The 55,379-nt window shown below is 66.7% G+C and carries 56 protein-coding genes and 1 pseudogene (1 of these 57 running past the window's edge); 28 read left to right on the top strand and 29 right to left on the bottom strand.

The annotated features are described in order from the left end of the window. Positions 1-115 precede the first annotated feature (115 nt). Together OPU67_RS12150 and OPU67_RS12155 are read right to left on the bottom strand one after the other, a co-directional pair. The gene (locus OPU67_RS12150) at positions 116-346 is read right to left on the bottom strand and encodes a helix-turn-helix domain-containing protein (protein WP_267619922.1); all 231 of its coding nucleotides are present in this window, start codon (positions 344-346) and stop codon (positions 116-118) included. Beyond that, on the bottom strand, positions 346-975 hold the full coding sequence (locus OPU67_RS12155) for a hypothetical protein (protein WP_267619924.1): 630 nt from the start codon (positions 973-975) through the stop codon (positions 346-348). The genes OPU67_RS12150 and OPU67_RS12155 overlap by 1 nt, the downstream gene beginning before the upstream one ends. Positions 976-1,100: 125 nt before the next feature. Here OPU67_RS12155 and OPU67_RS12160 point away from each other — a divergent pair, with 125 nt between their 5' ends. After that, positions 1,101-2,048 carry an alpha/beta hydrolase family protein gene (locus tag OPU67_RS12160; RefSeq protein WP_267619926.1) on the top strand — a complete coding sequence of 316 codons (948 nt, stop codon included), beginning with the start codon at positions 1,101-1,103 and terminating at the stop codon, positions 2,046-2,048. A gap of 6 nt (positions 2,049-2,054) precedes the next feature. Here the strand turns inward: OPU67_RS12160 and OPU67_RS12165 are convergent, their stop codons facing one another. Next, a complete protein-coding gene (locus OPU67_RS12165) occupies positions 2,055-3,239 on the bottom strand; it encodes a zinc-dependent alcohol dehydrogenase (RefSeq protein ID WP_267619928.1) in 1,185 nt (394 codons plus the stop codon). After that, entirely contained in the window at positions 3,239-3,904 is a 666-nt protein-coding gene (locus OPU67_RS12170; RefSeq protein WP_267619930.1) for an SRPBCC family protein, read from the bottom strand. Before OPU67_RS12170 ends, OPU67_RS12165 begins: the two co-directional genes overlap by 1 nt. A 345-nt stretch (positions 3,905-4,249) precedes the next feature. Between OPU67_RS12170 and OPU67_RS12175 the strand changes: the two genes are divergently transcribed. Further along, positions 4,250-5,080: an alpha/beta fold hydrolase gene (locus tag OPU67_RS12175; protein WP_267619932.1), complete on the top strand. Its 831-nt coding sequence runs from the start codon at positions 4,250-4,252 to the stop codon at positions 5,078-5,080. Positions 5,081-5,191: 111 nt separating this feature from the next. Further along, on the top strand, positions 5,192-6,427 hold the full coding sequence (locus tag OPU67_RS12180; protein ID WP_267619934.1) for an EAL domain-containing protein: 1,236 nt from the start codon (positions 5,192-5,194) through the stop codon (positions 6,425-6,427). Positions 6,428-6,431: 4 nt separating this feature from the next. Here OPU67_RS12180 and OPU67_RS12185 read toward each other — a convergent pair whose 3' ends face one another. The 4 genes from OPU67_RS12185 to groES all read right to left on the bottom strand — a co-directional run bounded on the left by OPU67_RS12185 (position 6,432) and on the right by groES (position 9,777). Beyond that, on the bottom strand, positions 6,432-6,728 hold the full coding sequence (locus OPU67_RS12185; protein WP_267619936.1) for a helix-turn-helix domain-containing protein: 297 nt from the start codon (positions 6,726-6,728) through the stop codon (positions 6,432-6,434). Positions 6,729-6,904: 176 nt separating this feature from the next. After that, positions 6,905-7,318, bottom strand: coding sequence for a hypothetical protein (locus OPU67_RS12190; RefSeq protein ID WP_267619938.1), 414 nt, complete (start codon positions 7,316-7,318; stop codon positions 6,905-6,907). Between the two features lie 483 nt (positions 7,319-7,801). Next, the gene (groL, locus tag OPU67_RS12195; protein WP_267619940.1) at positions 7,802-9,433 is read right to left on the bottom strand and encodes a chaperonin GroEL; all 1,632 of its coding nucleotides are present in this window, start codon (positions 9,431-9,433) and stop codon (positions 7,802-7,804) included. Between the two features lie 56 nt (positions 9,434-9,489). Beyond that, positions 9,490-9,777, bottom strand: a complete 288-nt coding sequence (gene groES / locus OPU67_RS12200; RefSeq protein ID WP_267619943.1) for a co-chaperone GroES — start codon at positions 9,775-9,777, stop codon at positions 9,490-9,492. Between the two features lie 197 nt (positions 9,778-9,974). Between groES and OPU67_RS12205 the strand changes: the two genes are divergently transcribed. Both OPU67_RS12205 and OPU67_RS12210 read left to right on the top strand, forming a co-directional pair. Next, complete coding sequence (locus tag OPU67_RS12205; protein ID WP_267619945.1) at positions 9,975-11,036, top strand: DUF2853 family protein; 1,062 nt, start codon at positions 9,975-9,977, stop codon at positions 11,034-11,036. Positions 11,037-11,106: 70 nt separating this feature from the next. Next, on the top strand, positions 11,107-11,967 hold the full coding sequence (locus OPU67_RS12210) for a mechanosensitive ion channel family protein (protein WP_267619948.1): 861 nt from the start codon (positions 11,107-11,109) through the stop codon (positions 11,965-11,967). Here the strand turns inward: OPU67_RS12210 and OPU67_RS12215 are convergent. The 3 genes from OPU67_RS12215 to rplJ all read right to left on the bottom strand — a co-directional run bounded on the left by OPU67_RS12215 (position 11,964) and on the right by rplJ (position 14,909). Beyond that, entirely contained in the window at positions 11,964-13,358 is a 1,395-nt protein-coding gene (locus OPU67_RS12215; protein WP_267619950.1) for an MATE family efflux transporter, read from the bottom strand. The two genes, OPU67_RS12210 and OPU67_RS12215, sit on opposite strands and share 4 nt — an antisense overlap. Before the next feature lie 583 nt (positions 13,359-13,941). Continuing rightward, positions 13,942-14,322: a 50S ribosomal protein L7/L12 gene (gene rplL / locus OPU67_RS12220; RefSeq protein WP_267619952.1), complete on the bottom strand. Its 381-nt coding sequence runs from the start codon at positions 14,320-14,322 to the stop codon at positions 13,942-13,944. Between the two features lie 71 nt (positions 14,323-14,393). Then, complete coding sequence (gene rplJ, locus OPU67_RS12225) at positions 14,394-14,909, bottom strand: 50S ribosomal protein L10 (RefSeq protein WP_267619956.1); 516 nt, start codon at positions 14,907-14,909, stop codon at positions 14,394-14,396. A 388-nt stretch (positions 14,910-15,297) separates the two neighbouring features. On the opposite strand from rplJ, the gene OPU67_RS12230 reads away from it, so the two are divergent. After that, entirely contained in the window at positions 15,298-15,690 is a 393-nt protein-coding gene (locus OPU67_RS12230) for a phosphate-starvation-inducible PsiE family protein (RefSeq protein ID WP_267619958.1), read from the top strand. A gap of 51 nt (positions 15,691-15,741) precedes the next feature. On the opposite strand, the gene OPU67_RS12235 is transcribed toward OPU67_RS12230, so the two are convergent. Continuing rightward, positions 15,742-15,978 (bottom strand): helix-turn-helix domain-containing protein, encoded by a 237-nt coding sequence (locus OPU67_RS12235; protein ID WP_267619960.1) that lies wholly within the window; start codon positions 15,976-15,978, stop codon positions 15,742-15,744. Beyond that, positions 15,978-16,520: a DUF2975 domain-containing protein gene (locus tag OPU67_RS12240; protein ID WP_267619962.1), complete on the bottom strand. Its 543-nt coding sequence runs from the start codon at positions 16,518-16,520 to the stop codon at positions 15,978-15,980. Before OPU67_RS12240 ends, OPU67_RS12235 begins: the two co-directional genes overlap by 1 nt. A 567-nt stretch (positions 16,521-17,087) precedes the next feature. Here OPU67_RS12240 and rpoB point away from each other — a divergent pair. The 7 genes from rpoB (at position 17,088) to OPU67_RS12275 (ending at position 30,519) form a co-directional block, all read left to right on the top strand. Next, positions 17,088-21,278, top strand: coding sequence for a DNA-directed RNA polymerase subunit beta (gene rpoB / locus OPU67_RS12245; RefSeq protein WP_267619964.1), 4,191 nt, complete (start codon positions 17,088-17,090; stop codon positions 21,276-21,278). A gap of 3 nt (positions 21,279-21,281) precedes the next feature. After that, on the top strand, positions 21,282-21,518 hold the full coding sequence (locus OPU67_RS12250) for a hypothetical protein (protein ID WP_267619966.1): 237 nt from the start codon (positions 21,282-21,284) through the stop codon (positions 21,516-21,518). A 62-nt stretch (positions 21,519-21,580) separates the two neighbouring features. After that, positions 21,581-25,891 carry a DNA-directed RNA polymerase subunit beta' gene (gene rpoC / locus OPU67_RS12255; RefSeq protein WP_267619968.1) on the top strand — a complete coding sequence of 1,437 codons (4,311 nt, stop codon included), beginning with the start codon at positions 21,581-21,583 and terminating at the stop codon, positions 25,889-25,891. Positions 25,892-26,055: 164 nt separating this feature from the next. Next, on the top strand, positions 26,056-26,496 hold the full coding sequence (locus OPU67_RS12260; RefSeq protein ID WP_267619970.1) for a DNA-directed RNA polymerase subunit beta': 441 nt from the start codon (positions 26,056-26,058) through the stop codon (positions 26,494-26,496). 40 nt (positions 26,497-26,536) lie between these two features. Beyond that, positions 26,537-27,895, top strand: coding sequence for a glutamate--tRNA ligase (gene gltX, locus OPU67_RS12265; RefSeq protein ID WP_267619972.1), 1,359 nt, complete (start codon positions 26,537-26,539; stop codon positions 27,893-27,895). 136 nt (positions 27,896-28,031) lie between these two features. After that, positions 28,032-29,000, top strand: a complete 969-nt coding sequence (locus OPU67_RS12270) for a complex I NDUFA9 subunit family protein (RefSeq protein WP_267619974.1) — start codon at positions 28,032-28,034, stop codon at positions 28,998-29,000. Between the two features lie 88 nt (positions 29,001-29,088). Then, positions 29,089-30,519, top strand: a complete 1,431-nt coding sequence (locus tag OPU67_RS12275; protein WP_267619976.1) for a hypothetical protein — start codon at positions 29,089-29,091, stop codon at positions 30,517-30,519. Positions 30,520-30,555: 36 nt separating this feature from the next. On the opposite strand, the gene OPU67_RS12280 is transcribed toward OPU67_RS12275, so the two are convergent. The 6 genes from OPU67_RS12280 to OPU67_RS12305 all read right to left on the bottom strand — a co-directional run bounded on the left by OPU67_RS12280 (position 30,556) and on the right by OPU67_RS12305 (position 37,105). Beyond that, complete coding sequence (locus OPU67_RS12280) at positions 30,556-31,437, bottom strand: dienelactone hydrolase family protein (protein ID WP_267619978.1); 882 nt, start codon at positions 31,435-31,437, stop codon at positions 30,556-30,558. Between the two features lie 154 nt (positions 31,438-31,591). After that, the gene (locus OPU67_RS12285) at positions 31,592-32,605 is read right to left on the bottom strand and encodes an NAD(P)H-dependent flavin oxidoreductase (RefSeq protein WP_267619981.1); all 1,014 of its coding nucleotides are present in this window, start codon (positions 32,603-32,605) and stop codon (positions 31,592-31,594) included. Positions 32,606-32,615: 10 nt separating this feature from the next. Further along, positions 32,616-33,800 (bottom strand): formate-dependent phosphoribosylglycinamide formyltransferase, encoded by a 1,185-nt coding sequence (gene purT / locus OPU67_RS12290; RefSeq protein WP_267619983.1) that lies wholly within the window; start codon positions 33,798-33,800, stop codon positions 32,616-32,618. 36 nt (positions 33,801-33,836) lie between these two features. After that, positions 33,837-34,757 carry a GGDEF domain-containing protein gene (locus tag OPU67_RS12295; RefSeq protein WP_267619987.1) on the bottom strand — a complete coding sequence of 307 codons (921 nt, stop codon included), beginning with the start codon at positions 34,755-34,757 and terminating at the stop codon, positions 33,837-33,839. Positions 34,758-35,022: 265 nt separating this feature from the next. After that, on the bottom strand, positions 35,023-35,730 hold the full coding sequence (locus OPU67_RS12300; protein WP_267619988.1) for a helix-turn-helix domain-containing protein: 708 nt from the start codon (positions 35,728-35,730) through the stop codon (positions 35,023-35,025). 103 nt (positions 35,731-35,833) lie between these two features. Further along, positions 35,834-37,105, bottom strand: a complete 1,272-nt coding sequence (locus tag OPU67_RS12305; RefSeq protein WP_267619990.1) for an aspartate kinase — start codon at positions 37,103-37,105, stop codon at positions 35,834-35,836. 50 nt (positions 37,106-37,155) lie between these two features. Between OPU67_RS12305 and ubiG the strand changes: the two genes are divergently transcribed. Next, on the top strand, positions 37,156-37,893 hold the full coding sequence (gene ubiG, locus OPU67_RS12310) for a bifunctional 2-polyprenyl-6-hydroxyphenol methylase/3-demethylubiquinol 3-O-methyltransferase UbiG (RefSeq protein WP_267619992.1): 738 nt from the start codon (positions 37,156-37,158) through the stop codon (positions 37,891-37,893). A 106-nt stretch (positions 37,894-37,999) separates the two neighbouring features. Here ubiG and OPU67_RS12315 read toward each other — a convergent pair whose 3' ends face one another. From OPU67_RS12315 to OPU67_RS12340, 6 genes are all read right to left on the bottom strand, one after another. Next, positions 38,000-39,025 (bottom strand): glycerophosphodiester phosphodiesterase family protein, encoded by a 1,026-nt coding sequence (locus tag OPU67_RS12315; protein WP_267619994.1) that lies wholly within the window; start codon positions 39,023-39,025, stop codon positions 38,000-38,002. Next, positions 39,022-39,999: an AAA family ATPase gene (locus OPU67_RS12320; protein ID WP_267619996.1), complete on the bottom strand. Its 978-nt coding sequence runs from the start codon at positions 39,997-39,999 to the stop codon at positions 39,022-39,024. Before OPU67_RS12320 ends, OPU67_RS12315 begins: the two co-directional genes overlap by 4 nt. Next, positions 39,996-40,571: a nicotinamide riboside transporter PnuC gene (pnuC, locus tag OPU67_RS12325; RefSeq protein ID WP_267619998.1), complete on the bottom strand. Its 576-nt coding sequence runs from the start codon at positions 40,569-40,571 to the stop codon at positions 39,996-39,998. Before pnuC ends, OPU67_RS12320 begins: the two co-directional genes overlap by 4 nt. A 16-nt stretch (positions 40,572-40,587) precedes the next feature. Further along, entirely contained in the window at positions 40,588-40,935 is a 348-nt protein-coding gene (locus OPU67_RS12330) for an arsenate reductase (protein ID WP_267620000.1), read from the bottom strand. A gap of 126 nt (positions 40,936-41,061) precedes the next feature. After that, the gene (ruvC, locus tag OPU67_RS12335) at positions 41,062-41,535 is read right to left on the bottom strand and encodes a crossover junction endodeoxyribonuclease RuvC (protein WP_267620002.1); all 474 of its coding nucleotides are present in this window, start codon (positions 41,533-41,535) and stop codon (positions 41,062-41,064) included. A gap of 90 nt (positions 41,536-41,625) precedes the next feature. Next, positions 41,626-42,369, bottom strand: coding sequence for a YebC/PmpR family DNA-binding transcriptional regulator (locus OPU67_RS12340; RefSeq protein ID WP_267620004.1), 744 nt, complete (start codon positions 42,367-42,369; stop codon positions 41,626-41,628). Positions 42,370-42,527: 158 nt separating this feature from the next. Here OPU67_RS12340 and OPU67_RS12345 point away from each other — a divergent pair, with 158 nt between their 5' ends. Continuing rightward, positions 42,528-43,163 carry a type II CAAX prenyl endopeptidase Rce1 family protein gene (locus tag OPU67_RS12345; protein ID WP_267620006.1) on the top strand — a complete coding sequence of 212 codons (636 nt, stop codon included), beginning with the start codon at positions 42,528-42,530 and terminating at the stop codon, positions 43,161-43,163. 10 nt (positions 43,164-43,173) lie between these two features. On the opposite strand, the gene OPU67_RS12350 is transcribed toward OPU67_RS12345, so the two are convergent. The 4 genes from OPU67_RS12350 to OPU67_RS12365 all read right to left on the bottom strand — a co-directional run bounded on the left by OPU67_RS12350 (position 43,174) and on the right by OPU67_RS12365 (position 44,719). After that, positions 43,174-43,578, bottom strand: a complete 405-nt coding sequence (locus tag OPU67_RS12350; protein WP_267620008.1) for a GNAT family N-acetyltransferase — start codon at positions 43,576-43,578, stop codon at positions 43,174-43,176. 56 nt (positions 43,579-43,634) lie between these two features. Then, complete coding sequence (locus OPU67_RS12355; protein WP_267620011.1) at positions 43,635-43,982, bottom strand: heavy metal-binding domain-containing protein; 348 nt, start codon at positions 43,980-43,982, stop codon at positions 43,635-43,637. Between the two features lie 108 nt (positions 43,983-44,090). Then, complete coding sequence (locus tag OPU67_RS12360; RefSeq protein WP_267620013.1) at positions 44,091-44,327, bottom strand: DUF2312 domain-containing protein; 237 nt, start codon at positions 44,325-44,327, stop codon at positions 44,091-44,093. A gap of 80 nt (positions 44,328-44,407) precedes the next feature. Next, positions 44,408-44,719 (bottom strand): DUF1244 domain-containing protein, encoded by a 312-nt coding sequence (locus OPU67_RS12365; RefSeq protein ID WP_267620015.1) that lies wholly within the window; start codon positions 44,717-44,719, stop codon positions 44,408-44,410. Positions 44,720-44,783: 64 nt separating this feature from the next. On the opposite strand from OPU67_RS12365, the gene pyk reads away from it, so the two are divergent. The 13 genes and pseudogenes from pyk to OPU67_RS12430 all read left to right on the top strand — a co-directional run. After that, positions 44,784-46,244 (top strand): pyruvate kinase, encoded by a 1,461-nt coding sequence (gene pyk, locus OPU67_RS12370; protein ID WP_267620017.1) that lies wholly within the window; start codon positions 44,784-44,786, stop codon positions 46,242-46,244. A gap of 22 nt (positions 46,245-46,266) precedes the next feature. Beyond that, complete coding sequence (locus OPU67_RS12375; protein ID WP_267620020.1) at positions 46,267-46,590, top strand: CHASE2 domain-containing protein; 324 nt, start codon at positions 46,267-46,269, stop codon at positions 46,588-46,590. A gap of 192 nt (positions 46,591-46,782) precedes the next feature. Next, on the top strand, positions 46,783-47,097 hold the full coding sequence (locus tag OPU67_RS12380; RefSeq protein WP_267620022.1) for a hypothetical protein: 315 nt from the start codon (positions 46,783-46,785) through the stop codon (positions 47,095-47,097). A gap of 92 nt (positions 47,098-47,189) precedes the next feature. Next, positions 47,190-47,519, top strand: coding sequence for an I78 family peptidase inhibitor (locus tag OPU67_RS12385; RefSeq protein WP_267620024.1), 330 nt, complete (start codon positions 47,190-47,192; stop codon positions 47,517-47,519). Continuing rightward, positions 47,516-47,917 carry a RidA family protein gene (locus tag OPU67_RS12390; protein WP_267620026.1) on the top strand — a complete coding sequence of 134 codons (402 nt, stop codon included), beginning with the start codon at positions 47,516-47,518 and terminating at the stop codon, positions 47,915-47,917. The genes OPU67_RS12385 and OPU67_RS12390 overlap by 4 nt, the downstream gene beginning before the upstream one ends. Then, on the top strand, positions 47,914-48,516 hold the full coding sequence (locus OPU67_RS12395) for a DUF1214 domain-containing protein (protein WP_267620028.1): 603 nt from the start codon (positions 47,914-47,916) through the stop codon (positions 48,514-48,516). The genes OPU67_RS12390 and OPU67_RS12395 overlap by 4 nt, the downstream gene beginning before the upstream one ends. After that, positions 48,513-49,034: a DUF1254 domain-containing protein gene (locus OPU67_RS12400; RefSeq protein WP_267620030.1), complete on the top strand. Its 522-nt coding sequence runs from the start codon at positions 48,513-48,515 to the stop codon at positions 49,032-49,034. Before OPU67_RS12395 ends, OPU67_RS12400 begins: the two co-directional genes overlap by 4 nt. Before the next feature lie 117 nt (positions 49,035-49,151). Then, entirely contained in the window at positions 49,152-50,297 is a 1,146-nt protein-coding gene (locus OPU67_RS12405; protein WP_267620032.1) for an acyl-CoA dehydrogenase family protein, read from the top strand. A gap of 22 nt (positions 50,298-50,319) precedes the next feature. After that, a complete protein-coding gene (locus tag OPU67_RS12410) occupies positions 50,320-51,381 on the top strand; it encodes an enoyl-CoA hydratase/isomerase family protein (RefSeq protein WP_267620034.1) in 1,062 nt (353 codons plus the stop codon). 106 nt (positions 51,382-51,487) lie between these two features. Next, positions 51,488-52,282: an enoyl-CoA hydratase-related protein gene (locus OPU67_RS12415; RefSeq protein ID WP_267620036.1), complete on the top strand. Its 795-nt coding sequence runs from the start codon at positions 51,488-51,490 to the stop codon at positions 52,280-52,282. A gap of 26 nt (positions 52,283-52,308) precedes the next feature. Next, positions 52,309-53,175, top strand: coding sequence for a 3-hydroxyisobutyrate dehydrogenase (gene mmsB / locus OPU67_RS12420; protein ID WP_267620038.1), 867 nt, complete (start codon positions 52,309-52,311; stop codon positions 53,173-53,175). 919 nt (positions 53,176-54,094) lie between these two features. After that, positions 54,095-55,253: pseudogene (locus OPU67_RS12425) on the top strand (IS3 family transposase). Between the two features lie 55 nt (positions 55,254-55,308). Continuing rightward, a protein-coding gene (locus tag OPU67_RS12430) for a hypothetical protein (protein ID WP_267620040.1) crosses the window boundary here: on the top strand, positions 55,309-55,379 show its 5' portion. 241 nt of this gene lie beyond the right edge of the window; only the first 71 of its 312 coding nucleotides appear in the window; its start codon is at positions 55,309-55,311; its stop codon lies beyond the right edge, outside the window.

A 55,379-nucleotide genomic window follows, 5' to 3' on the forward strand; every position in this document is an offset into this window, starting at 1 on the left:
CCGTGCCGCAAGCGCGGCGGTCCTGCGCACCACCAGCGAGGACGCGCGCTGGATCCGGGGCGAGCACCGCATCGGGTAGGGGCCGATTGCGGCGGCGACCGGCCGTCGCCGCCGTTCAGGCATCGTGCCGCAGATCATCCTCGGACCGCACATAGTCGAGGATGTCGCCCGGCGCGCAGTCGAGGTAGCAGCAGATCGCCGCGAGCGTCGAGAACCTGACCCCCTTCACCCTGCCGGATTTCAGAAGCGAGAGGTTCGATTCCGTGATCCCCACCGCCTGTGCAAGTTCCTTCGATCGGACCTTGCGGCGCGCCAGCATCACGTCGAGATTGACGACCACCGGCATCACACGATCTCCGCCAGGTCCTGCTCCGCCCGAAGGCCGGCGGCCAGCGCCCAGCTGACGGCAAGCGCCACCAGCGCCAGCAGCAGGTTGAGCGCCCAGCGGCCGAGGTTGACGCGCAGGGCAAAGGCGGCATCCGGATCGAAGGCCTGCGCCAGCTGGGTCGTCTGGAGCGCCTGACCCAGCGGGACGGCCATGACCGCGATGAGCGCGAACAAGGCCCCGCGCCGCAGCCATGGCAGCGACCTGTCGAGGGCGCGGCCCTCAGTTCTGCCCAGCGCCCAGATGCCCCACGCAACCGACAGCAGCAGGCCGATGACCGGCACATCGATCACCATCTGCCCGGCCAGCAGCACCTGCCGCACGCCCCGGCTGCCGAGGTGATCTTGCAGGACCCGTTCCGGATCGGGCCCGGTCTCCGCCAGCGCCCGCACATCGTCGGGAAGGAGATTGAGCGGCGCTGCTTGCGCTGCACACCCATGTCGGTCGCAGGCGATGGTCACGGCCATCAGCTGAGGGGCAAGGGCCGCGGCGCAGATGATTGCCAGGCGGAAGGCGGCAGCGGCGGCGAAGGCAATCGCGATGGCCTTGCAAGCGCGGCTTTGGCCCAAGGTCAGACGGGCTTCGATCATGGCAATCTTTCTGTTTTACGAAAAGTCATCCCTGTATTACCAAAGTTTCCAGCCCCTGCCGAGTCGGGATCGTCCGATCGGCCGCGCCTTGGAGCCCTGCCGTGCCGTTGCGATCTGTCCTGCTGATGTGCCCGCTGCTTCTGACCGCCTGCACGGTCACCGTCGGGGCGTCATCGCTTCTGCCGGACCTGCCCGAGCCCGCAGGCGATCGCCCCGCCGCGCCTCCGGCCGCCCCGGCGCCCTCCGCCGGCGCGGGCGATCAGCCGGTTGCGGCAAAGGAGATCGCGGTCGATCAGGCATCGCTGTTTCCCGCCCTGCCCGATCCGGACGAGCGCCGCGTCGCCCCGCCCGGCGGCTATGTGCGCGAAGATCGCATCCTTACCCTGCCGGGCCTTGGCGATGTGCACGTCGCGCGCCTCTCCCGGCCGGGCAACCGCGCGACCGTGATCTACAGCGGCGGCAACGCCTCCTTCATCGCCACCTCGGGCGAACGCCTGAACCGGCTGGCCGAGATCACGCAGGCCGATATCGTCACCTTCGACTATCCCGGCAGGGGCGGAACCACCATCGCCAACACGCCCGCCACCCTTCTGGGCTTGGGTCCGGCGCTCGTCGCCGCCTTGCGCCGGGAAGGATGGATCGCCGAGGGCAGGCTTTACGCCTACGGCTTCTCGCTCGGCGGGGCGTTCGCGGCCAACATGGCGCGCAGCGGCGGCTTCGACGGGATCATTCTCGAAGCGACCGCGCCCGATATTGCCGCGGTCGTCCGCAATGCCGTGCCGCCGGCGATGCGTCCTTTCATCCGCGTGCGGATTTCCGACGAGCTGAAGCTCTACGATTACCGCGGCTATGTGATTGAGGCGCGGGCCCCCGTCCTCGTCATCGCCGGGGAGGCGGACAAGACGGTGGATGCCGAATTATCGCGCCGCTTTGCCGATGATCTCGCGGCGCAGGGCCTTGCCGTCACGTTCCGGCAGGTGCCGGGGGGACACGGCGACGGCCTCGACGCCGAGAGCGGACGGGCCGCGGTGCAGGAATTCCTCGCCGCAGCCGCCGTGCGAGCGGACCGCTGAACGCGGCTAAGCGGCCATCATCCCCGGCTTCAGCACCACCTTGGTCCAGGTGTCCTGCTGCTGCTTGAAGTTCTTGTAGCCCCTGGGCGCATCCTCCAGCCCCAGGCGGTGGCTGATGAGGAGGGTGGTGTCGAGCTTGCCCTCCTCGATCATCGCCAGCAGGTCCGCGAGGTAGCGGTGAACGTGGGTCTGCCCGGTGCGTAGCTGCACCCCCTTCTCCATCAGCGCGCCCAGCGGGAACTTGTCGGTCATCCCGCCATAGACGCCGGGCATCGACACCCGCCCGCCGGGGCGCACCGCGAGGATCGCCTGCTTCAGCGCGCTCGCCCGGTCGGCGCCGATGCCGATGGTCTGCTTGGCGACGTCGATGATGTTGTCGATGGCAAAGCCGTGGGCTTCCATCCCCACCGCGTCGATCACCGCATCGACCCCGATGCCGCCCGACATCTCCATCAACGCCTCGCGCACGTCGGTGGTGCGGAAGTTGATGGTCTTGGCGCCGAGCTTCCTCGCCAGCTCCAGCCGGTGCGGATAGTGGTCGATCGCGATCACCTGCGCCGCGCCCATCACCAGCGCCGACTGGATCGCAAACAGGCCGACGGGGCCGCAGCCCCACACCGCCACCGTGTCGTCCGGGCCGATGTCGGCGTTCTCGGCCGCCATCCACCCGGTCGGCAGGATGTCCGAGAGGAACAGCACCTCCTCGTCGTCGAGATGGTCGGGCACGACGATGGGGCCGACATCGGAGAAGGGCACGCGCACATATTCGGCCTGCCCGCCCGAATAGCCGCCGGTCATGTGCGAATAGCCGAAGATGCCCGCCATCGGGTAGCCGTAGAGCTTCTCCGACATATCCTGCTTTTCGACCGGGTTCGAATTTTCGCAGCACGAGAACTGGCTGATCCGGCAGTGGAAGCAGCCGCCGCAGCTGATCGGGAAGGGGACGACGACGCGCTCGCCCTTCTGCAAGGTGCTGGCCGAGCCGGTCTCGACGACTTCGCCCATGAACTCGTGGCCGAGGATGTCGCCGGGCTTGAGCGAGGGGATCACCGCGTCGTAGAGGTGCAGGTCGCTGCCGCAGATCGCGGTCGCGGTGACCTTGATGATCGCATCGCGCGGGTTGACGATCTCGGGATCGTCGACCGTGTCGACGCGGACGTCTTGCTTTCCATGCCAGGTCAGGGCGCGCATCAGCGGGGTTCCTCCGTGTTGTATTCGGCATAGGTGCGTGCCGGGGTGGCGATCTCGCCGGTTTCCATCAGCATCTTGAGGCGTTTGAGGTCATGGCGCGCCTGCATCTCGGGGCTGCGCCCGGCGAGGGTTGCAAGGATGTCGCCGACCTTCCCGCCCTTTGGCTTGTAGGCGATGATGAGGCCGACGCGCGTGCCCCGGTCTCCCGGCGCGTCCTCGAAAGTGACGCGGCCCTCGGTGTCGATCTCCGAGCCTTCCGTCGAGCGCCAGGCGATGAGCTCGTTCTCGATCTCGCGCGCGATGCGGGTCTCGACGGCGAAGCTGGTGCCGAGCGGGCCCTTGATGTGCCAGACGCTCAGCGCCGCATCGCCGGTGACCGGCTCGACCCGCTCCAGATTGGCCATGAAGGTCGAGAGGTTTGAAAAGTCGCGCCAGAAGGCATAGAGTTCAGGCCGCGGCCTGGCGATGGTGACGGTGCGGCCGACCACCTGGTAATCGCCGAAAGAGCGCCGCGCAGTGTGCCCGGGCGCGCTTTCGTGGTCGTTGCCGCTCTCGCGGCGGCGTCGCCGGGCGGCGGCGGTCAGCCCTGCGGCGAGGGGGATGGTGGCAAGGCCGATCCCGGCCAGCGCGAGATAGGGCCATCGGCTCGCAGTGTCGTGACGCATCGGTTCCTCCGCGTGATGATCGAAGCCGCGAAGGTCGCACGCGGGCCGGGGCCGCCGGCTATCCTGCACTAGCGACCCGGCGCGGGCGAGCGGGTCGGGGGTGCAGCTCGGCGTCCCGCTGGCGACGGCCTGCGCCAGTGCGAGGCACGCAAGCGACAGGCAGAGCTATCGGGTCCGCGCGCTTCGTGCCACCATCGCCTCCGCGCCGCACGCGAGTCTTCGGGGGAGTGCGGCCGCGCTGCGGGGGCGCGTCCGACAACAGGGGTTCAGTCTGTCCGTTCCATCAGGGCCGCCCGCCGCCATGCCGCGCCGGGCGTGCCCCTCAGCGCGCGAAGGAGCCGCATCATGCCGACGATCACCACCGACGATGGCACCAGCATCTTCTACAAGGACTGGGGGCCGAAGGACGCGCCCGCCATCGTCTTCCACCACGGCTGGCCGCTGTCCGCGGACGACTGGGACAACCAGATGCTGTTCTTCCTCAATGAGGGCTTCCGGGTGATCGCCCACGACCGGCGCGGACACGGGCGCTCGGACCAGACCAACACCGGCAACGAGATGGACACCTACGCTGCCGACGTGATCGCGCTGGCGCGGCACCTCGATCTCCAAGGCGCGGTCCATGTCGGCCATTCGACCGGCGGGGGCGAGGTGATCCGCTATGTGGCGCGGGCCGAGCCCGGCCGGGTCGCCAAGGCGGTGCTGATCGGCGCGGTGCCGCCGATCATGCTCAAGACCGAAGCCTACCCGCTCGGCCAGCCGATCGAGGTGTTCGACGGCTTCCGCGCCGGGCTTGCCGCCAACCGCGCGCAGCTGTTCCTCGATGTGCCCAGCGGGCCCTTCTACGGCTTTAACCGCGAGGGCGCCGAGGTCAGCGAGGGGCTGATCCGCAACTGGTGGCGGCAGGGCATGATGGGCGGCGCCAAGGCGCATTACGACTGCATCAAGGCCTTCTCGGAGACCGACTTCACCGAGGATCTCAAGGCCGTCACCCAGCCGGTGCTGCTGATGCACGGCGTGGACGACCAGATCGTGCCGATCGACGCTTCGGCCCGCACCGCGATCACGCTGCTGCAAAACGGCACGCTCAAGGAATATCCGGGCCTACCGCATGGCATGGCCTCGACCCATGCCGACACGATCAACGCGGACCTGCTCGCCTTCATCCGGGGGTGAGCGGGAGCGGGCGCGGAGCGATGCTTAATTTCGCGCTCCGCGCCTCCTCCGCAGGCGTGCGCATCAAGAGGTTACCGCAGGATTGGGAGTCGGAGCGGCATAGGCGCGCCCATGAGCAATCTTGCACATCTCCTGTTTCCGCCCACCGTGTCCGACGCGACCGAAGTTGCCCTGCCCAATTCCTGCGTGCGCGAGGAAATCGGCGATATGCTGGAGGCGGTGCGCGCCCGGCTGGACATGGACGTCGCCTTCGTCTCGCGCCAGATCGGGGCCACGCACCGCATCTTCACCCACGTCGCCGCGCGCGGCCGTGCGCCGCTGACCACGGGCGATCACAACCCCAATGACAACAGCCTGTGCTGGCTGGTGATCCAGGGCAAGCTGCCCGAACGCGTCACCGACACCAGCCTCTACGAGGTCGCGGTATGCCTGCCGATCGTCGACCAGCTCAACGTGCGCTCGCACTTCAGCGTGCCGCTGCTCCGCCGCGACGGGCGGGTGCATGGCAGCCTGTGCTGCTTCAGCTACCGCCCGCGCCCCGACGTGGGCGAGCGCGAGATGCAGATGATCCGCTCGGTCGCGGCGATCGTCAGCGACCAGATCGAAACCCGCATCGAACTTGAGGAGGCCTGCGAGGAGGCGGGCCGCGAGATCGTGCGGCTGATCGCGGACGATACCCTCGCGGTGATCCACCAGCCGATCTACGACCTCACTGACTGGCACCTGGTCGGCCACGAGTGCCTGATGCGCAACCGCGCCGATCCGCAGCGCTCGCCGCTCGACCTGCTCGAGCGCGCGCGCGCCGCGGGCAAGACCAAGGAGCTCGAGCTGCACGCCGCAAGGAAAGCGCTGGCAACGCTCGACCCGGCGCATCCCGAACGCTTCATCGCCATCAACGTCTCGCCCGCGACGCTGGTCAGCGATGAGTTGGCGTCGCTGATCCCCGAGGGGCTCGAGGCGCGGCTGGTGATCGAGCTGAACCAACAGGAATCCGCCCCGCAGCGAGCGGTGGTCAAGGACGCGATCGAGGCGTGGAAGGCGCGCGCCTGGGTGGCGGTCAACTCCGAAGGGGCGGGCTTTGCCGGCCTGCAATCGCTCGTCGATCTCGGCCCCGATATCGTCAAGATCGACCGCGAGTTCCTCTCCGGCCTCTCCACCGACGGCGCGCGGCGGGCGCTGGTCAAGGCGCTGGTGCAGTTCGCGGCCGAAACCGGCGTGACGCTGATCGCGCAAGGGGTCGAGACCCGCGAGGACCTGCAGGCCCTGCGCGAGCTCGGCGTGCGGTTCGCGCAGGGCTACATCCTCGGCAAGCCGGCCGCGCCGGGGTGCGGCGTGGCGGTGTGCTGAAGGGCTAGATCTGCGCCCGTCGATAACGGCCCGGCGAAATCCCCACCTCCTTGCTGAAGGCGGCGGTGAAGTGGGCCTGGTTGGCAAAGCCGCATTCCAGCGCCAGTTCCGCTAGCGGCATGGCGTCCTCGGTCAGCAATTGCCGCGCCCGTTCGAGCCGGCGGGCGCGCAGGTAGTGATAGGGTGTCTCGCCCGTCGCCAGCTTGAACACCCTGAGGAAATGGTTGACTGAAAGGTCCGCTTCCCGCGCAAGGTCATCGAGGCCGATGCTCTCGTTGAGATTGGCCTCGATGAAATCCATCACGCGCTTGAGCTTTGCGGGCGCATGAATTCCGGCCTGTTGCCGGACGTGAACGGCAGATTGCTCTTTAGGCTCCGTCCCATGGATCCCCCCGATTGCCCCCCGCACAAACAATCCATCCGCGCGCAGGAAGTCAATTGACGAGAATTCGAAAATAAGGGGGTCCGCGATCGCGGTCAGGAGGGATCTGCGCCAGCCGTGCCGGAAGGGGCAGTATCGTACCCGGAGCCCAGCTCCTGCATGAGCTCGATCCGTTGCTTCCTGAACAACCCGGCGAGCTTGGCTTCCGCATCCACGCTGATTTCGAGCAGGCCCTTGCGCTGGCTGACAAACCCGCGCTCGGTCAGGGCATCGGCCCATCGCTGGGTCGTCGCGAGGCCCAGATCGATGGTCTGCGCCACATCGGCGAGCACACAGGGTTCCCCCTTGCGCGCCGCGATGAAGGCGCACAGCAGGATGTCCCAGCCCGGCTCACCAAGCAGATCGCGATCGACCACCAGTGCGCGCGTCTGCCGCTGCGCAAGGATCTTCTGCGCCTGCTTGAGAAGGGGATCGCGACCCCTGCCTGGGAACTGATCGATCAAGGCCATAGGAACATCCAGTCTTCGACAGTCGGTTGGCGGCTAACCCTCCTTTCCCTCGTCTGCCTCCAGGGCATCGAGAGCGTGCGAGAGGTATATGCCGACCATCGTCAGCTTTAGGCGATCTGCTTTTTTCAGAAGGGCTTTAAGCTCCGCTTTCAATTCCCGCTTATCAGCGTCCAAATCGTTATGGTTCACAAAGTGCTCACAGAAGTTATGCCGTTTATCGGAAACGGACGGACCCGGTAACTAACGAGAGGCTAACAGCCGCTTGCGATTCGGGGCGAACAGAAACGCGGATTTCCCGATTTGAAGCATATGCACGTGCGCAAATGAAAACCCCGGCGGATCGCTCCGCCGGGGTTTTCTTGTGTCCTGTGGCTGGGCCGCCTCGGGCAAAGCCCGAGTCGTCAGACGGGGCCTTGCGGCCCCGCTGGCCGGCCGCGGGCGTGTGCCGCGCCAGCCTTGGCTGGCACGGCCCGCCCTAGCGGCTTAGAACCCCATCCCGCCCATGTCGGGCATCGCGGGGGCGGCCGGCTTGTCTTCCGGACGCTCGACGATCGCCGCTTCGGTGGTGATCAGCAGGCCCGCAACCGAAGCCGCATCCTGCAGCGCGGTGCGCACGACCTTGGTCGGGTCGATCACGCCGGCCTTCACCAGGTTTTCGTAGGTGTCGGTAGCGGCGTTGAAGCCCTGCGTTTCGTCATTCTCGCGCAGCAGGTTGCCCGCAACGACCGCGCCATCGTGGCCCGCGTTCTGGGCGATCTGCTTGATCGGGGCGGTGATCGCCTTGCGGACGATGTCGATGCCGCGGGTCTGGTCTTCGTTGGCGCCGGTGAGGCCTTCCAGAGCCTTGGTGGCGTAGAGCAGCGCCGTGCCGCCGCCCGGAACGATGCCTTCTTCCACCGCAGCGCGGGTCGCGTGGAGCGCGTCGTCGACGCGGTCCTTGCGCTCCTTCACTTCGACTTCGGTTGCACCGCCGACCTTGATCACGGCCACGCCGCCGGCGAGCTTCGCCAGACGCTCCTGGAGCTTCTCGCGGTCGTAGTCGCTGGTGGTCGCGTCGATCTGGGTGCGAATCTCGGCGACACGCGCCTTGATGTCGTCAGCTGACCCTGCGCCATCGACGATGGTGGTGTTGTCCTTGTCGATCGAGACCTTCTTGGCCTGGCCGAGCATCCCGATGGTGACGTTCTCGAGCTTGATGCCGAGGTCTTCGCTGATCATCTCGCCCTTGGTGAGGATCGCGATGTCCTGGAGCATCGCCTTGCGGCGATCGCCGAAGCCCGGGGCCTTGACCGCCGCAACCTTGAGGCCGCCGCGCAGCTTGTTGACCACGAGGGTGGCGAGCGCTTCGCCTTCGATGTCCTCGGCGATGATCAGCAGCGGACGGCCCGACTGCACCACGGCTTCGAGGATCGGCAGCATCGACTGGAGGTTCGACAGCTTCTTCTCGTGGATCAGGATATAGGGGTTATCCAGTTCCACGGTCATCTTGTCGGGGTTGGTGATGAAGTAGGGCGACAGGTAGCCGCGGTCGAACTGCATCCCTTCGACGACGTCGAGCTCGAACTCGAGGCCCTTGGCTTCCTCAACCGTGATCACGCCTTCCTTGCCGACCTTTTCCATGGCTTCGGCGATCTTTTCGCCGACTTCACGGTCGCCGTTCGCCGAGATGATGCCGACCTGCGCGATTTCGCTGCTGTCCGACACGTCCTTCGAACGGGCCTTGAGGTTTTCGACCACGGCGGTGACGGCCTGATCGATGCCGCGCTTCAGGTCCATCGGGTTCATGCCGGCGGCGACCGACTTCATGCCTTCGGTCACGATCGCCTGGGCGAGCACGGTGGCGGTGGTGGTGCCGTCACCGGCAGCATCGTTCGCCTTCGAGGCCACTTCGCGCAGCATCTGCGCGCCCATGTTCTCGTACTTGTCCTTGAGCTCGATTTCCTTGGCGACGCTCACACCGTCCTTGGTGATGCGCGGCGCGCCGAAGCTCTTGTCGATCACGACGTTGCGACCCTTGGGGCCGAGGGTCACCTTGACGGCGTTGGCGAGGATATCGACGCCGCGCAGAATGCCTTCACGGGCTTCGCGGCCGAACTTCACGTCCTTGGCAGCCATGATTGTTTCTCCTGAGATTGGTTGTGGTTAGAAAGAAAAGACGGGTGTCAGCGGCTTCAGCCGACCACGCCCATGATGTCGCTTTCCTTCATGATCAGCAGGTCTTCGCCGTTGATCTTGACTTCGGTGCCCGACCACTTGCCGAACAGCACGCGGTCACCGGCCTTGACGTCGAGCGCGATGCGGTTGCCGCTATCGTCACGGTTGCCTTCGCCGACGGCGATGACTTCGCCTTCGCTCGGCTTCTCCTGAGCGCTGTCGGGGATGATGATGCCGCCGGCGGTCTTGGTGTCGGCTTCGATGCGACGGACCACGACGCGGTCATGGAGCGGACGAAATGCCATGTGTATGACCTTTCCTTGAATGGATGAGTTGGCTTGGCACTCTCCGTCTGAGAGTGCCAACGCGGGCGCAGATGGTTCGCGCCTCGCATTGAGTCAAGGCGTGACCTCAAGATTTTTTTAGGTCGTCGACCCGATGTCTGGTAAGGTCGCGCGGGGATCATGTTCGGGACGCTCCGACCGGGGCGAGGGGTATGAATATGGCCGATGAAAAGCCGGCGCCCGATTGGGCCGCCGATGTGAAGCGTTATGCGCCCGATGCCGATGACGGCGTCATCCAGAAAATCGTGAACTATTGCGGGATCGCGCTCAGATCACGCGATGCCTCGCTGGTGTCCTTCACCGACCCAGCCGAGACTGATCGGGTGCGCGAGAATTACTGCAAGAAGAAGCTCGCGCTGGAAGATCCCGACGATGTGCTCGACGGCGCCATCGCGGAGGTCGGCAATCGGATGAGCGATACCAGTTTCCGCAACCGGGTGACGGTCTACTACCTGCTCGCCGAGCATTTCGGGAAGCTGGATGTGTTCGGCGGCGCGGCGAGCGCTGCTGTCCCGGTCGCGCCGCTCGCCGCCGCTGCGCCGCTGGCTGCGGCCGCTGCGCCGCCCGCCGCTCCGGCCGCCGCACCGCCTGCGCCCGCTGCGAGCCATGACGACCGTTCCAGCGCTGCCGCCGTTCGCCCACAGGCGCTTGCCTCCGGGGTTGGCGGTGGCGGCGCTGCCGATAGTGGCGGGTTCCTCGGCTTTGCTGCCGTGGTCTTCGTCGGAGCGGCGACGGTCATGCTGCTCTCCGTCATTCTCGGGAGCTACGTCGCCGGGCGCTTCGACAAGGAAGCCCCGCCACCTGCTGCGCCCGCCGCCGCCGCGCCCGCTCCGGTGGCGGAGCCTGCCCCAGCCCCTGTGCCCGAAGGGGCCGGGATCGTCTCCGAGGTGGTCGATGGTCGGCCCAAGGTCTCGGTCTATTTCGCCGTCGGCAAGAACGACATCGCGCCCGACTTTGCCGCCGCCGTCGCGCCGGTGAAAGCATGGCTCGACGCCAACCCCGCAGACCGCGCGCAATTGAGCGGGTTCACCGACCCCACGGGCGATGCCGCTGCCAATGCCGAGCTCGCCAAGAAGCGCGCGCAGGCAGTCGCAGCGGCGCTTACGGCGGAAGGGATCGCGCCTGAGCGGATCGATCTGGTCAAGCCGGAGGACACATCGGACGAGGCGAGCGACCTTGCGGGCGCGCGGCGGGTGGAAATCACCGTCACTCCCGGCTAGGCTTGCGGGGCAAGGCGGGGCGGCCAGCGTGTTGCCCCGCGCCCTCTCCTGCCCCGACAAGTGAGCTTCAGTGACATCTCCCGCCCCCAAACTGCCATCCAAGCTCGCCGCCCTGAATGACGAGATCAACGTCGCGCACGAGGCGTGGCTGTGGCTCAAGGTCAACCTTGCCTTCCTGACCGGCGCGATCGCGGTGACGCTGGCGGGGATCCTGCTCGCCCGGCTGCTGTCGCGTTGGGCCGACCGGGCGCTGACCAGCAACACCCGGATCGAGCCGACGGTCGCCAAGTTCCTCTCCAACCTTATCCGCTATGCCCTGTGGGTGGTGGTGGCGGTGACGGTGCTCACGCAGTTCGGGGTGCAGACCACCAGCATCATCGCGGCCCTGGGCGGCTTGGCGCTGGCAGTGGGCCTCGCGCTTCAGGGGACACTCTCGAACGTGGCGGCAGGCGTGATGATCCTGATCCAGCGGCCCTTCCGGGTGGGCGAGTTCATCACCGCAGGCACGGTATCGGGCACGGTGCAGGGGATCGGGCTGTTCACCACCGAGCTGCTCCAATTGGATGGCCTCTATGTCATGGTCCCCAACAACGAGCTGTGGAACAAGGCGGTGGTCAATGCCTCGCGCATGCCGACGCGGCGGTTCGAGCTGATTGTGCCGATCGCCTATGAGGACGATCTGACCGCGGCCAAGGCGGCGATGCTCGAACTGGCGAGCGCCGATCCGCGCGTGCTGGCCGAGCCCGCGCCGGTCGCCTTCGTCGCCTCGCTGGGCGACAATGCGGTGCGGGTGGGGATGCGCGTGTGGTGCAACGCGGGGGACTTCCTCGCGCTGTCATGGGCGCTGAACGAGGGCGTGAAGCTCAAGTTCGACGAACTCGGGATGCACATCGCGACCGGCGTCGCTGCGGCGGCAGCGCCCGCGCGCTAGATGGGGGCGTAGTCCGTCAGCCCCAGCCCATCGCGCCGCGCCCAGCGCCACAGCAGCAGGGCCGCGGCGAAGAACAGGCCGGTGGCGAGCCCGATCCACACCCCCGTCCCTTCGAGCGGGGTGAAGAAGCCGAGCCCGATCGCCATGCCGAAGCCCGGCACCCAGTAGGCGAAAATCGCGATCCACATCGGCACGCGGGTGTCCTGAAGCCCCCTGAGCGCGCCCGCGCCCACGGCCTGCACGCCGTCAGCCAGCTGGAAGATCGCCGCGAGCGTCAGATATTGCACCGCAAAGCCGACCAGCGCGGCGTTGGCGGCCGCATCGGGATCGACATAGACCCGCAGCAGCACCGTGGGCACCAGCATCATCGCCAGCGCGGTGGTGCACATGAACCCCGTCCCGATCGCGATCGCGACCCAACCTGCGCGCCCCGCCGCCAAGCGGTCGCCCGCGCCGTGGTGGAAGCCGACCCGGATGGTCGCCGCCTGCGCCGTGCCGAAAGGGATCTGGAAGGCAAGCGCGGCGAGGTTCAGCGCCAGCGTGTGCGCGGCAAGTTCCGTCTCGCCGAAGCGGCCCATGAGCAGCGCCGCGCCGCTGAACAGCCCGGCCTCGGCCAGCACCGTCATCGCGATAGGCGCGCCGATCACGATGATCTCCTTGAGGCGCGACCACTCGGGCCGCCACCAGCGCCCGAAGATGCGGTAGCGGTGCAAGCTGCGGTCGCGCCCGATCACGATGACATAGGCGGCGAGCATGGCGAGCGCGGTCAGCACGCTCGACAGCGCCGAACCCATGAGGCCCAAGGCGGGCAGGCCGAGATTGCCGAACACCAGCGCCCAGTTGCCCAGAATGTTGGTCCCCAGCGCCAGCAGGGTGATCGCGGTCGCATAGCCGGGCTTGCCCAGCGCGGCGACGAAGATGCGGAACACGCCCGCCAGGATCATTGGGATCATCGCGAAGGCGATCACGAACAGGAAATCGCCCGCGATCGCGGCAATCGCGGGCTCTTGCCCGGATGCCACCAGCAGCGGCTCGCCCGCAAAGGCGATCCCCATGCCGACGAGGCCGAAAGCGACCGACACCCACATCCCCATCCGCACCGTGCGGCGGATGTCGCGCACCGAGTGAAGCTTGCGCCCGCGCTCGGCCGCGATCAGCGGGGCGCAGGCACCGACGAGGCCGGTCATCGCCCACAGGGTCAGGCCGAAGATCGCGATCCCGAGGCTCGATGCGGCAAGCGGGGTGTCGCCGAGGCGCGCGATGAAGATCACGTCGACCGCATGGATCAGCATCTGGAGCAGGTTCGTCGCGGCAAGCGGCACCGCCAGCGCCAGCGTCGCGCGCAGTTCCTGCCCCCAGCCGGGCGTCGAGAGAGTGGTCGCCTGTGTCATCGTCTGTTCGCTGCCCGCGGTCAGGCGAGCCGGCCCGGATAGGGGAGGGGGCGATTCGGAGAAAGCGGAAAGGTTGGATGGGCGGGCGGCGGCGTGGCCCGGTCCACCTGCGCGTGTCGCCGACACCGCCCTTGCCGCGGGCGGCGCGGCGCGCGCTGTCGCGGCCCGATCCGTTGGTCGGCGCAGGGCTCCCTATTCCTGCCGCTTGCCCCCCCTTAGACCCCCGCCAGTGCCGTTTCGCCCCCCGTTTGCCCGGGGTTCGCCGAGGCTTGCAAGCCTGTTGGAGCGGTGCCCGGCACACCCTTGGCCGACAGGAGGTCAGGGAGCGTCACGCCTGTCGAAATGCACCGTCAAATCCCTGTTCGCAGAGGCGTTTTTCACGCCGCGCCCGGCTTTGGGAAAGCGGCCGAAGGACCGGATGTCCAACCCGCAGCCGCTTTCCAGGGGTCTCGCATGATGCCCGGCGCGCAGCGATGTTTCACGTGAAACATCCGCCGGACAAGGCCGGCGCACGAAAAAGGGCGGCGCCATCGCTGGCACCGCCCCCTTTTCGCGACGATCCGAAGATCGCAGGCAGAAGAGCTTACTTGAGCTCGACGGTGCCGCCGGCTTCCTCGATCTTCTTCTTGATCTCTTCGGCTTCGGCCTTGTTGACGCCTTCCTTGATGGCCTTCGGCGCGCCTTCGACGAGCGCCTTGGCTTCGGTGAGGCCCAGGCCGGTGATGGCGCGGACTTCCTTGATGACCTGGATCTTCTTCCCGCCGTCACCGGTCAGGATGACGTCGAATTCGGTCTGCTCTTCGGCAGCCGCGCCGGCGTCACCACCGCCAGCGGCGGGGGCAGCCACGGCAACCGCGGCAGCGGCGCTCACGCCCCACGCTTCTTCAAGCGCCTTGGCGAGTTCGGCGGCTTCGAGCACGGTCAGCTTCGAAAGTTCTTCAACAAGCTTGGCAATATCGGCCATGATGGTTCACTCCAAATTGTGGCGGGGCGAATGTGCCCCAACAGATTGTTTCGTCTGGCGAAAAACGTCTCTTACGCTGCGTCCTTGTCCGCGTAGGCGGCGAACACACGGGCGACCTTGGCAGCGGGGGCCGTGACGACCTGGGCGATCTTGGTCGCCGGGGCGTTGACCAGCCCGATGAGCTTGGCGCGCATCTCGTCGAGGCTGGGCATCGTGGCAAGCGCCTTGATCCCGGCTTCGTCGAGCACGACCGAACCCATCGACCCGCCGACGATCTCGAGCTTGTCGTTCGACTTGGCGAAATCGACAGCGGCCTTGGCAGCCGCGACCGGGTCCTTCGACCAGGCCAGCCCGACCGGGCCGGTGAGCATGTCACCGAGCCCGACATAGTCGGTGTTCTCGAGGGCGAGCTTGGCGAGACGGTTCTTCGCAACCTTGTAGGTGGCGCCAGCATCGCGCATCTTCCCGCGCAGGTCGGTGGACTGGGCCACCGTCATGCCGAGATTGCGGGTGACGACCACCACGGCAACCTCGTTGAAGACCGCATTGAGCTGGGCAACCGCGTCGGCTTTCTGCGAACGATCCATGCCATACTCCTTCACATTTGGCCGACCGGGATGGCTCCCGGACGACCGGCTACGTTTTGTCCATGCGCGAGGCCACGAGGGCTCCGCGCACGGGCGAGTCCGTCGATAGGGAAGGAGGGTGTGCCATCCGGCACGTCTCACGGTTCCCGCTGTGCGGGGCCGTGCGAAATCTCGTTTCCCCGTCTAGGCTGGAGATTAAGCAGGCCCGATTGCCTGCGCCAACTGTCTCGGACGGATGATCCTCGAAAGGATCGGGCGGGGCCAATAGCCGTGCCGGAGCCTGAGTCAAGCGGATTGTCCCCGTGCGGCCGCCGTGACGGGACGCGATCAACCCTTACGGGCTCCCGGGTCTTTGGTCTGCCGTTGCCTTGTTCTATAGGGCTACGTCATGACCGAACCCGATCCCGCGCATCCTTCCTCGGCCAATCCGGCAGCCCGCGCGCTGCGCTTCATCGAGCAGGCCCTGCTGATGGTCGCCGCGCTCATGACCCTGGGGGCGGCGGGGGCTGAGGTCGCGGCAGTGTATCAGCGCGGCAGCATCGTGCTTGCCGATATCCTGCTGATGTTCCTTTACACTGAGGTGATCGCGATGATCGCGGTGTTCTACACCGGCAAGGCGAGCTCCTTCGTCTTCCCGATCTTCATCGCCATCACCGCGATCGCGCGGCTGATCGTCTTGCAGGGGAAGGACATGCAGGCGGAGAATGTGGTGTTCGAGGCCGGCGCGATCCTGCTGCTGGCCTTCGCGGCGCTGGTGATGGGACGGGTGCGCGCGGACTGAGCCGATCCTACCCGGCAGGGCCGGAGCAGCGCCGCCCCGGCTCCGCCCCGATCAATCCGCGCTGTAGGCGAGAAGGTCCCCCGGCTGGCATTCCAGCTCGCGGCAGATCGCGGCGAGGGTGGAAAAGCGGATCGCCCTCGCCTTGCCGGTCTTGAGGATCGAGAGGTTGGCCAATGTCAGCCCCACCCGGTCGGCCAGTTCGGTCAGCGTCATGCGGCGGGCGTGGAGCAGGTCGTCGAGCTTCACCATGATGCGGGTGCCTTCGAGATCGTCATTGCTGGGGGGCATCACACGGTTCCTTCCAGGTCTTCGCGCATCGCGGCGCCGTGGCGGAAGACGCGGGCGAGAATGAAGAGCACCAGAACGATCAGGAAGCCAGTCAGATCGTTAGGGCTGATGTCGAATCCGCTCTCGCTTTGAGGGTCGATCAGACTGGCGGCGTAGACCCGCAGCTCGCCGACGATAACGGTCAGAACCTGCGAGCTGAGAAGCAGCCATGCCATTGCGTTAAGGCGCTGCGCGTTGTCAGGGATGAAGGGGTCGCCCTTGCTGGCGCTCTCGATGAGCGCGCGCATCTTGCCGAAGAAGAAGAACATCGCGGTAAAGTTGACGATGACCGTGAGGCAGATCGCGGCCGTCACAAGCGGGTATTTTGCGACGTCCGGTAGGCCCTGTGCGTCGACCAGCCCGGGCAGCATGCCCTGGCTCAAAAGCGCGACAAGCACGATTAGCGCGAAAAAAACGCCGCCCCCCAACACGCAAAGAGCCTGAAGGGCAAAAGCGACGATTTTTCCGAGTTTGAGCAGGGCGTCATCTTTAGCGAGGGTCATGATCGTGTCTCCGGTTGTGCGTTTAAGCGAGGGCGACGATTGCCAGTGCTACGGACGTTTCGGCGCGCGCCGGCGCAGCCGCAGGTTGCGCTTTGTTCGAGCTCAGAAGCGCAGGCAGCAAAAGCGAGGTTGGGGTAAAGGTTCATATCGAGTGTCGTGTGCAGGCACATTGTTATTCGATAAATTCGCCTTTGCACGATTTGCGATTTATCGTCAATCAATAATATTGAAAAACGATATTGCCCGTGTGGTTTCGCGGTAAGGCTTGGACGCCCGCCCTCCGTCGGTCGCACCCGCATTGACAGACGCGGGGGGCGCTCCTAAATCCCGCCCTCTCGCTCGCTTCGAGCAGGGCTGATTCATGCGCGGGAATCGGCCTCAGGATGGAAGCGGCGAAGGCCATTTACGCGACGGACACCGGGAGGCTGCTGCCGACACCGCTTCAAGGGCGGAGTCTGGCGTGCGGCTTTTGTGCGTTGGAATGGCCGCCTTTTCGCGTGGAACGACAGCGATTTTTACCCCCGCGCGGCATCCTCGCGCGGCCCAATTGAAGAGGCCCACTCCCTCATGGCAACCAAGGCGAAGCCGCCCGTCACCCGCAGCCGCAAGGCGCAAGGGACCGCCAAGAAGCGCATCCGCAAGATCTTCGGCGACATCCACGAAGTGGTGCAGATGCCGAACCTCATCGAGGTTCAGCGCGAAAGCTACGAGCAGTTCCTGCGTTCGGACAAGGCCACGGGCTATGTCTCGGGCCTCGAAAAGACCCTGCGCTCTGTCTTCCCGATCCGCGATTTCGCCGGCACCGCCGAGCTTGATTTCGTCCATTACGAACTCGAAGACCCCAAGTACGACACCACCGAGTGCCGTCAGCGCGGCATTACCTATGCCGCCCCGATGAAGGTGACCCTGCGCCTCATCGTGTTCGAGGTCGACAGCGAAACCGAAACCCGCTCCGTCCTCGATATCAAGGAGCAGGACGTGTACATGGGCGACATGCCGCTCATGACCGAGAACGGCACCTTTATCATCAACGGCACCGAGCGCGTGATCGTCTCGCAGATGCACCGCAGCCCCGGTGTGCTGTTCGACCATGATCGCGGCAAGACCCATTCCTCGGGCAAGCTGCTGTTCGCCGCGCGCGTGATCCCCTATCGCGGCTCGTGGCTCGACTTCGAGTTCGACGCGAAGGACATCGTCAACGTCCGCATCGACCGCAAGCGCAAGCTGCCGGTGACTGCGCTGCTCTATTCGCTCGGCCTCGATGCCGAGGACATCCTCGGCTACTTCTACAACACCGTCACCTGGGACCGTGCCAAGGATGGCTGGAAGATCCCGTTCGTGGCCGAACAGTGGCGCAACGCCAAGCCGACCTTCGCGCTGGTCGATGCCGCGACCGGCGAGGAAGTCTTCCCCGCCGGCCAGAAGATTTCCCCTCGCGCCGCGAACAAGGCGGCCAAGGATGGCCTCACCGAACTGCTGCTCCCCACCGAGGAAGTCGTCAGCCGCTATGCCGCCGCTGACATGATCGACGAGGCGACGGGCCGCATCTACATCGAAGCGGGCGATGAAGTGACGCTGGAGCATGTCGACATCCTCGACAAGGCCGGGATCGACCGCCTGCCGCTGCTCGACATCGACGAAGTCAACACCGGCCCGTGGATCCGCAACACGCTGAAGGCCGACAAGGCCGAGAACCGCGACGAGGGCCTCGAGGCGATCTACAAGGTCATGCGTCCGGGCGAACCGCCGACGAAGGAAACCGCCGAGGCGCTGTTCGAAGGCCTGTTCTTCGATGCCGAACGCTATGACCTGTCGGCCGTGGGCCGCGTGAAGCTCAATATGCGTCTGGGCCTCGAGTGCGAGGACACCGTCACCACGCTGCGCAAGGAAGACATCCTCGCGGTGGTGAAGGAGCTGGTCGGCCTCAAGGACGGCAAGGGCGAGGTCGACGACATCGACAACCTCGGCAACCGCCGCGTGCGTTCGGTGGGCGAGCTCTTGGAAAACCAGTACCGCGTCGGCCTGCTGCGCATGGAGCGCGCCGTGAAGGAGCGCATGAGCTCGGTCGACGTGTCGACCGTGATGCCGAACGACCTCATCAACGCCAAGCCCGCCGTGGCGGCTGTGCGCGAGTTCTTCGGTTCCTCGCAGCTCTCGCAGTTCATGGACCAGACCAACCCGCTCTCGGAAGTCACCCACAAGCGCCGCGTTTCGGCGCTCGGGCCGGGCGGTCTGACCCGCGAGCGTGCGGGCTTTGAAGTGCGCGACGTGCACCCGACGCACTATGGCCGCATCTGCCCGATCGAAACGCCCGAAGGCCCGAACATCGGTCTGATCAACTCGCTCGCGAGCTTCAGCCGCGTCAACAAGTACGGCTTCATCGAAACCCCCTACCGCAAGGTGGTGGACGGCAAGGTGACCGGCGACGTGATCTACCTCTCCGCGATGGAAGAGCAGAAGCACACCGTCGCGCAGGCCTCGGCCGAGCTGAACGCGGACGGCTCGTTCGTGGAAGAGCTGGTCTCGGCGCGTCACAATGGTGACAACCTGATGGCCCCGCGTGAACATATCACGCTGATGGACGTCTCGCCGAAGCAGCTGGTTTCGGTCGCGGCTTCGCTGATCCCGTTCCTCGAAAACGACGACGCCAACCGCGCGCTGATGGGCTCGAACATGCAGCGCCAGGCCGTGCCGCTCGTGAAGGCGGAAGCGCCGTGGGTCGGCACCGGCATGGAAGAAACCGTGGCGCGCGATTCGGGCGCGGCGATTGCGGCCAAGCGCGGCGGGATCGTCGACCAGGTCGACGCGACCCGCATCGTCATCCGCGCGATCGGCGATGTCGAACCCGGCCAGTCGGGCGTCGACATCTATACGCTCCAGAAGTTCCAGCGTTCGAACCAGAACACCTGCATCAACCAGCGTCCGCTGGTGAAGGTGGGTGACGTGATCGAAGCGGGCGACATCATCGCTGACGGTCCTTCGACCGACCTCGGCGAACTCGCGCTGGGCAAGAACAGCCTCGTCGCGTTCATGCCGTGGAATGGCTACAACTACGAAGACTCGATCCTGATCAGCGAACGCATCGTGAAGGACGACGTCTTCACCTCGATCCATATCGAGGAGTTCGAAGTCATGGCCCGCGACACCAAGCTCGGGCCGGAAGACATCACCCGCGACATCCCGAACGTCGGCGAGGAAGCCCTGCGCAACCTCGACGAAGCGGGCATTGTCTATATCGGTGCGGAAGTGCACCCCGGTGACATCCTCGTCGGCAAGATCACCCCGAAGGGTGAATCGCCGATGACTCCGGAAGAAAAGCTGCTGCGCGCGATCTTCGGCGAAAAGGCGAGCGATGTGCGTGACACCTCGCTGCGTCTGCCCCCGGGCGTCGCGGGCACCGTGGTGGAAGTGCGCGTGTTCAACCGCCACGGGATCGAGATCGACGACCGTACCCGTGCGATCCAGAACGAGGAAATCGAACGCCTGCGCAAGGACGCCGCGGACGAGCGCAACATTCTGAACCGCGCGACCTACAACCGCCTCAAGGACATGCTGCTGGGCCAGACTGCCTCGGCCGCGCCCAAGGGGCTGAAGAAGGGCGAGGTCATCACCGAAGAGCTGCTCGAAGGCGTTGACCGTCATGAATGGTTCAAGTTCGCGGTGGCCGAAGATGGCCGTCAGGCGCAGATCGAGGCGGTGAAGAGCCAGTACGACGAAGCCGTCGCGCTGATCGATGCCAAGTTCCATGACCGCAAGGAAAAGCTGGAGCGTGGTGACGAGCTGGCTCCGGGCGTGCTCAAGATGGTCAAGGTCTTCGTCGCGGTGAAGCGCAAGCTGCAGCCGGGCGACAAGATGGCCGGCCGTCACGGGAACAAGGGCGTCATCAGCCGCATCCTGCCGATTGAGGACATGCCGTTCCTCGCCGACGGGACGCATGTTGACCTCGTGCTGAACCCGCTGGGCGTGCCGTCGCGCATGAACGTCGGGCAGATCTTCGAGACGCACCTTGGCTTTGCGGCCCGCGCGCTGGGTCACGAGATCAAGGATATGCTGGAGGAATGGCACGCCGCCAATCCGAACGCTGCGCAAGACTACGCCAATGTCGCGCCGCCTGCCGCTGTGCTGGACCGCCTCAAGGACATCTACGGCGATCAGTATGTCGAAGACCTCGAAAGCCGCTCGACCGCCGATATCGTGGAGCTCGCGGGCAACCTCTCGGCCGGTGTGCCGATGGGGACCCCGGTGTTCGACGGCGCGCGTGAAGCCGACGTTTCGGATATGCTGGTCAAGGCGGGGATCGATTCCTCGGGCCAGAGCGTCCTTTATGACGGCCGCACCGGCGAGGCGTTCGACCGCAAGGTGACCGTGGGCATCATCTATATGCTCAAGCTCCACCACTTGGTCGACGACAAGATCCACGCCCGTTCGATCGGCCCCTACTCGCTCGTCACCCAGCAGCCGCTGGGCGGCAAGGCGCAGTTCGGCGGCCAGCGCTTCGGGGAAATGGAGGTCTGGGCGCTCCAGGCCTACGGCGCGGCCTACACCTTGCAGGAAATGCTGACGGTGAAGTCCGACGACGTGGTCGGCCGCACCAAGGTCTACGAGGCGATCGTCAAGGGCGACGACACCTTCGAGGCCGGCATTCCGGAGAGCTTCAACGTGCTCGTGAAGGAAATGCGCAGCCTCGGCCTCAACGTCGAGTTGAAGTCGATCCTCGACGAGGACGACGACGGCGAGATGCTGGAGGCAGCGGAGTAAAGGATGCGGAACCTGTTTAAGCGCGACGAGCGTGTCGTCATTACCCGGGGCTACCTGCTCGGGCAGCACTCCATCAGCCTTATGGTGGTGGGCGCGATGCTGGGTAGAAGTTCGGGCCTGATCCCGGACTGGGTCGCGATGGCGGTCGTCGCGCTTGGATTGGTGGGGATGGTCTGGTGCTTCTCGCACCTCTGGGATGCCCCGCAGCCGCTTGAACAGGATCGGCCTGCGACCGACTGACCACAGGGCGCGCCAAGCCCTCGATCACACACCGGATTTCATCCCCTTAAGGGAACACAGTCATGAACGACCTGACCAAATTCACCAACCAGCTGGCGAAGCCCGAAACCTTCGACCAGATCCAGATCGGCATCGCCTCGCCGGAGCGCATCCGCTCGTGGTCCTATGGCGAGATCAAGAAGCCCGAGACGATCAACTACCGCACCTTCAAGCCGGAGCGTGACGGGCTGTTCTGCGCGCGCATCTTCGGCCCCGTGAAGGACTACGAGTGCCTGTGCGGCAAGTACAAGCGCATGAAGTACAAGGGCGTCGTCTGCGAAAAGTGCGGTGTCGAAGTCACGGTGACCAAGGTCCGCCGCGAGCGCATGGGCCACATCGAACTGGCCGCGCCCGTCGCGCACATCTGGTTCCTGAAGAGCCTGCCCTCGCGCATCGGCCTGCTGCTCGACATGCAGCTCAAGCAGCTCGAGCGCGTGCTCTACTTCGAAAGCTATATCGTCACTGAGCCGGGCCTGACCCCGCTCGAGAAGTACCAGCTGCTGACCGAGGATGAACTCCTCGAAGCGCAGGACGAGTACGGCGAAGACGCCTTCACCGCCGACATCGGCGCCGAAGCCGTGCGCACCATGCTGATGCAGCTCGACCTCGAGGCCGAGCGCGATGCGCTGATGGACGAGCTCGCCACCACCAAATCGGCATTGAAGCCCAAGAAGATCATCAAGCGCCTCAAGGTCGTCGAGAGCTTCATCGAATCCGGCAACCGCCCGGAATGGATGATCCTCGAAGTGATCCCGGTCATCCCGCCCGAACTGCGCCCGCTGGTGCCGCTCGACGGGGGCCGCTTCGCGACCTCGGACCTCAACGACCTCTACCGCCGCGTCATCAACCGCAACAACCGGTTGAAGCGCCTCATTGAACTGCGCGCGCCGGATATCATCGTGCGCAACGAAAAGCGCATGCTGCAGGAAGCGGTCGATGCGCTGTTCGACAACGGTCGCCGTGGCCGGGTCATCACCGGTGCGAACAAGCGTCCGCTCAAGTCGCTGTCCGACATGCTCAAGGGCAAGCAGGGCCGCTTCCGCCAGAACCTGCTCGGCAAGCGCGTCGACTATTCGGGCCGTTCGGTGATCGTGACCGGTCCCGAGCTCAAGCTTCACCAGTGCGGCTTGCCGAAGAAGATGGCGCTCGAGCTGTTCAAGCCGTTCATCTACGCGCGTCTGGATGCCAAGGGTCTGTCCATGACCCTGAAGCAAGCCAAGAAGTGGGTCGAGAAGGAGCGCAAGGAAGTCTGGGACATCCTCGACGAGGTGATCCGCGAACACCCCGTGCTGCTCAACCGCGCGCCGACGCTCCACCGCCTCGGCATTCAGGCGTTCGAGCCCGTGCTGATCGAGGGCAAGGCGATCCAGCTTCACCCGCTGGTGTGTTCCGCCTTCAACGCCGACTTCGACGGTGACCAGATGGCGGTCCACGTGCCGCTGAGCCTCGAAGCCCAGCTCGAAGCGCGCGTGCTGATGATGTCGACCAACAACATCCTCTCGCCCGCCAACGGCAAGCCGATCATCGTGCCTTCGCAGGACATGGTGCTGGGGATCTACTATCTCTCGATGGAGCGGCAGGAGAAGCACCCGGAATACATCGAGGAAGCCGACGGCACCAAGATCGAAAAGCTCCCGCGCTTTGCCGACATGGCCGAAGTGCACCAGGCGCTCGAAACCAAGGCGGTCACGCTCCACACCCGTATCATCGCCCGCGTTCCGCAGGCCGACGAGCAGGGCGTGGTGTCGATGAAGCGCTTCGTCACGACTCCGGGCCGGATGCTGATCGGCGAGTGCCTGCCGAAGAACCACAAGGTGCCGTTCGACATCATCAACCGCCTGCTCACCAAGCGTGAAATCGGCGACGTGATCGACCAGGTGTACCGCCACACCGGCCAGAAGGACACGGTGCTGTTTGCCGACGCCATCATGGCGCTGGGCTTCCGCCACGCGTTCAAGGCAGGCATCAGCTTCGGCAAGGATGACATGATCATCCCCGACGCCAAAGAGAAGCTGGTCGAGGAGACCAAGGAACTGGTTGCCGGTTACGAGCAGCAGTACCAGGACGGTCTCATCACCCAGCAGGAAAAGTACAACAAGGTGATCGACGCCTGGTCGAAGTGCGGCGACATGGTCGCCGACGCGATGATGGCCGAGATCAAGGCGCAGCCGATCGATGCCGAGACGGGCAAGGAAGCCCAGATCAACTCGATCTACATGATGAGCCACTCGGGCGCGCGCGGCAGCCCGGCGCAGATGAAGCAGCTTGCCGGGATGCGCGGGTTGATGGCCAAGCCTTCGGGCGAGATCATCGAGACCCCGATCATCTCGAACTTCAAGGAGGGCCTCACCGTCCTTGAATACTTCAACTCGACCCACGGGGCCCGCAAGGGCCTCGCGGACACCGCGCTGAAGACCGCGAACTCGGGTTACCTGACCCGCCGTCTCGTCGACGTGTCGCAGGATTGCGTCATCGTCGAGGAAGATTGCGGCACGCAGAACGCGCTGGAAATGCGCGCCATCGTGCAGGGCGGTTCGGTGATCGCCTCACTCGGCGAGCGTATTCTGGGCCGCACGGTCGCAGAAGACATCGTCAACGCGGCGACCGGCGAAGTGATCGTGACCGCGGGCACCCTGCTCGACGAAGCGATGGTCAAGGCGATCGAGGCGGCGGAAGTCCAGTCGGCCAAGATCCGCTCACCGCTGATCTGCGAAGCGGAACAGGGCGTGTGCGCGACCTGCTACGGCCGTGACCTTGCCCGCGGGACCCCGGTGAACATCGGCGAAGCGGTGGGCGTCATCGCGGCGCAGTCGATCGGTGAGCCCGGCACCCAGCTGACGATGCGGACCTTCCACATCGGCGGCGCGGCGCAGCTCAACGAAACCTCGCACCTCGAAGCGATTTCGGAAGGCCGCATCGAGTACCGCGAAATGCAGACCATCACCGACAAGATGGGCCGCATCCTTAGCCTGTCGCGCAGCGGCGAAATCGCCGTCATCGACGCCGAAGGCCGTGAGCGCGAGATGCACAAGGTGCTCTACGGGACCGTCCTCAAGTTCAAGGATGGCGATCAGGTCAAGGTCGGCGATCGCATCGCCGAGTGGGACCCGTTTACCCTGCCGATCATCACCGAGCAGTCGGGCGTGGTGAAGTACCAGGACCTCATCGAGGGCATCACCCTCGAGGAGCAGATGGATGATGCCACCGGGATCGCGCAGCGCGTGGTGACCGAGAACCGGGCGACGGGCCGCAAGAAGAAGGAAGACCTGCGTCCGCGCCTCACCCTCTTGGGTGAAGCGGGCGGGGAGACCGAAGCGGCACGCTATATGCTCGCGCCGGGCACCACCCTGTCGGTCGAGGACGGTCAGACGGTCGAGGCGGGCGACATTCTCGCCCGTGCCAGCCGCGAAGCTGCCAAGACCCGCGACATCACCGGGGGTCTCCCGCGGGTGGCCGAACTGTTCGAGGCGCGTATGCCCAAGGACGTGTCGGTCATCGCCAAGATCTCGGGCCGGATCGAATTCGTCCGCGAATACAAGGCGAAGCGCAAGATCGCGATCATCCCCGAGGAGGGCGAACCCGTCGAGTACCTAATCCCCAAGACCAAGGTGATCGACGTGCAGGAAGGCGACTACGTGAAGAAGGGTGACACCCTGATTTCCGGCTCGCCCAACCCGCACGACATCCTCGAGGTGCTGGGCGTGGAGGCGCTGGCCGAGTATCTCGTCGACGAGATCCAGGAAGTCTATCGCTTGCAGGGCGTGAAGATCAACGACAAGCACATCGAGGTGATCGTTCGCCAGATGCTGCAGAAGGTCGAGATCACCGACGGCGGGGACACCACCCTGCTGCCGGGCGAGCAGGTGGACCTGGCGGAGATGCTCGAGATCAACGCCAAGCTGGCCCAGAGCGGCAAGGGCAAGCAGCCCGCCGAAGGCAAGCCGGTGCTGCTCGGCATCACCAAGGCCTCGCTTCAGACCCGTTCGTTCATCTCGGCGGCCTCCTTCCAGGAGACCACCCGCGTGCTCACGCAGGCGGCGGTCGAAGGGAAGAAGGACACCCTGATCGGGCTGAAGGAGAACGTGATCGTCGGCCGTCTCATCCCCGCCGGGACCGGTGCGGGCATGAACCGCCTGCGCGTCACCGCCAACAGCCGCGATGCGGCGCTCAAGGCGGCGTGGAAGAAGCAGCAGGAAGCCCTTGCTGCCTCGGGCCAGCGCGAGGTGGAGCCGGAAGCGGACGCGATCGGCTCGGAAGAGAAGATGAAGGCCGCGATGGCCGCTATGGCGGCATCCGCCCCGGCGGCCAGCGTCGAGGACGACGGCGAGGAGTAAATCCCGCCCCGCCTCGTGCGGCACGAAAGGCCCCGCCCGAGCTTCGGCTCCGGCGGGGCTTTTTCGTCGGCGCCGGGACCTTTGGCGAAATTCCGCTATTGCAAGTCAATCGCAATTAGCTAGGCTGCAAGGACCGCCCCGACTCAGCCCTCCCGCGAGGTTCCATGCCCGGCACGCCCATCTTCTTCGCCAAGTCCCAGAGCATCATCGAACAGCTCGCCACGCCGCAACCGCTCGATACGGTGGGGCCGATCGCCGGGCGCTTCATCCACGCGCTGCGGCTGATCGCCTTCTACGACAGGATCGGCCGTGACCCGGTGCCCGAACTCGCCGAAAAGCTGGCGAGCGTCGATGTCGCGGCCAAGGCGCTGATCCTCGCTCAGGCGATCGCCGCAAGCTGGCCGGAGAACATCACGCTCAAGCGCTTCTGCTGCCGCTACATGAGCCATGACGAGGCCACCATTGCCGCCTTCATGGAAGCCGCCGTGACGGGTGACCAGCGGGGCTTCGAGGCAGCGCTCTACGGCCTGGTGCGGCCCGAACGCGCGCATCGGCTGTGGGAGGGTGCGCTTGCGCTCGTCGCGGCGGAGATGCGGGCCCTGTGAGCGCTTGCGGGTGAAGGCGCGCCGCTTTACCGCGCCTGCCATGACCACCACCCGCTTCGCCCCCTCGCCGACCGGCCGGCTCCACGTCGGCAACATCCGCACAGCGCTCCACAACTGGATGCTGGCGCGGCAAGCGGGCGGCACTTTCGTCCTGCGCATCGACGACACCGACGCGGAACGCAGCCGTGAGGAATACGTCGACGGGATCAAGGTGGACCTGACCTGGCTGGGCCTGAATTGGGACCGCGAGGAGCGCCAGTCGGCGCGGCTCGATCGCTACGAAGCCGCGTTCGAGGCCCTGCGCGCGGCGGGGCGCATTTACCCGGCCTATGAAACCGCGCAGGAGCTCGACGTGAAGCGCAAGATCGCGCTCGGCCGCGGCTTGCCCCCGATCTATGATCGCGCCGCGCTTGCCCTGACGGACGAAGAGCGCGCGGCCAAGGAAGCGGCGGGGGAACGCCCGCACTGGCGCTTCAAGCTCGATCATGACGAGCCGATCACATGGGATGATGGCATCCGCGGCGCACAGAAATTTGCCGCCAGCCAGCTGTCCGATCCGGTGATCCGCCGCGCTGATGGCTCATGGCTTTACATGATGCCAAGCGCGGTTGATGATATCGACATGGGCGTCACGCAAGTCCTGCGCGGCGAGGATCATGTCTCGAACACGGCGGTGCAAATTCAGATCTTTACCGCACTTTTTGCTGCGGGCTTTGCTGCGCATGAGGGTGCAGCAAAAACCCTTCCCGCTTTCGCGCATGAAGCCCTGCTGGTGGGCAAGGAAGGCAAGCTGTCCAAGCGTTTGGGCTCGCTTGGATGCGATGCCTTCCGCGAACAGGGGATCGAGCCCGAAGCCATCATCGCGCTGCTCGCCCGGCTGGGCACCTCGCAACCGATCGAGCCGATTGCCGATCGTGCGGTGCTGACGGCGAGTTTTGATCTGTCGACCTTCGGCCGCGCCCCGGCGAAGTTTGACGAAGCGGATCTCGAACGGCTCAACGCCGCGATTGTCCACCACTTGCCCTATGACGCCGTCAAGGATCGCCTACCGGCGGGCATGGATGCGGCAGGCTGGCATGCGGTGCAGCCCAACCTTGCCCATGTCGCCGAGGCCGCGGAATGGTGGCGGCTGGTGACCGGGCCGATCGAGGCACGCGAGTTCACGGCGGAGGACCGCGACTTTCTGGCGCAAGCGGCGGATACGCTTGCATGGGGCGATGATCCGTGGGGCGCACTCACCGCCGCCCTCAAGGAGGCGACGGGGCGCAAGGGCCGGGCGCTGTTCCTGCCGCTGCGCCAGGCGCTCACCGGCCGCGACAACGGGCCCGACATGGGCGAACTCCTGCCCCTGATCGGGGAGAGCGAAGCCCGCAGGCGGCTGAGCGAAGCGTCCCTCTAGGCGGCGCGGGCACGGGCGTCCCAGCGAAGCGTTCGGCGAGCCGGGCACCGTGCTTCACCCGACCCTTGCCTCGGCGACGCCATTGCCGCAAAGGCGGGAGCCGTACGCCAAGGCCCTCACCACAGAGCACACCCCCATGTCCTCCACCCCGCACTCCCCCCTCGCCGGCCGGCTGGTCACTATCTTCGGCGGCAGCGGTTATCTCGGCAACTATGTCGCGCAGGCGCTGCTGACCCGCGGCGCGCGCATCCGTCTCGCCAGCCGGGCGCCAAGCAAGGCGCAGGCGCTGAAACCGCTCGCCAACCTCGGCCAGCTCCAGCTCATGCCGTGCGACATCACCAACGAAACCCACGTCGGCGCCGCGCTTGCGGGGGCGGAGCACGTCGTCAACCTCGTCGGCGCCTTCACCGGCAATCTCGACACGCTGATGGGCGAGGCGCCCGGCATCATCGCGCAGCACGCTGCCACAGCGGGTGTGGCGAGCTTCGTCCATGTCAGCGCGATCGGCGCGGATTCCGCCTCGCCCACCGCTTATGCGCGGGCCAAGGCGCTCGGCGAAGCCAATGTGCAGGCATCTTTCCCGAACGCGACGATCCTGCGGCCTTCGATCATCTTCGGCAAGGACGACAACTTCATCAACCTATTCGCTGGGATGATCGAGCTGTTCCCGGTGCTGCCGGTGTTCGGGCCCGAGGCGAAGCTCCAGCTCGTCTATGCCGACGATGTCGCCGAGGCGGTGGCCGTCGCGCTCGAGCATCCCGAGGCGCATGGCGGGCGCACCTACGAGCTGGGCGGCCCGCAGCAGTTCACCATGATGCAGATCCACGAGGCGATCGCCGCCGCGCAGGGGCGCAGGCGGACCTTCATCGCCATGCCCGACGGCCTCTCGGCGACCTTCGCAGCCCTGCCGCTGACGCCGATGAGCCGCGACCAGTGGATCTTGCTCAAGGCGGGCAACACCGTCGCGCCCGGCGCGTTGGGCCTTGCCGATCTCGGGATCGAGCCCAGACCGCTCGGCCTTTTCCTCGACAAGTGGATGATCCGCTACCGCAAGCACGGCCGGTTCGGCGCGGAGAACGAACGCGCCAAGGTGCGGCGGGCATAGTCGCCGGGTCGGGGAGGGGCGGGGCCGGGCCTGTGCCTGTGCCGGTTTGCCATTGTCACCGCGAGCCGGGCCGCCCTAAAGAGCACGCATGAACGCCGCGATCGCTTTGGGGCGACCTGCGAAAACCGCGCGGGGCCCGTCCATTCGCCACTGGGGAGCGATCGGCGTCGCTCTTGCGGCCTACTGCGCTCTGGCGCTTCCGCTTCGCCATTGGATGGTCGATGATGCCGCCATTTCGATGGCCTATGCCGCGAACTGGGTATCCGGCCACGGGCTGGTGTCCCAGCCTGGCATGGCGCCGGTCGAGGGCTACTCCAACTTCCTGTGGGTGGTCGTTCTCGCCGCGCTCGACGGCCTGGGAATGGCCAGCGTGCTGGGCATCAAGGCCGTATCGGCCTGCTGTGTGGCCGCAGCACTCGTCAGCCTGAACGCGACCTGCGCCGCGCTGATGAGCCACGCGGCGCGGGCCGCGGTTCTCGTGCTGACGGCAACGTGCTCCTCGATTGTCGTGTGGACCACGTCAGGCCTGGAAAACCCGCTGACCCTGCTCCTCGCCAGCGAGATCCTGCGCGCGCTGCTGCGCAAGAAGGGTGCCTACCTGGGCGCGCTGATCGCCGCCCTCGGGATGACGCGGCCCGAAGGCGTTCTGCTCGGCGTGCTGGCGCTCGTCTTTCTGCGCAGGCGGCCGCTGCTTGCCTTCCTCGGCGTGGCCTTTGCCATCTATGCCGCGTTCCTCGCGTTCCGATGGGCGACCTTCGGCGATATCGTCCCCAACACCTTCTATGCCAAGGAAGCGTCGCGCATCGATCCGTGGACGATCCTGTTCAACGCTGGCGATCTGCTGAATGCGCCTTTCGGTTTGGGGCTGGCGATGGTGGCCGTCCTCGCAGCCGCCCTGCGGGCCGAGGCGCGGCAGCGCGCCATTCCGCTCGCCATGATGGCCGTCACCGGCGGCATCTTCGCCCTCATGCCGCCCGACTGGATGGCCGATCACCGCTTCGCCACCGCCTTCCTTCCGGCCGCCTTCGTCCTGACCGGCGTCGCCTTGTCGGCCATGCCGAGGGTGCTGCTCGCCTTGCTGGTGCTCAGCATCGCCCTCAACGCACAGCGTCTCGTCGCCTTCTACGACGCCCCGACACTTCCGGTCACCCAGGTGAGGACGACGGTCACCGCCTTCGAGCAGCGGGCGAGGTCGCTCGGCATCGAAGACGCATCATTGCTGACACCCGACATCGGAGCCGCGCTGCTCCATTCGTCCCTGACGATCCATGATCTTGCCGGCCTGTGCGATCGCGTGATCGCCACGGCGCTGAGAAAGCCGGACAAGACCGTCCTGCACGACTATGTTTTCGAGCGGCTGCGCCCCACCTTCATCCACGCGCATACGGTGTGGGCCGACTATGCCGCCTTCGAGACCGATCCGCGGTTCGCCCGGGATTACGTCGCCCTCAACAAGACCGACTTCGTGCGCCGTGATGCGCTCGCCCGCGCGCCCGGGGCGGCCCCGCTGGCGCGCTGAGGCGGGACAGGCACACGGTGCCGGGGCGAAGGCGCCTTACGCCAGCGCCGCCTTGTAGAGCGCCAGCAGGTCGGCCTCGCCCTGCGCTGCCGCCGCCGCGTTGTAGGCGGGGCTATCGGGGACCATCCAGCCATGATCGCCGGCATAGACGTCGACCTTGGCCGGGCGCGCGGCGGCGGTCGCCGCTTCGCGCAGAGCATCCTTGTCGCCCGGCGCCTTGGCATCATCGTTCCTGGCGATGGCGATGAGATAGCTGGCCTGCGTCTTGCCGAGCAGCGCGTGCGGGCTCATCGGATCGCCGGGGCGCACCAGCCCGCCGCCGTGGAAGCTGGCCGCGGCCTTGATCCGGGGGCTGGCGGCCGCGCTCCAGACGGTGAAGGGCCCGCCCATGCAATAGCCCTGCGTCCCGATTCCGCGCGCCTGGCTGACGCCTTCCTGTCGGTCGAGCCAGTCGGCAATCGCCTTGGCATCGCGCATGATCGCCTCGGCGGTGAGCTTCGCGCGCCACGGCCCGACCTTCTGGAATCCGCCGCCCGCCGCGAAGGCGGCGAAGTCCGCGAACTGTTCGCCCGCCACGTCGCGGTAATAGGGGTTCACGACCAGCACCGCGTGACCCTGGCTCGCGAGCGTCCTAGCGATGTTGCGCTTGGCCTCGCGGATCCCGGCGATGTCCGGCCACAGGATGACGGCGGCATGGCTCCCGGTCTCGGGCTGCACGAAAAATCCGTCGAGCCGACCGTCAGGCGTGGCGAAGGTTACGCCCCGTTCCCTGAGCCCCGCCCTCGGTGCGGGCTGTGCCTTGCTCTCGCTTTCACCCGCCGTGCAGGCAGCGAGCGCGGCCGCCCCGGTCAAGGCGCCGAACTGGCGGCGGCTGATCGTGTCCTTCGCCCAGTCGGCGAGGTTTTTCTCGTCGCACATTTCGCATCTCCTTCCGGCTGTCCCGCCTGTGCGCCCTCTTCTGGCGCGGCCCGGCGCGCACGACAAGCGGGCAAAGCCCGCGCGCAGCGCGACGCGGCGAGATGACGCAAAAGCGCGGCCGAAAGGCAGGATCAAGGGATGGGTAGGAGCGGCGTCACCGCCCCAGTGCGGCCTCGCATTGCGCCATCAGCTCGGCAATGATGTCGGCAGCGGGTTCTTCCCTGGTGACCATGCCGACCGACTGACCGGCCATGACCGAGCCGTTCTCGACATCGCCCTCGATCACCGCGCGGCGCAGGGCGCCCGCCCAGAAGTGCTCGATCTGAAGCTGGGCCTCGGCCATGTCGATCCCGCCCTCGTCGAGCAGCGCGGCGACTTCGCGCTGCTTGGCGGTGAATTCCTCGGTGCCCTTGTTCTTCAATGCGCGCACCGGGATCACCGGCAGGCGCGGATCGACCTGCACAGAGGCGACTGCCTCGCGGGCCGAGGCGCGGAAGAAGGCCTTCTTGAAATCCGGGTGGGCGATGCTCTCGGTCGCGCAGGCGAAGCGCGTGCCGAGCTGAACGCCCGCCGCGCCCATTTCCAGGTAGCTCGCGATCGCCTCGCCCCGGCCGATGCCGCCGGCGACGAAGATCAGGTGTTCGCTCGCGAGCTCGGGCAGGATCTCCTGCGCCAGCACGGAGGTGGACACCGGGCCGATATGCCCGCCCGCTTCCATTCCCTCGATCACCAGCGCATCCGCCCCGGAACGCAGCAGCTTCTTGGCGAGCGCGAGGGTGGGGGCGAAGCAGATCACCTTGATGCCGCTCTCGTCCGCCTTGATCGCCTCGACGCTGCCCTTGGGCGGGATGCCGCCGGCCAGCACTACATGGGTGACGCCGTGCTTGCGGCACACCGCGATCAGATCGAACAGCGCAGGGTGCATGGTGATGAGGTTGACGCCGAAGGGCTTCGAGGTGAGCGCCCTGGTCGCGGCGATTTCGGTGTCGAGCAGCTCGGGTGTCATCGCCCCGCAGGCGATCACGCCGAAGCCGCCCGCGTTGCTGATCGCGGCGACGAGGTTGCGCTCGCTCACCCAGCTCATCGCCCCGCACAGGATCGCGGTCTCGCAGCCGAGAAACTCGGTGCCGCGCTGCATCAGCGCGGCGGTCTTGGGGTAGGTTTCCATGGGGGGCGCCCTAGTCGCTGGAGGGCGAATAGACAATCCGCACCGCATCCGCTGCCCGCTTGGCGAGGTCGACCGCGGCGGGCGCATCCCCGGCGCGGGCGAGCGCCACGCCCATGCGGCGGTAGGGGCGGGTGACGGGCTTGCCGAAGATCCGCACGTCGGTATCCCCCATCGCGAGCGCCTCGGCGAGACCCTCGAAAGCGAAGTCCTCGCAGTCGCGGTCCGCAAGGATCACCGCGGAGGCGGCAGGGCGGGCCGCAATCGCGGCGGGCATCGGCAGGCCGAGGATGGCGCGGGCGTGGAGATCGAACTCGGTGAGGTCCTGGCTGGCGAGCGTCACCATCCCGGTATCGTGTGGTCGGGGCGACAATTCGGAGAAGATCACCTCCTCGCCGCGCACGAAGAATTCGACCCCGTAGAGGCCCCAGCCACGCCCGTCCCCTTGCAAAGCGGTGACGACTTTGGCCGCCATGTCCTGCGCGGAGGCCAGCGCGGCGGGGGACATGGCGGCGGGCTGCCAGCTCTCGCGATAATCGCCGCGTTCCTGGCGGTGGCCGATCGGCGGGCAGAAGGCGATGCCGCCCGCGTGGCGGATGGTCAGCAGGGTGATCTCGTAGTCGAAGGCGATGAACTGTTCGCAGATCACCCGCGCCCGGTCGCCGCGCATATTGGCGACGGCGTAATCCCAAGCCGCTTCCAGCGCCTCCGGCCCATCGACTTTGCTCTGGCCCTTGCCCGAGGAGGACATGACCGGCTTCATGACCAGCGGATAGCCGATCCGCGCGGCGATGGCCTCGCATTCGCCGAAACTTTCCGCATAGCCGTATTGCGAGGTGACGAGACCCAGCTCGCCCGCCGCCAGATCGCGGATCGCATCGCGGTTCATGGTCAGCTGCGCGGCGCGGGCCGAAGGGACGACGGTGAACCCTTCGGCTTCCAGATCGCCCAGCACCTCGGTGCGGATCGCCTCGATCTCGGGGACGATGAGGTCGGGGCGGTGCTTCTCCGCCGCCGCACGCAGCGCCGCGCCGTCCAGCATGGAAAACACCTCGCGTCCGTCGGCCAACTGCATCGCAGGGGCATCGTCGTAGGAATCGCAGGCAATCACCCGCGCTCCCAGGCGTTTGGCGGCGATGACGAATTCACGGCCCAATTCGCCGGAACCGAGCAGCAGGATGGTCGCGATGTGGCTCATGGCGGGGGCATGACCGATCCGCCGGAGCGAGTCCAGTCAGGCTGCCCGGTGGTAGCTCGCAGCCGCCACCTGGTTGCCGCCACCCGCGCGCGCCAGCACCAGGCCGAGCTCGGCCTCGCGCAAGGTCCAGTCGACAGTGCATTCGGCCCGCGCCAGACCGGCGCTCGCGCTGATCCGGGGCGCGCGCGGCGAGGCGGGCGCGGCGAGCCGTGCGAAGGTCGCAAGCACGTCGCCCGCCCATTCGCGCGCCGCGTGCGATGTCCGCTCGGTCAGCAGCACCGCGAACCGCTCGCCGTCCAGCACCGCGAGCTCGTGGCCGGGCAGGGCCATCCCTTCGAGGAACCGGCCGAAGCCCCACACCACCTCGTCGGCGGTGCGCTGGCCGTAACGCAGCTGCAGCGCCCGCATCGCATCGAGCGCGAAGATCGCGACCATCTGCCCGCCGCCCGTCGCAAGATGGCGCCTGAGGCTCGCGCAGAAGGCAGCGCGGTTGGCGAGGCCGGTGAGCGGATCGGTCACCGCGCGGGCGTGAAGTTCGCCTTCGAGGCTGCGCACCTGCTGGACACAGCGCATCAGGCACAGCGCACCTTCTGGCCCGCCGGATTCGCCGCGCAAGGGACTGAGGCTCAGCGCATACCAGCGTCGGCAATGCGCCTCGCGGCAGGTCGTGCGGTCGGCGCAGGCAGGGACCGGGAACTCCAGCGCGCCGGTGGCCTGGCCTTCGGCCAAGGCGGCGCTGACATGCGCGCCCAAGACGGCGGCATGGTCGCGATCGGCAAGATCGGTGATGTGGGGCGGCAGCAGCGTTGCCGTCACGTCGAGGCCAAGTTCGGCGATGTTGTCGGACGCGTGAACGATGAAGCCCGATCGATCGAGCCTGATCACGATGTCGCCGGACGTCTTTTCCACCAGGCCATGCAGCGCATGACCTTCGAGATCACTAAAGCCAATCCTCATGCCCCAGATGCCCCAGCTACGTGAGAAAGTCTCCCTTCTTTCCCACTAAAGGTCTCGAGTATTAGTTAAACGAACTTGATGATTTGGAGATATGGTCCCTGTTTTTCTGAGAACTGTCCGAAAAACCGGTGAGCCGAGTAGGCTAACTTGGCTAATTTTCGAATCAGCTTTCTGTCTCGTTTACCATATTTTCCAATCGTGTCAGTCACTCCAATACGTATTGGGCACAGTAGGTAGGGCCCCCAGCTTCGGGAACCGGCGTGGGTCACAACTCGATCATGATCCGCACCGCCTCGGGGGCGATGTCGCAGGCCTCGGCAATCCGTGTCCGGCAGTCGGCGATCACCGCGTCGACCTCGCGGGCCGGGCCGGACGCAGGGGCGAGTTGCGCCGGATCGACACCCAGCGCGGCCGCGATGGCGGCCAGCCGTTCGGGCAGGGGGCGGGCCTTGCCCTTTTCCCATGCCCAGACCGTGGGCTTGCTGACGCCGAGCGTGGCGGCGACCTCCGCAAGGGTCAGCCCGGCTTCGCGACGCAGCCGGTTGAGACGCGTGCCGAGACCTTCGGCTGCACCCCGCGCGGGGACGGGAACTGCGGCGCGGTCCACGGGCCGCGTCGGCACGCCGGGCGCGAAACCCTGAAGCTGCGCTGCGGCGAGCGCCGCGCCGCTGATCGGAGCATCGAATGCGCAGCCGTAGAGCCGCTCGCTGCGCCATACGACCACGGCGCCGACCACGCCTGCGTGCGGCAGATCGATCGCCAGCGCCTCGCCCTCGGCGAGCGTGAGATCGGTCTCGATCAGCAGGCCGGCTTCCGAGATGTTGTGGATCGTGACGTTGGCTTCGGCCGTCTCCGCCTCGCCCGCGCCGGCAAAGCCGCTGGTTTCGAGCAGCAGCGCGCGGCGGGCGGCAGTGCGCTGGCCGTCCTCAGTGCCGGCAGCGGCAGGGGATTCGAGATGGGCCCTGATGGCCATGGAAGATGCCTTTCGTCCTCGGGTGAGAGGACGGCACAGTCCGGCCCAAAAGGTTAAACTGCGGTAACTTTTGGTGATTAATTCAGATGAAACGTATTTCTTTTCAGCTAACCGCATCAAGCCCATAGGCGGTGTGCAGCACGCGCACCGCAAGCTCGGTCTCGTCCTCGTCAATCATCACGCTGACCTTGATCTCGCTGGTCGAGATCGCCTGGATGTTGATGCCCCTTTCGGAGAGCGCGCGGAACATCGTCGAGGCGACGCCTGCATGGCTCTTCATGCCGACGCCCACGACGCTGATCTTGGCGATCTTGCTGTCGGTGATGATGCGGTTGAAGCCGATCGCATCGCGGCGGTCCTCGAGCAGCGCCTGGGCGCGGGCGAGGTCGGCCTGGGGGACGGTGAAGGTCACGTCGGTCTCGCCCTTGTCGCGCCCGACGTTCTGGATGATCATGTCGACATTGATCGAGGCTGCGGCCAGCGGCTCGAAGATGTTGGCCACCGCGCCGGGACGGTCGGGCACGCGGGTGAGGATCACCTTCGCCTCGTTCTTGTCATGCGCGATGCCGGTCACAAGCTGGCGTTCCATTTCACCCTTCTCCACCAATGCGTCCATTTCCTCTTCGGAGACGATCATCGTCCCGGGCAGATCATCGGCGGGCGGGGCGCCCTCGCCGATGAAGCTCGAGAGCACCTGCACCCGCACGTTTTCCTTCATGGCAAGGCCCACGCTGCGGGTCTGGAGCACCTTCGCGCCCACGCTCGCGAGTTCGAGCATTTCCTCGTAGGTCACCGCCTTCTGCTTCTTCGCCTTGGCGACGATCCGCGGGTCGGTGGTGTAGACGCCATCGACGTCGGTGTAGATGTCGCAGCGGTCGGCCTTGATCGCCGCCGCGACCGCCACCGCCGAGGTGTCCGATCCGCCGCGGCCCAGCGTGGTGACGCGCCCCTCCTCGGACATTCCCTGAAAGCCCGGGATCACCGCGATCTCGCCGGCCTCGAGGCTGGCGATCAGCGCCTCGGCCGCGATGCTCTCGACGCGCGCCTTGGCGTGGGCCTCGATGGTGCGGATCGGCAGCTGCCAGCCGAGCCAGCTCCTCGCCTTGCAGCCGAGCGCCTGGAGGGTGAGGGCGAGGAGCCCGCTCGTCACCTGCTCGCCGCTCGCCACCACCACGTCGTATTCCGCCGGGTCGTAGAGCGGGTTCGCCTCCCGGCAGAAGTTCACCAGCCGGTCGGTCTCCCCGGCCATCGCGCTCACCACCACCGCGACCTCGTCGCCGCGCGCGGCCTGCGCGCGCACGATGTTGGCCACGCGGCGGATGCGCTCCGTCCCGGCCATCGAGGTGCCGCCGAATTTCATCACGATCCGGGCCAAGAGATGCGCTCCCGCTGGTGAGTGTCCGCGCGCGCTGTTAGGAGGGGTTCATGGGAAACGCAAACGTCTCGAATGTTACAATTCGCCCCGAAGAGGCAGATTTTTTCGCAAAGTTGGCGCGCGACTGGTGGAATCCCAGGGGTCCGATGGCCTCGCTCCACCAGGTCAACCCGGTGCGGCTCGCTTTCGTGCGGGACGCGATCGACGCGCACTGGCCGGACGCGGCGGCGTCCGCGAAGCCGCTCGCGGGCAGGACGGCGCTCGATATCGGCTGCGGGGCGGGGCTGTTGTGCGAGCCGCTGGCGCGGCTGGGCGCGGCGGTGACCGGGGTGGACGCGGCGGCTGACAACGTGGCGGCGGCGGCGGCCCATGCCGAGGGCGTGGGGCTCGATATCCGCTACATGGCGGGCGAGGTCGCCGCGCTCGACATCGGCACCTTCGATCTGGTGACCTGTGTGGAGGTGATCGAGCACGTCGCCGACAAGACCGCCTTCCTGCGCGACGTGGCGGCGCGGCTCGCCCCCGGCGCGCTCATGGTGATGAGCACCCCCAACCGCACTGCCGCCTCGCGCGTGCTGCTGGTCGGCGCGGCCGAGGCGGTCGGCTACGTGCCGCGCGGCACGCACCGCTGGGAGGATTTCGTCACGCCCGAGGAGCTGGAGGAGATGCTGGCCGAAGTCGGCCTCACGGTCGTTGCCAAGCGCGGGATCGCATGGCGGCCGGGCAAAGGGCTCCACCTGTCAGAGGATATGGGGCTCAACTACATTCTGTCGGCGCGGCGGGTCTAGCCACCAACTCCGTTCGCCCTGAGCTTGTCGAAGGGCTGTTCTCATCTTCCGAGGTCGTCGAAGACAAGTGCAGTGCTTCGACCAGCTCAGCACGAACGGGTGAGGATCAGTTACACTTGCGGCCCTTCAGCGGACCGTCGGCGAACACGCCGGACACCCCGGCCGCCTTCAGCAGCGCGGCGAGCTTCACGTCGCCGCAGCCCTTGCCGCGCGGGTCGTCGCCGGTGCGCAGGGCCGTGGGGAGGAAGTCGTTCTCCGGGCGGATCGTCCAGGCGTGGACCGCCAGCCCGGCGGCCTTCGCATCGCCGACCAGCGCCGTCGGCGTGCCGTCCTCGTTCAGCACCATGGCGACGTGCGCGCCCACCGCGTCGGCATATTTCGCGACCTCGGCAAGCCCGGTGGGCGACACCATGTCGGCATAGCGCATCGCCGGCTCGTCCGCCGGGCCGCCGGTCGGGCCGACCAGCTGCACCAGCCTGAATCCGCCGCCGCGCTGCTTCAATCGCTGGAGCGGGGCAATCTCGAAGCTCTGCACGAACACCGGGTCGGCGGGCGTGATGCCGAGCTTGCGCAAGTCGCGCAGCAAGAGGTCGACCATGTCGATCCCGGCGTTCTGGAGCAGGAACTCCGGGTGCTTGAGTTCCGGGTAGATCCCGATCCTGCGCCCGGTCTCGGCCTCCTTCGCGCGCACCAGCGTCACGATGTCGGCGAGCGTCGGCACCTGCCACAACCCGTCGAAGCGCGCGTTGGCCGGACGCAGCGAGGGGATGCGCTCCTTGGCGCGCAAGGTGCGCAGCTCGGCGAGGGTAAAGTCCTCGGCGAACCATCCGGCAACGCGCTGGCCGTCTATGGTCTTCTCGCGGCGGCGGTCCTCGAACTCCTCGCGCGAGGCGACGTCGGTCGTGCCCGACAGCTCGTTCTCGTGGCGGGCGACAAGGACAAGGTCCTTGGTGGCGACAAGATCGGGCTCGATGTAGTCGGCACCCTGATCGATCGCGCGCTCGTAGGCGGCGAGCGTGTGCTCGGGCCGCTCGGCGCTGGCGCCGCGGTGGGCGATGATCAGCATGTCCTGCGCCTGCGCGGGCGCGGGCGCGAGGAGCACGGCAGCGATCAGGAGGGGCACTCGGGTCATGTCATCGCTCCTATCGCGGCGCGCGCCGCTGCCAGCCGCTCGGGGCCCTGACCCGCGATCCGCACGAAAGGCACGCCTGCGTCGATAAGCACCTGACGGGCGATCGTTGCGAACCTGTGACGCTCTTCGGCTGCGCTGAAGAACCGGGTGCCGTCGTCCACCCAAGGCAGATCGGGTTCGAGGAGCAGGTAGAGGTCGGCCTTGGGTGCGGCCATCAGTTCGGGGGGGCGCTCGCCCTGCAGCATCTCGCACCAGGCGGCGGTCATCAGCGCGTCGGTGTCGGCGATGAGCAAGGGGCCTGCCCATTCGGCGGCAGCGGCGATCATCGCCTGCTGGGCGCGCCCGATGAGTAGGAGGCTCTCCAGGGTCAGCGGCTCCCTGTGTGCCTCGCAATGGCTGCGGCCATATTCACCGACGGTAAGGGCCCCGGTGTCAGCCGCAAGAGCCGCTGCAAGGGTGGTCTTGCCGGTGCTCTCGGAACCGTGGAGACAGACCGTGCGGCGGTAATGCCTGCGGACCGGCCGGGGGAGGTAGGCCCAATGCGCTGCCGGATCGGCTCTGACGGCGCGCGCGGAAAGGCCCGCCACAGGGTCGTCCGCCAGCCCCAGCACGCGGCCGCCCAGCGGCACGTAGAGCCCGCCGACCTGGCGGGCCAGTTCCGCGCCGTAGGCTTCCCCTGCAAACAGATAGTCGATGGGCTGCGGATGCGCGGCAGCGACGATGCCGCGCCAGACCGGCCAGAAGTCGGCGCTGTCTGCGGGCCCCTGGGGGACGATCTCGCCGTGCCCGATCACCCGACAATCGGGCAGAAGCTCGCGCATCCATGCAAGCCGTGCCTCGCCCGGGATCGGATCGTCGGGCAGCCAGCAGACCAGCACGGTAAGCTCGTCCACCAGCGCGGCAGCGGCGCGGATCAGCGCCAGGTGCCCCGCGTGCGGCGGCATGAACTTGCCGAGGAGAAAGCCGCGCTTCATGCGGCCACCGCTTCGCCCGTTCGCGCGGCCTTCGCCCATTCCCTGAGGCCGAGCACGGCCAGTCCGAGGAACACGACGTAGAGACCCGCGGTGAGGTAGAGCTCGCGCTGGATGTAGACGCCCACCGACAGCACGTCGATCGCGATCCACAGCGCCCAGTTCTCGACCCTGCGCACCGAAAGCAGCACCTGCGCGACCACGCTCGCCCCGGCGATGGTCGCATCGGCATAGGGGAGCGCGGCGTCGGTGAAGCGCGCCATCGCCGTGCCGATGCCGAGTGCGGCGACGGCGACCAGCGCGATCGCGGCTGCGCGTGCAGGCCAGCCCATCCAGCGCACCTCGACGCTCTGCGCGAGGCCCCCGGCCCGCGCCCACAGCCACCAGCCCCAGCCCTGCACGACGAAGAAGAACACCTGCAAGGCCGCCTCGCCATAGAGCCGCGCCTCGCGGAAGATGACGAAGTAGAGCGCCACCATCGCCATGCCGAAGGGGTAGTTCCAGATCGACCGCCGCACCAGCAGCGCGATGTTCGCGATGCCGAGCATGACGGCGATGATCTCGAGCGGGTTCATGGATGCGGCGCGAGGCTCAGCCGAGGGCGGCTGTCCATTCCTCGGGCTTGAAGCCCACGAGAATGCCGCCCGGATGCTCGACGATGGGTCGCTTGATGACGCTCGGGTTGGCGGCCAGCAGCGCGGGCGCAGTGGCAGCGTCGGCGGCGCGGGCCTTGTCCTCCTCCGAAAGCGCACGGAAAGTGGTGCCCTTGCGGTTCACCACCACATCGAGCCCGGCAGCGGCGATCCAGCCCGCGATCCGCGCAGGGTCCGCGCCCTCCTTCTTGTAGTCGTGGAAGGTGTAGGCCTTGCCTTGGCTGTCGAGCCAGGTGCGCGCCTTCTTGACCGTGTCGCAGTTGGGGATGCCGTAGAGGTGGATCACTCTAAACTCCGTTCGGGCTGAGCCTGTCGGAAGCGAAGCTGACGCGAAGCGTCAACCCCTGCTTTTCACTTCGAAGCGCAGAGCGATAAGGAAGTGCGGCCCTTCGACAAGCTCAGGGCGAACGGGTCAAGGGCGATTTCCCAGATGCGCATCGGCAATCGCTACCGCGAGCGCGTCGGCGGCATCGCTTCCGGCGACAGCCACGCCGGGGAGCAGCACCTTGATCATCGCGGCGATCTGCTGCTTCTCCGCGCCGCCGGTGCCGGTGACCGCCTTCTTGACGAGCCGCGCGGCGTGTTCGTTGACCACGAGTCCCGCCGCGCCGCACGCGGCCAGCACTGCGCCGCGTGCCTGTGCAAGCTTGAGTGTCGACTGCGGGTTCTTGTTGACGAAGATCTCCTCCGCCGCCGCGCGGGCGGGGGCGTGGGCGGCGATCACTTCGGTGAGCCCCAGGTGAAGCGCGGCGAGCCGCTCGGCCATCGGCGCGGCCGGATCGGTCCTGATCTGCCCGTTGGCGACATGACTGATCCGCGCGCCCTCGGCGCGGATCACGCCCCAGCCTGTGGAGGATAGCGAAGGGTCGAGCCCGAGGATCAGCATCCCGCTAGAGCCCGATCAGGCCGAGGCGCCAGGCTGCGGCCAGCAGGAAGGCGCTACCGAGAGCGATCGCCAGCAGCCATTCCCGGAAGGTCAGCCCAACTTCTCCATCACCGCGTCGGGGATCTCGTAATTGCCCCAGACGGTCTGCACGTCATCGTCATCGTCGAGCGTGTCGATGAGCTTCATCAGCGTGCCCGCGACTTCCTCGTTGACCTCGACGCTCAGCACCGGCTTCCATGCGAGCTTCACGTTGTCGGCCGGGCCGAGCACCTTTTCGAGCTCGCCCGCCACGCCGTGGAGGTCTTCGGCGGCGGTCCAGATGGTGTGGCCGTCTTCCGAGGATTCCACGTCGTCCGCGCCCGCTTCGATGGCGGCTTCGAGCACCTTTTCCTCGTCGCCCGCCGCCGCGCTGTATTCGATCAGGCCGCGCCGCTCGAACCCGTGGCTCACCGAGCCTTCGCTGCCGAGGTTGCCGCCGTTCTTGCTGAAGGCGGTGCGCACGTTGGTGGCGGTGCGGTTGCGGTTGTCGGTCAGCGCCTCGACGATCAGCGCGACGCCGCCGGGGCCGTAGCCTTCGTAGCGCATCTCGACATAATCCTCGCCGCCCGCCTGGCTCGCCTTGTCGATCGCGCGCTGGATATTGTCCTTGGGCATCGACTGCGCCTTGGCGGCGTTGACCGCGAGGCGCAGGCGCGGGTTCATGTCGGGATCGGGCATACCCATCTTCGCCGCGACGGTGATCTCGCGGGACAGCTTGGAGAACATCGCCGCGCGTTTCTTGTCCTGCGCGCCCTTGCGATGCATGATGTTCTTGAACTTGGAATGGCCTGCCATGGGATGATGTCGCCGGAAAGGTTGGAAATATGAGGGCGGCCCTTACTCCGGCAGCCCCGCGCGATGCAAGCGCGGGCGTGAGCGATCCGATGACCTTGCGCGAACGACTGGCGGATGTGGGGCGGTTTGCCCTGCGGCCAACCTTTCTCGCCCGACCGATGCCGTGGGGGCGGGATGCGGCGCTGGCGCTGGCAGCCGTGTTCGCCGCCGCTTGCGCGCTCGACCGGTTGCTGTGGTGCCTGATCGGCTGGTGGGACGCACAGGCCGGATTTCTCCCGCCTTCGACCAGGACGTACGACAGCGTCGGCGACATGGCCTTCAAGGCCTTGCTGCTCGCGCCGGTGCTGGAAGAGGCGCTGTTTCGCGGCTGGATGAGCGGGCGGGTGGCGGCGCTGCGGTTTGCCGCTTATGGTTTCGGCGCGATGGCCTGCTTCATCGCGACGAGCTTCACCGGCGAGGGGTGGGGCATGGCGCTGTCGCTCGGCGGGGTTGCGCTGGTGTTTTCAGGCCTCTTGATCTGGCTTGACCGGCGCGGGCGCGAGACGGACGTGCCCGGCTGGTTCACGCGGCATTTCCCCTGGGCAGTGTGGGGCAGCAGTTGTGCATTCGCGCTGATCCACCTTGGAAACTACGCCCCGATCACCGACCCGCGTGGGGTGCTGGTCATCACTCCGCTGCTGATCGGCGCCCTCGTCCTCGCCTATGTCCGCACTCGGTTGGGGCTGGGCGCCGCCATGCTCTACCATGCAGCATACAATACGGTGTGGTTGGCGAGCGAATACGGCTGGCTGTGAATGCGCCGTTTCAGGGCGCGATATCGAAATGCAGCGCGGTGATCTCCTCCGAGGCGAGCTTGCGGTAGAGGCTGCGGGCGGGCTCGTCCTCGGGGACGGTGTCGGCCTGTACGAAGATCGTCCACGCGCCGACCTCGCGGGCGATGCCGCGCAGCTGCTCGATCAGCGCGGTGGCGATGCCCTGCCGCCGGGCGCTTTCCCGCACCGCAAGGTCGTAGATGTAGATTTCGCTTCGCGCCTGTTCGAACTTGGGCAGCACGTAGGCGGCGAGTGCCCCCACCATACCGCCTTCGCGTTCGGCGACCAGCGCGACGTGATCGGGATTGGCGAGCCACCGCGCCGCCCAGCACTCGTCGGGCGGAGCGGCGGCATAGGTATCGGCTTCGTCGAAGACCTCGGCGAAGAGCCGGTTCATCGCCCGAAAACCGGCAAGATCCCCGGCCGCGATGCGGCGCGTGGTGGCGGGACCGGTCAGATCTTCACCGCAGTGCCGGTCGCGCTGACCATCAGCATCGAGCCGCGGTCGCCGATCACCTCGTAGTCGAGGTCGATCCCCACCACCGCATTGCCGCCGAGCGAGGCCGCCTCGGCCTGCAATTCCTCGATCGCCTGCCTGCGCGCGTCGGCAAGGATCCGCTCGTAGCTCCCCGAGCGCCCGCCGACGATGTCGCGGATGTTGGCGAAGAGATCGCGGAACAGGTTGGCGCCGACGATCACCTCGCCGGTGACGATCCCGAGATAGTCCTGGATCGGACGGCCCTCGAGCGTCGGGGTGGTGCTGACGATGACGCCGCGCGCGTCTTTCCAGGGGGATGCCATTGCCGAGTCTCCTCTAAGTGTATTAACGTGATAACACACTATGTTGACGGGTGCAAATCTGTCCCGCCCGCATGAACTATGTCAACTTGGGAGCGGCAGGACCGCGCCTCACGCCATCCCGAGCGCGGTCTTGTAGGTCTCGAGCAGCATATCCTGTTCGCTGCGGTCGTCTGGCTTCATCTTCCTGAGGCGCACGATCTGGCGCATGATCTTGGGATCGTAGCCGACCGCCTTGGCTTCCATGTAGACGTCGCGGATATCGTCGGCGATGCCCTTCTTCTCCTCCTCGAGGCGTTCGATACGCTCGATCAGCAGGCGCAGGCGGTCGTCGGTGGTTTCGGCCATCGGGGGTCTCCATCGGATCTGAGAATCGGTTGGCCCTGCCGATAGCCACCCTCCGGCGAGCGGTGAACCGCCCGCGCGAATTATTCCTGTGCGTTCTTCGCCACGCTCTCGGCCATCCGGGCGAGCTGCTCCTCGGTCGCGGGGGTCTGGCGCGTGGCCTTCCACTCGGCGCTCGGCATCCCGTGGATGAGCGTGCGCGCGTCCTCCTTGTCGCCCGCGTAGCCCGCGTCGCGGATCCAGTCGGCGAGGCAGTTGCGGCAGAAGCCGGCCAGGCCCATCAGGTCGATGTTCTGCGCATCGTGGCGGCGGCGCAGGTGGCGCACCAGCCTGCGGAAGGCGGCCGCGGCCTGGGCATCGTCGAGCCTGTCGAGCGGATCGGCATTGCTATTCATCGCGGCTTTTCCTTGAGTTGAAATGCGCCTGTGCCATAGGCTTGCCCCAAGAGGGATAACCAGAATGTCACGTCGCATCGACCCGCGCGGCCGCAAGGTCAAGATTCTCGCCACGATCGGACCCGCGAGCCGATCGCCCGAGATGCTCGAGCGGTTGGTGCGCGCCGGGGCCGACGCCTTCCGCCTCAACATGAGCCACGGCAGCCACGCCGATCACGAGGCGGCGATCACCGCGATCCGCGCGCTCGAGAAGCAATATGCGCGCCCCATCGCCATCCTCGCCGATCTTCAGGGCCCCAAGCTGCGCGTCGGGACCTTCAAGGACGGGCAGGCGGTGATCCGCCATTCGGGCCACTTCACCCTCGACCGCGATCCGGCGCCGGGCGATCACAGCCGCGTGTGCCTGCCGCACCCGGAACTGTTCGGCATCATGGAGCGCGGGCAGCGCCTGCTGATCAACGACGGCAAGATCCGCCTCAAGGTGCTCGAGGCCGATGACAGCCGCATCCTGTGTTCGGCCGAGGTCGGCGGGGTGATCTCCGATCGCAAGGGCGTGAACGTCCCCGATGCCGAGGTCCCGATCCCCGCTCTAACCGAGAAGGACCGCCGCGATCTCGCCTTCGCGACCGAGCATGGGGCCGACTGGATCGCGCTCTCCTTCGTGCAGCGGCCTGAAGATATCGCCGAGGCGAGGAAGCTTATCGGCACCCACGGGACCGCGATTTGCGCCAAGATCGAGAAGCCCAAGGCGGTCGACCGGCTGGATGCGATCATCGAACTGGCCGACGGGATCATGGTCGCGCGCGGGGATCTGGGCGTGGAGCTCGAGCCGTTCGAGGTGCCGCCGCTCCAGAAGAAGATCGTCAACATGGCGCGCCGCGCGGGCAAGCCGGTGATCGTCGCGACCCAGATGCTCGAGAGCATGATCGAGGCGCCCACGCCCACCCGCGCCGAGGTCTCCGACGTCGCCAACGCCGTGTACGACGGGGCCGACGCGGTGATGCTTTCGGCCGAGAGCGCGGCGGGTGCCTGGCCCGAGGAATCGGTCGCGATGATGGACCGCATCGCCGCGCAGGTGGAGCGCGACGAGGGCTACAAGGCGCGCGTGCGGTTTCTCGACACGCCGCCCGATGCGACCACCTCCGATGCGCTCGCCCATGCCTGCATGACCATTGCCGACACCGTGCCGATCAGCGCGATCACGGTCTTCACCACCAGCGGATCGACCGCACGGCGGGTGGCGCGCGAGCGGCCGGCGACGCCGATGCTGGTGCTCACCCCCTCGACCCGCACCGCGCGGCGGACGGCGCTGCTGTGGGGTGCCCATGCCGTGGCGACCAAGGACATCGGCAGCTTCGAGGAGATGATCGGCAAGGGCAAGCGCATGGCGCTCCGGCACAAGTTCGCGAGTGCCGGTGCCAAGCTGATCGTGCTCGCCGGGGTGCCCTTCGGGACGCCCGGTGCCACCAACCTGCTTCACGTGGTGACGGTGAGCGGCGACGAGCTGGAGAAGCACAAGGGCTGACGCCCTCGCGCGCGCGGTCAGAATGACCATTCCGCGCCACAGCTTCATCGCGGTCGGGAGCGGCGCGGCACCACTTTGCAGCCTTGCCGGCAAGGACGTCATCATCGGGGCGACGGCAATCGAGCTCGGGGATCGCTACAACGTGCCCGCGCACGGGGTCATCCCTGGCGTGATCATTCAGCCCGTTGCTGCCGAGACGCTCATCGCGGGCGTGCCGGCCGATGCCGGGTGGCCGTTGCCGCTGATCCTCGGCACCTTGGCGACGCCCGCGATTTTGGCTGCGCGCCGTCGGCGTGTTTTCGCCCTGCGCACCGCCGGGGCGGTGCTCGCACCGGTCGCGGCATGACTGGCGGCGCGGGTCGGCTTCGACCGGTGGTTCGAGATCGTGCCCGCGCTGACCATCATTGCTGCGGCCGCAGCCATCGGCAGCCTCTTCATCGCCGAGCGCGCGGCAATCAGGCGGCGCTAGGTCGACCCGGAAAGCGGACTGCCCAACCGCCTCGCCTTTGCCGCCCGGGCGCATGATCCGGACAGCACCTTGCTGGTTGCCGCGCAGATCGACGAATTCGACGCGCTGACGCTGGCGGTCGGGAAGGCGGACCTCGGCGATCTCCTGCGGCGTATCGCCGAGCATCTCCAGATTGCGACCGGCGGTGCCGCGATCAATCCCACCGAGCCGCGCACGCTGGCATGGGTTTCCGCGCTTTCGGTGGCCGAGCTCGAGGCGCAGCTTTCGGGCATTCGTGCCATGATGCGCAGCCCCTTCGAGATCGCCGGGCGCCGGCTGGGCGTCTCGCTGACCTACGCGGTGGCGGGCCTCGACGCGGGCGATCCCGCCTCGCAGGCGGCGTGAACGAATTAGCCGGCTTGCATCGGGGCGTCCGATCGCTAACCCTTCCGCGCGAGCGGCTTGAGGCCTGCCGACCGGGACGAGGGAGATCGCCAATGACGAACGGGACATGGCGCTTGGCGCTGGCGGGGTTTGGCGCGCTGGGGCTGTCGGGCTGCGTGGTGAACATTGCGGACAGCACGCCGGACCGGGCCGAGGCAGTGCCGCCCCCGCCTGTGTCGATGATCTGCAATGCCGAGAAGGCGCAGTCCCATATCGGCCATGATGCCACCCAAGCCATTGGCACGGCGATCCTCAGGGATGCCGGCGCGCGCACTCTGCGATGGGGACCGCCGAACGGCGCCTGGACGATGGACTACCGCGAGGACCGCGTGAATGTCCGCTACGACGAGAAGATGAAGATCACCGGTATCACCTGCGGATGAGCATCGGCGGATCGCAGCGCGCCCGCGCCACCTCGGGATCGCCCTACGAGGCGCAGTTCGGCTTCGCCCGCGCGGTTCGGGAGGGCAACCGGATCTGCGTCGCCGGCACCGGTCCGGTGGAGCCCGATGGCTCGACGACGCCGGGAGGTGCGGCGGAACAGGCGGCGCGCGTGTGCACCATCATCCTCGCCGCGATCGAGGCGCTGGGCGGCAGCGCCGCAGACGTGGTGCGCACCCGGATGTTGCTCACCGATCCGGCCGATCAGGATGCGGTGGGCGCTGTCCATGCCCGCTTCTTCGACGAGGCAAAGCCTGCCGCGACCATGATGGGCGTGGCGTGGCTGTGCCGCCCGGAATGGAAGGTCGAGATCGAGGCCGAAGCGGTGATCCCCGGATGATGCGGCGCGCCCTAGCCTATCTTGCGGCGGTGCTGGCGGGGAGCGCGCTCGGCCTCGGCAGTGCGCTTTTCATGGCGGGACTGTGGCCGCCGGGGCGCAATCTGGCGTTCGGCGATGTCGATGTCGGCGGCTGGCGCAGCGACTTCGCGGTGGGATCGAAGGCCGCCGATCCCTATACCCGCGCCCGCGTGGCGCGCCACGGTCTGCTCGCGCTTGCCAAGACCGAGGCGGTCTATTTCACCCGCGCAACCGACGACGCGGGCGGGCGCTTGCGGGAGAGCTGCACCTATCGTCTCTCGGGAGATCCGATGCCCGCCGCCTGGTGGTCGGTCACGCTGTATGACGGCGCGAGCATGCTTCCTGCCAACGACGATGATGCGCTCAGCATCGATGCCGAGGTCGCGGGCGAAGGCGCGTGGTCCGCGATCATCGCGCCGCGGCGGCCTGCGGGCGGCGCGGCGTGGATCTCGAGCCGCGCGGCGGGCGAATTCGACCTCACCCTGCGGCTCTATATGCCGAGCCGGGAACTGCTTGCGCAGCCCACCGCCGCGCTCTCCCCGCCCCATATCGAGCGCCTGTCCTGCGAGGGTGCGGGATGAGGCGTTGGATCGGGCCCTTCGTGGTGCTGCTCGTCTCGACTGTGGCGGCGCACGCGCTCACGCTCCACTTCGCGCCGAGCGTCATCATGGCGCAGGCCATGGACGCGCTGGCCGAGCGCGGGGTGGCGCTGCACGCCTTCACGCCGCCCAGCCGGGTCACGCCGCAGACCCAGCAAGTGGTGCGCTCCTCGCCCGATCTCTACTATGCGCTGTGCCGCTACGATCTTGCTAATCCCGGCGCTACGCTCGCCATCACGATGGGCGCCTGGCCCGATTACCAATCGCTCGCCTTCTTCGACGCCCGAACCGACAACTTCGCGACCCTGCGCGGCACCGGCCGGAGCGTGTCGATCCGCTTGCTCCCGCCCGGCAGCGCGCCCCAGCCAGGGGCGATCGTCAGTCCTACGGCGAGGGGCGTGATCCTGATCCGCCGTCTCGCGCCTGACGCCGCCCGCTTCGCCGCCGCCGCGCAGGCGGGCCGGTCCGATGCCTGCCGCCTCGAGCGGCTCGCGTCGTGACGGCGGCGGGCCGACGCACCGGATTTGCATCCGCCTTCCGCTGGGGGCAAAATTCATGACACATGAAGTCCCGCGCGGTCTTTTCCCTCGCGCCAAGGGTCGTTAGAGCACCCCGCCATGAACGGACAATTCCAGCTCACCGACGACCAGCTTGCGATCCAGGAGGTCGCCCGCCGGTTCACCGCCGACGCCATCACCCCGCACGCAGCCGAGTGGGACGAGAAGCACATCTTCCCGCGCGAGACGATCCAGAAGAGCGCCGAACTCGGCTTCGGGGCGATCTATGTTTCCGAGGAATCGGGCGGGATCGGCCTCGGGCGGCTGGAGGCGGCGCTGATCATGGAGGCGATGGCCTATGGTTGCCCCTCGACCAGCGCCTTCATCTCGATCCACAACATGGCCTCGTGGATGATCGACCGCTTCGGCGGCGCGGCTGTGAAGGCGAAGTACCTTCCCGATCTCGTGACGATGGACAAGATCGCCAGCTACTGCCTGACCGAACCGGGCTCCGGCTCGGACGCCGCGGCGCTGAAGACCACTGCGCGGCGGGACGGCGATCACTATGTGCTGAACGGCACCAAGCAGTTCATCTCGGGCGCGGGCGCGAACGAGGTCTATGTCGCGATGGTCCGCACCGGCGAGGATGGTCCCAAGGGCATCTCCTGCATGGTGATCGAGAAGGACATGCCCGGCGTCAGCTTCGGGGCCAACGAGAAGAAATTGGGCTGGCATTCGCAGCCGACCGCGCAGCTGATCCTCGAGGATGTGCGCGTGCCCGTGGAGAACCTCGTCGGGGGCGAGGGCGAGGGCTTCCGCATCGCGATGATGGGTCTCGATGGGGGGCGCCTCAACATCGGCGCCTGCTCGTTGGGCGGCGCGCAGCGGTGCCTCGACGAGGCGATCGCCTACACCAAGGATCGCAAGCAGTTCGGCCGGGCGGTCGCCGATTTCCAGAACACTCAGTTCATGCTCGCCGACATGGCCACCGATCTGGAGGCGGCGCGCGCGCTGCTCTACCTTGCAGCCGCCAAGGTCACCGACAACGCGCCCGACAAGACGCGCTTCTCCGCCATGGCCAAGCGCCTCGCCACGGACAACGGCAGCGCGATCGTCGACCGCGCGCTCCAGCTGTTCGGCGGCTATGGATACCTTCAGGACTATCCCATCGAGCGCTTCTGGCGCGACCTGCGCGTGCATTCGATCCTTGAGGGCACCAACCAGGTGATGCGCATGGTCGTCGGCCGGGACCTGCTGCGCCAGTGAGCGCAGCGACAAGGAAAAGCACATGACCGACGATGTCCTGATCCGCACCAACGGCCCGATCGGCCATATCAGTCTGAACCGGCCCAAGGCGCTTCACGCGCTGACCCTGCCGATGTGCCACGCAATGAGCGCGGCCTTGAGCGAGTGGGCGGCCGATGACGGTATCAAGGCGGTGATCCTCGACCATGCTGAGGGCCGCGGCTTTTGCGCAGGCGGCGATATCGCCTTCCTGCGGGATTCAGCGTTGAACGATGGCGGGGTGTCGGGGAGGAAGTTCTTCCACGACGAATATCAGCTCAACCACCAGATGCACGCCTACGCCAAACCCATCGTCGCCTTCATGGACGGGATCACGATGGGCGGCGGCGTGGGCATATCGCAGCCCGCTAAGTTTCGCGTGGCGACCGAGAACACCCGCTTCGCCATGCCCGAAACCGGCATCGGCCTGTTCCCCGACGTCGGCGGCGGTTGGTATCTCTCGCGCCTCGGCCAGCGGCTCGGGCAGTTCCTGGCGCTCACCGGCGCGCGGCTCGACGGGGCCGAGTGCCTGTGGACGGGCCTCGCGACCCACTACCTGCCCCACGATATGCTCGAGGACATCAAGGCGCGCATCCACGATCGCCCCGAACGCATCGCCGGCATCCTCGCCGAACCCGTGGGTACTCCGCCCAAGGCCCGGATCGAGGCGAATGCCGACCGGATCGCCAAGCACTTCGCCTCCGATCGCTACGAGGATATCCTCGCCAGTCTCGAGGTGGCGGCCGACAGCGGCGACCCTTGGGCGGCGACCGAGCGCGACACGCTGGGCACCAAGAGCCCGCAGACCTGCAAGGTGGCGCTCCGCCAGCTCGCCGAGAGCGCGCGTCTCACGGATTTCGCCGCCAATATGCGCATGGAGTATCGCATCGCCTCGCGCGTGCTCACCCGTCCCGACTTCGCCGAAGGGGTGCGCGCGGTGATCGTCGACAAGACCGGCGATCCCAAGTGGAACCCCGCCACCCCCGAGGAGGTCACCGAAGACCTGCTCGACGCGATTTTCGCGCCCCTGCCCGAAGGCGAGGAGTGGGCGCCGCTCGCAAGTTGAACGATCGTCATTGCGAGCGAAGCGAAGCTATCCAGAGCGCCGCGCGAAACGGCTCTGGATTGCCGCCTCGCTCCGCTCCTCGCAATGACGCGCCAAGGAGAACAGGATGACCTACGAAACCATTCTCGTCGAGACCGACGCCCGGGGCACCAGAGGCGTGACCCTCATCACCCTCAACCGCCCCCAGGCACTGAACGCTTTGAATTCGCAGGTGCTGGCCGAGCTGATCGAGGCTTTCGCCGCCTATCAGGCGGACAGCACGCAGCTCTGCGCGGTGGTCACCGGCAGCGGCGACAAGGCCTTCGCGGCCGGGGCCGACATCAAGGAAATGGCCGACAAGCCTGCGGCCGACTTCTACCTCGACGATTTCTTCGCGCCATGGACGTCCGAGATCGTCAGGAAGACGAGGAAGCCCTGGATCGCCGCGGTCAACGGCTTTGCGCTGGGCGGCGGGTGCGAGCTGGCGATGATGGCGGACTTCATCATCGCCTCGGACAAGGCGAAGTTCGGGCAGCCCGAAATCAAGCTGGGCGTTGCCCCCGGCATGGGCGGATCGCAGCGGCTGACCCGTGCCATCGGCAAGTCGAAGGCGATGGAGATGTGCCTCACCGGACGCATGATGGGCGCCGAGGAGGCCGAGCGCAGCAACCTCGTCGCCCGCGTGGTGCCGCACGAGGAGCTGCTCGCCGAGACGCTCAAGACCGCCGCGACCATTGCGGGGATGCCGCCGATGGCCACCATCGCCAACAAGGAGATGGTCAACGCCGCCTTCGATACCAGCCTCGACCAGGGCCTGATCGTCGAGCGTCGGATCTTCCAGATCCTTGCCGCGAGCGAGGACAAGGCTGAGGGCATGGCCGCCTTCATCGAGAAGCGCGAAGGGCAGTGGACGGGGCGCTAAGCCCGCCACGAAGGGAGAGCATAGCCATGAAAATCGCCTTCATCGGCCTCGGCAACATGGGCGGCGGGATGGCCGCGAACCTTGTGAAAGCAGGCCACGAGGTCCGCGCCTTCGACCTCAGCGAAGCGGCGCTCGCCGCCGCGCGTCAGGCGGGGTGTGCGACCTTCGGCACCGCCAGGGAAGCCTGCGCGGGCGCCGAGGCAGTTGTCTCGATGCTGCCCAATGGCGCGGTCGTGAAGCAGGTCTACTGGGACGACGTGATCGGCCATGCGCCCGAAGGCGCGATCCTGCTCGATTGCTCGACCATCGACGTTGCCACGGCGCGCGAGGTGATCTCGGTGACCGAGGCGCACAATTACCAGATGGTCGACGCGCCGGTCAGCGGCGGAATCGCGGCGGCAGCGGGCGGCACACTGACCTTCATGGTCGGCGGCAGCGACGAGGCCTTTGCCCGCGCGAAGCCGCTCCTCGCCGCAATGGGCAAGGCGGTGATCCACGCCGGGGCTGCGGGCAACGGGCAGGCCGCCAAGATCTGCAACAATATGCTGCTCGCGATCCAGATGATCGGCACCTGCGAGGCCTTCGCCATGGCCGACAAGCTCGGGCTCGACGCGCAGACGTTCTACGATATTTCTAGCGTCTCGAGCGGCCAATGCTGGTCGATGACCTCCTATTGCCCCGTCCCCGGAGTCGGTCCGGTGACCCCGGCGGACAACGGCTACCAGGGAGGGTTCGCTGTCGGGCTGATGCTCAAGGACCTGAGGCTGGCGATGGAAGCGGCCGAAGGCGCGGGCGCGACCGTCGCGCTCGGGCAGCACGCCAAGGCTATCTACGAGGCCTTCGCCGCCGAAAACGCCGCCACCGATTTCTCCGGCATCATCCGCACGCTGTGACGAGCGCTGCAAATTACTTGCCGGCGCGAGATTATCCGGCGATGCTTTAAGTCAGGGTTGCTTGCATATCCTTTGACAGCGCTTATGCAGCTTGACCGAGCTCTGACGTGCTTCCCTGACTGTTTGGGATAAGTGGTGGAGTTTGGTTCTTTCATGCGTTTTGGACGCGTTGAGGTTCACCGTGTCCGGCAGCCCGCCTCGAGGGCGCGGGGCAGATGGCAAACCGGCTTGTCGCTCAGCAGCGCATATGACCCATTCATTTTGGTGGCAATTGGCCGCGATGTCTAATCTTGCTCTTATGCCTGTTGCAGTGCGGTAACCCGTGTTTTCCGAGATCCGCTGACGCCGAGCGACCAAGGGCTCGGATGGGTTCGGGCGACCGGAGAAGTCAGGGTCGAACGGATCCAATCAATCGTTCAGATATGTTGGCTGACAGGATAAAGTAGCTTGAGCCAGTCGCCCTTGAGCGTGGAAAATCTGGCATGCTGTAAGCAATGTGATGCCCTCCTTAGCTGATATCTCCCGATGTGACCAACGACCTCGGAGAGTTCGATGTCCACAAGCCATGCAGAAGATCGTTGGCAAACTTGTGACGTAGGGCACCTTGATCTATGGCTGCAACTGGGGGCCGCGAACACTTATTGTCGACAGGTTCAGGATGGAAAAGCAGATCGCATGAGGCTCTTGAGATCTTGGATCGCAGGTATCTTCCAGATACGTGACGAGGCGGCTCAAGGCGGGGAATGGTGGGAGATCGATCTGCTCATTGTGCTCATCCTAGGCAGCCTTGCAGCTGGCGCGCTGGCCTGGCTTCAGATGTGACTTGGCAGGAGCGGCAGCGATTCCTTGCCGGGTGTGACGTGACCCCCTAATTTTCCTTCACGAACGATTAGAGTCTGGCCTTGAGGAAGGACAGACGTTGAAGCGTGCAAGGATTTCGGAAGAGCAGATCATTGGGGTGCTGAAGATGGCGGAATCGGGCGCGAAGCCCGCTGATTTGGCCCGGCGGCACGTGGTTTCTGAAGCGACGATCTACAACTGGAAGGCTGAGTATGGCGGGCTGGAGGTGTCGGAGGCCCGGCGTTTGCGAGAGCTCGAGAGCTAGAACGTGAAGCTCAAGCAACTGCTGGCCGATGCGATGCTGGACAACGTAGCTCTGAAGGATTTGCTGTCAAATAAGTGGTGACGCCCGCCGCGAAGCGGGAGGCTGCCGCTCATCTCCAGGCGTGCCGTGGGATAAGCGAGCGGCGGGCGAGCCGCGTCATCGATGCCGATCGCAAGAGCGTGCGCTACCGTTCCATTCGGGATGATCACGATGCCCTGCGCGAGAAGCTGCGCGGAATGGCCAACCAGCGATGCCGGTTCGGCTACCGCCGCCTGCATATCCGGTTGCGCCCGGAGGGCGTGATGATCAACCGCAAGAAGGCTCAGCGGCTGTATCGTGAGGAAGGTCTGGCGGTTAGGCGGCGGCGCAGCCGCAAGCGTGCTGTCGGGTCCAGGGCACCGCCTCCTGTGCTGGCGCTGCCGAACCAGCGCTGGAGCCTGGACTTCGTCCATGACCAGATGGTTTCTGGCAGGCGGTTCCGGGTGCGCAACGTGGTCGATGACGTCACTAGGGAGTGCCTCGCGGCTGTGCCGGATTCCTCGAGCCGGGCACCGCGTCGTGCGCGAGCTGACCCAGCTGATCGCCCAGCGGGGCAAGCCCGGCATGATCGTCAGCGATAATGGCACCAAGCTCACCAGCAATGCCGTGCTCGCGTGGTGCGGCCAGAGTGGCGTGGAATGGCACTACATCGCTCCGGGCAAGCCGATGCAGAACGGCTACGTCGAGAGCTTTAACGGCCGTATGCGGGACGAGCTTCTCTTTCATGAGCCTTGCCCATGCACGGGTCGAGATCGCCGCCTGGGTCGAGGATTTCAACCGGGAGAGACCGCACTCGGTCTTGGAATACGCTACACCGGCGGCGTTCGCCGCCGAACTGAACAAGCAACGGCTTGGTTCGCTCCGCCCTACGGCCTGCGCTACGCAGCCCCTTGCTTCAACCGCGCTGATGCCCAAGACAACCGCCCGGCTCTAATCCCAGCTGGGGAAAAGCTGGGGGTCACGTCAGGGCCGATCCGCGGCTGAGGCTGGTGATCCGTGACCGCGACGGGCCGACCACCAAAGCCGATTGTCTCAATCGGCTCTACGCCGCGCTTGTCGT

Origin of the sequence: Erythrobacter sp. WG (genome assembly GCF_026586795.1) — a bacterium.
In the GTDB taxonomy this organism is placed as follows: Bacteria; Pseudomonadota; Alphaproteobacteria; order Sphingomonadales; family Sphingomonadaceae; genus Erythrobacter.

Coding starts and splice junctions, on each gene's coding strand:
- OPU67_RS12150 (WP_267619922.1), bottom strand. CDS start 346: ATGCCGGTGGTCGTCAATCTCGACGTGATGCTGGCGCGCCGCAAGGTC.
- OPU67_RS12155 (WP_267619924.1), bottom strand. CDS start 975: ATGATCGAAGCCCGTCTGACCTTGGGCCAAAGCCGCGCTTGCAAGGCC.
- OPU67_RS12160 (WP_267619926.1), top strand. CDS start 1,101: ATGTGCCCGCTGCTTCTGACCGCCTGCACGGTCACCGTCGGGGCGTCA.
- OPU67_RS12165 (WP_267619928.1), bottom strand. CDS start 3,239: ATGCGCGCCCTGACCTGGCATGGAAAGCAAGACGTCCGCGTCGACACG.
- OPU67_RS12170 (WP_267619930.1), bottom strand. CDS start 3,904: ATGCGTCACGACACTGCGAGCCGATGGCCCTATCTCGCGCTGGCCGGG.
- OPU67_RS12175 (WP_267619932.1), top strand. CDS start 4,250: ATGCCGACGATCACCACCGACGATGGCACCAGCATCTTCTACAAGGAC.
- OPU67_RS12180 (WP_267619934.1), top strand. CDS start 5,192: ATGAGCAATCTTGCACATCTCCTGTTTCCGCCCACCGTGTCCGACGCG.
- OPU67_RS12185 (WP_267619936.1), bottom strand. CDS start 6,728: ATGGATTTCATCGAGGCCAATCTCAACGAGAGCATCGGCCTCGATGAC.
- OPU67_RS12190 (WP_267619938.1), bottom strand. CDS start 7,318: ATGGCCTTGATCGATCAGTTCCCAGGCAGGGGTCGCGATCCCCTTCTC.
- groL (WP_267619940.1), bottom strand. CDS start 9,433: ATGGCTGCCAAGGACGTGAAGTTCGGCCGCGAAGCCCGTGAAGGCATT.
- groES (WP_267619943.1), bottom strand. CDS start 9,777: ATGGCATTTCGTCCGCTCCATGACCGCGTCGTGGTCCGTCGCATCGAA.
- OPU67_RS12205 (WP_267619945.1), top strand. CDS start 9,975: ATGGCCGATGAAAAGCCGGCGCCCGATTGGGCCGCCGATGTGAAGCGT.
- OPU67_RS12215 (WP_267619950.1), bottom strand. CDS start 13,358: ATGACACAGGCGACCACTCTCTCGACGCCCGGCTGGGGGCAGGAACTG.
- rplL (WP_267619952.1), bottom strand. CDS start 14,322: ATGGCCGATATTGCCAAGCTTGTTGAAGAACTTTCGAAGCTGACCGTG.
- rplJ (WP_267619956.1), bottom strand. CDS start 14,909: ATGGATCGTTCGCAGAAAGCCGACGCGGTTGCCCAGCTCAATGCGGTC.
- OPU67_RS12230 (WP_267619958.1), top strand. CDS start 15,298: ATGACCGAACCCGATCCCGCGCATCCTTCCTCGGCCAATCCGGCAGCC.
- OPU67_RS12235 (WP_267619960.1), bottom strand. CDS start 15,978: ATGCCCCCCAGCAATGACGATCTCGAAGGCACCCGCATCATGGTGAAG.
- OPU67_RS12240 (WP_267619962.1), bottom strand. CDS start 16,520: ATGACCCTCGCTAAAGATGACGCCCTGCTCAAACTCGGAAAAATCGTC.
- rpoB (WP_267619964.1), top strand. CDS start 17,088: ATGGCAACCAAGGCGAAGCCGCCCGTCACCCGCAGCCGCAAGGCGCAA.
- OPU67_RS12250 (WP_267619966.1), top strand. CDS start 21,282: ATGCGGAACCTGTTTAAGCGCGACGAGCGTGTCGTCATTACCCGGGGC.
- rpoC (WP_267619968.1), top strand. CDS start 21,581: ATGAACGACCTGACCAAATTCACCAACCAGCTGGCGAAGCCCGAAACC.
- OPU67_RS12260 (WP_267619970.1), top strand. CDS start 26,056: ATGCCCGGCACGCCCATCTTCTTCGCCAAGTCCCAGAGCATCATCGAA.
- gltX (WP_267619972.1), top strand. CDS start 26,537: ATGACCACCACCCGCTTCGCCCCCTCGCCGACCGGCCGGCTCCACGTC.
- OPU67_RS12270 (WP_267619974.1), top strand. CDS start 28,032: ATGTCCTCCACCCCGCACTCCCCCCTCGCCGGCCGGCTGGTCACTATC.
- OPU67_RS12275 (WP_267619976.1), top strand. CDS start 29,089: ATGAACGCCGCGATCGCTTTGGGGCGACCTGCGAAAACCGCGCGGGGC.
- OPU67_RS12280 (WP_267619978.1), bottom strand. CDS start 31,437: ATGTGCGACGAGAAAAACCTCGCCGACTGGGCGAAGGACACGATCAGC.
- OPU67_RS12285 (WP_267619981.1), bottom strand. CDS start 32,605: ATGGAAACCTACCCCAAGACCGCCGCGCTGATGCAGCGCGGCACCGAG.
- purT (WP_267619983.1), bottom strand. CDS start 33,800: ATGAGCCACATCGCGACCATCCTGCTGCTCGGTTCCGGCGAATTGGGC.
- OPU67_RS12295 (WP_267619987.1), bottom strand. CDS start 34,757: ATGAGGATTGGCTTTAGTGATCTCGAAGGTCATGCGCTGCATGGCCTG.
- OPU67_RS12300 (WP_267619988.1), bottom strand. CDS start 35,730: ATGGCCATCAGGGCCCATCTCGAATCCCCTGCCGCTGCCGGCACTGAG.
- ubiG (WP_267619992.1), top strand. CDS start 37,156: ATGGGAAACGCAAACGTCTCGAATGTTACAATTCGCCCCGAAGAGGCA.
- OPU67_RS12315 (WP_267619994.1), bottom strand. CDS start 39,025: ATGACCCGAGTGCCCCTCCTGATCGCTGCCGTGCTCCTCGCGCCCGCG.
- OPU67_RS12320 (WP_267619996.1), bottom strand. CDS start 39,999: ATGAAGCGCGGCTTTCTCCTCGGCAAGTTCATGCCGCCGCACGCGGGG.
- pnuC (WP_267619998.1), bottom strand. CDS start 40,571: ATGAACCCGCTCGAGATCATCGCCGTCATGCTCGGCATCGCGAACATC.
- ruvC (WP_267620002.1), bottom strand. CDS start 41,535: ATGCTGATCCTCGGGCTCGACCCTTCGCTATCCTCCACAGGCTGGGGC.
- OPU67_RS12340 (WP_267620004.1), bottom strand. CDS start 42,369: ATGGCAGGCCATTCCAAGTTCAAGAACATCATGCATCGCAAGGGCGCG.
- OPU67_RS12345 (WP_267620006.1), top strand. CDS start 42,528: ATGCCGTGGGGGCGGGATGCGGCGCTGGCGCTGGCAGCCGTGTTCGCC.
- OPU67_RS12350 (WP_267620008.1), bottom strand. CDS start 43,578: ATGAACCGGCTCTTCGCCGAGGTCTTCGACGAAGCCGATACCTATGCC.
- OPU67_RS12355 (WP_267620011.1), bottom strand. CDS start 43,982: ATGGCATCCCCCTGGAAAGACGCGCGCGGCGTCATCGTCAGCACCACC.
- OPU67_RS12360 (WP_267620013.1), bottom strand. CDS start 44,327: ATGGCCGAAACCACCGACGACCGCCTGCGCCTGCTGATCGAGCGTATC.
- OPU67_RS12365 (WP_267620015.1), bottom strand. CDS start 44,719: ATGAATAGCAATGCCGATCCGCTCGACAGGCTCGACGATGCCCAGGCC.
- pyk (WP_267620017.1), top strand. CDS start 44,784: ATGTCACGTCGCATCGACCCGCGCGGCCGCAAGGTCAAGATTCTCGCC.
- OPU67_RS12375 (WP_267620020.1), top strand. CDS start 46,267: ATGACCATTCCGCGCCACAGCTTCATCGCGGTCGGGAGCGGCGCGGCA.
- OPU67_RS12385 (WP_267620024.1), top strand. CDS start 47,190: ATGACGAACGGGACATGGCGCTTGGCGCTGGCGGGGTTTGGCGCGCTG.
- OPU67_RS12390 (WP_267620026.1), top strand. CDS start 47,516: ATGAGCATCGGCGGATCGCAGCGCGCCCGCGCCACCTCGGGATCGCCC.
- OPU67_RS12395 (WP_267620028.1), top strand. CDS start 47,914: ATGATGCGGCGCGCCCTAGCCTATCTTGCGGCGGTGCTGGCGGGGAGC.
- OPU67_RS12400 (WP_267620030.1), top strand. CDS start 48,513: ATGAGGCGTTGGATCGGGCCCTTCGTGGTGCTGCTCGTCTCGACTGTG.
- OPU67_RS12405 (WP_267620032.1), top strand. CDS start 49,152: ATGAACGGACAATTCCAGCTCACCGACGACCAGCTTGCGATCCAGGAG.
- OPU67_RS12410 (WP_267620034.1), top strand. CDS start 50,320: ATGACCGACGATGTCCTGATCCGCACCAACGGCCCGATCGGCCATATC.
- OPU67_RS12415 (WP_267620036.1), top strand. CDS start 51,488: ATGACCTACGAAACCATTCTCGTCGAGACCGACGCCCGGGGCACCAGA.
- mmsB (WP_267620038.1), top strand. CDS start 52,309: ATGAAAATCGCCTTCATCGGCCTCGGCAACATGGGCGGCGGGATGGCC.